Source organism: Streptomyces sp. NBC_01750 (genome assembly GCF_035918095.1).
Lineage (GTDB): Bacteria > Actinomycetota > Actinomycetes > Streptomycetales > Streptomycetaceae > Streptomyces.
In genome coordinates this window covers 286,581-344,251 of record NZ_CP109137.1, presented here as the reverse complement: position 1 = coordinate 344,251, position 57,671 = coordinate 286,581, and the positions used below count along the sequence as shown (strand labels likewise).

Annotated in this window: 48 protein-coding genes and 7 pseudogenes (2 of these 55 cut by a window edge); 33 read left to right on the top strand and 22 right to left on the bottom strand. The window is 68.6% G+C overall.

Annotated features, from left to right (window positions below; all coding sequences use genetic code 11):
- The 5 genes from OG966_RS01465 to OG966_RS01445 all read left to right on the top strand — a co-directional run.
- Positions 1-1,002, top strand: the 3' portion of a protein-coding gene (locus OG966_RS01465; RefSeq protein ID WP_326647472.1) for a CocE/NonD family hydrolase. The gene continues 717 nt to the left of window position 1, outside the view; only the last 1,002 of its 1,719 coding nucleotides appear in the window; the start codon falls outside the window, past its left edge; its stop codon occupies positions 1,000-1,002.
- Positions 1,003-1,155: 153 nt separating this feature from the next.
- Positions 1,156-1,614, top strand: a complete 459-nt coding sequence (locus OG966_RS01460) for a DUF6069 family protein (protein WP_326647471.1) — start codon at positions 1,156-1,158, stop codon at positions 1,612-1,614.
- Between the two features lie 53 nt (positions 1,615-1,667).
- On the top strand, positions 1,668-3,164 hold the full coding sequence (locus OG966_RS01455; protein ID WP_326647470.1) for a long-chain-fatty-acid--CoA ligase: 1,497 nt from the start codon (positions 1,668-1,670) through the stop codon (positions 3,162-3,164).
- Between the two features lie 295 nt (positions 3,165-3,459).
- Positions 3,460-3,906, top strand: a complete 447-nt coding sequence (locus OG966_RS01450) for a PaaI family thioesterase (RefSeq protein WP_326647469.1) — start codon at positions 3,460-3,462, stop codon at positions 3,904-3,906.
- A gap of 246 nt (positions 3,907-4,152) precedes the next feature.
- Positions 4,153-4,956 carry a class I SAM-dependent methyltransferase gene (locus tag OG966_RS01445; protein ID WP_326647468.1) on the top strand — a complete coding sequence of 268 codons (804 nt, stop codon included), beginning with the start codon at positions 4,153-4,155 and terminating at the stop codon, positions 4,954-4,956.
- 205 nt (positions 4,957-5,161) lie between these two features.
- On the opposite strand, the gene OG966_RS01440 is transcribed toward OG966_RS01445, so the two are convergent.
- A complete protein-coding gene (locus OG966_RS01440; protein ID WP_326647467.1) occupies positions 5,162-5,644 on the bottom strand; it encodes a hypothetical protein in 483 nt (160 codons plus the stop codon).
- 1,900 nt (positions 5,645-7,544) lie between these two features.
- On the opposite strand from OG966_RS01440, the gene OG966_RS01435 reads away from it, so the two are divergent.
- The 6 genes from OG966_RS01435 (at position 7,545) to OG966_RS01410 (ending at position 15,835) form a co-directional block, all read left to right on the top strand.
- Complete coding sequence (locus OG966_RS01435) at positions 7,545-8,027, top strand: WapI family immunity protein (protein ID WP_326647466.1); 483 nt, start codon at positions 7,545-7,547, stop codon at positions 8,025-8,027.
- A gap of 901 nt (positions 8,028-8,928) precedes the next feature.
- Positions 8,929-9,945, top strand: coding sequence for a hypothetical protein (locus OG966_RS01430; RefSeq protein WP_326647465.1), 1,017 nt, complete (start codon positions 8,929-8,931; stop codon positions 9,943-9,945).
- Between the two features lie 253 nt (positions 9,946-10,198).
- Positions 10,199-10,549: a hypothetical protein gene (locus OG966_RS01425; protein ID WP_326647464.1), complete on the top strand. Its 351-nt coding sequence runs from the start codon at positions 10,199-10,201 to the stop codon at positions 10,547-10,549.
- Positions 10,550-10,619: 70 nt separating this feature from the next.
- Positions 10,620-12,818, top strand: coding sequence for an ATP-binding protein (locus OG966_RS01420; RefSeq protein ID WP_326647463.1), 2,199 nt, complete (start codon positions 10,620-10,622; stop codon positions 12,816-12,818).
- Positions 12,819-13,081: 263 nt separating this feature from the next.
- Complete coding sequence (locus OG966_RS01415; protein ID WP_326647462.1) at positions 13,082-13,936, top strand: class I SAM-dependent methyltransferase; 855 nt, start codon at positions 13,082-13,084, stop codon at positions 13,934-13,936.
- Between the two features lie 345 nt (positions 13,937-14,281).
- A complete protein-coding gene (locus OG966_RS01410; protein ID WP_326647461.1) occupies positions 14,282-15,835 on the top strand; it encodes a serine/threonine-protein kinase in 1,554 nt (517 codons plus the stop codon).
- Positions 15,836-16,282: 447 nt separating this feature from the next.
- On the opposite strand, the gene OG966_RS01405 is transcribed toward OG966_RS01410, so the two are convergent.
- Positions 16,283-17,125, bottom strand: a complete 843-nt coding sequence (locus OG966_RS01405) for a helix-turn-helix transcriptional regulator (RefSeq protein ID WP_326647460.1) — start codon at positions 17,123-17,125, stop codon at positions 16,283-16,285.
- A 133-nt stretch (positions 17,126-17,258) separates the two neighbouring features.
- On the opposite strand from OG966_RS01405, the gene OG966_RS01400 reads away from it, so the two are divergent.
- From OG966_RS01400 to OG966_RS01390, 3 genes are read left to right on the top strand one after another with little or no spacing between them, the layout of a single operon-like run.
- On the top strand, positions 17,259-17,537 hold the full coding sequence (locus tag OG966_RS01400) for an Atu4866 domain-containing protein (RefSeq protein ID WP_326647459.1): 279 nt from the start codon (positions 17,259-17,261) through the stop codon (positions 17,535-17,537).
- A complete protein-coding gene (locus OG966_RS01395) occupies positions 17,534-18,268 on the top strand; it encodes an SDR family oxidoreductase (RefSeq protein ID WP_326647457.1) in 735 nt (244 codons plus the stop codon). Before OG966_RS01400 ends, OG966_RS01395 begins: the two co-directional genes overlap by 4 nt.
- A gap of 5 nt (positions 18,269-18,273) precedes the next feature.
- Positions 18,274-18,768 carry a nuclear transport factor 2 family protein gene (locus tag OG966_RS01390; RefSeq protein WP_326655037.1) on the top strand — a complete coding sequence of 165 codons (495 nt, stop codon included), beginning with the start codon at positions 18,274-18,276 and terminating at the stop codon, positions 18,766-18,768.
- 119 nt (positions 18,769-18,887) lie between these two features.
- On the opposite strand, the gene OG966_RS01385 is transcribed toward OG966_RS01390, so the two are convergent.
- Both OG966_RS01385 and OG966_RS01380 read right to left on the bottom strand, forming a co-directional pair.
- Positions 18,888-19,898, bottom strand: a complete 1,011-nt coding sequence (locus tag OG966_RS01385; RefSeq protein WP_326647456.1) for a pyridoxal-phosphate dependent enzyme — start codon at positions 19,896-19,898, stop codon at positions 18,888-18,890.
- An 812-nt stretch (positions 19,899-20,710) separates the two neighbouring features.
- Complete coding sequence (locus OG966_RS01380) at positions 20,711-21,256, bottom strand: hypothetical protein (protein ID WP_326655555.1); 546 nt, start codon at positions 21,254-21,256, stop codon at positions 20,711-20,713.
- Between the two features lie 186 nt (positions 21,257-21,442).
- On the opposite strand from OG966_RS01380, the pseudogene OG966_RS01375 reads away from it, so the two are divergent.
- Positions 21,443-21,580, top strand: a pseudogene (locus tag OG966_RS01375) (IS5/IS1182 family transposase); the annotation flags it as partial.
- Here OG966_RS01375 and OG966_RS01370 read toward each other — a convergent pair.
- Positions 21,561-21,958: pseudogene (locus OG966_RS01370) on the bottom strand (NF041680 family putative transposase); the annotation flags it as partial. The pseudogenes OG966_RS01375 and OG966_RS01370 overlap by 20 nt on opposite strands.
- Before the next feature lie 366 nt (positions 21,959-22,324).
- On the opposite strand from OG966_RS01370, the gene OG966_RS01365 reads away from it, so the two are divergent.
- Together OG966_RS01365 and OG966_RS01360 are read left to right on the top strand one after the other, a co-directional pair.
- A complete protein-coding gene (locus tag OG966_RS01365) occupies positions 22,325-24,010 on the top strand; it encodes a ribonuclease J (protein ID WP_326647455.1) in 1,686 nt (561 codons plus the stop codon).
- Between the two features lie 317 nt (positions 24,011-24,327).
- A complete protein-coding gene (locus tag OG966_RS01360) occupies positions 24,328-24,774 on the top strand; it encodes a hypothetical protein (protein ID WP_326647454.1) in 447 nt (148 codons plus the stop codon).
- Between the two features lie 515 nt (positions 24,775-25,289).
- Here OG966_RS01360 and OG966_RS01355 read toward each other — a convergent pair.
- The 8 genes from OG966_RS01355 to OG966_RS01320 form a co-directional block, all read right to left on the bottom strand.
- On the bottom strand, positions 25,290-26,015 hold the full coding sequence (locus tag OG966_RS01355) for an alpha/beta hydrolase (protein WP_326647453.1): 726 nt from the start codon (positions 26,013-26,015) through the stop codon (positions 25,290-25,292).
- Positions 26,016-26,052: 37 nt separating this feature from the next.
- Positions 26,053-26,175: a hypothetical protein gene (locus OG966_RS01350; RefSeq protein ID WP_326647452.1), complete on the bottom strand. Its 123-nt coding sequence runs from the start codon at positions 26,173-26,175 to the stop codon at positions 26,053-26,055.
- A gap of 268 nt (positions 26,176-26,443) precedes the next feature.
- On the bottom strand, positions 26,444-29,128 hold the full coding sequence (locus OG966_RS01345) for an ATP-binding protein (RefSeq protein ID WP_326647451.1): 2,685 nt from the start codon (positions 29,126-29,128) through the stop codon (positions 26,444-26,446).
- An 82-nt stretch (positions 29,129-29,210) separates the two neighbouring features.
- Positions 29,211-29,561, bottom strand: a complete 351-nt coding sequence (locus OG966_RS01340) for a YciI family protein (protein WP_326647450.1) — start codon at positions 29,559-29,561, stop codon at positions 29,211-29,213.
- Complete coding sequence (locus tag OG966_RS01335) at positions 29,558-30,493, bottom strand: Vgb family protein (protein ID WP_326647449.1); 936 nt, start codon at positions 30,491-30,493, stop codon at positions 29,558-29,560. Before OG966_RS01335 ends, OG966_RS01340 begins: the two co-directional genes overlap by 4 nt.
- Positions 30,494-30,610: 117 nt before the next feature.
- Entirely contained in the window at positions 30,611-31,552 is a 942-nt protein-coding gene (locus OG966_RS01330; RefSeq protein ID WP_326647448.1) for a GNAT family N-acetyltransferase, read from the bottom strand.
- 8 nt (positions 31,553-31,560) lie between these two features.
- Positions 31,561-32,130, bottom strand: coding sequence for a dihydrofolate reductase family protein (locus tag OG966_RS01325; RefSeq protein ID WP_326647447.1), 570 nt, complete (start codon positions 32,128-32,130; stop codon positions 31,561-31,563).
- A gap of 152 nt (positions 32,131-32,282) precedes the next feature.
- On the bottom strand, positions 32,283-32,534 hold the full coding sequence (locus tag OG966_RS01320; RefSeq protein ID WP_326647446.1) for a hypothetical protein: 252 nt from the start codon (positions 32,532-32,534) through the stop codon (positions 32,283-32,285).
- Positions 32,535-32,652: 118 nt separating this feature from the next.
- Between OG966_RS01320 and OG966_RS01315 the strand changes: the two are divergent.
- Positions 32,653-33,000 (top strand): annotated as a pseudogene (locus OG966_RS01315) (GNAT family N-acetyltransferase); the annotation flags it as partial.
- 738 nt (positions 33,001-33,738) lie between these two features.
- On the opposite strand, the pseudogene OG966_RS40650 reads toward OG966_RS01315, so the two are convergent.
- A pseudogene (locus OG966_RS40650) lies at positions 33,739-33,890 on the bottom strand (NF041680 family putative transposase); the annotation flags it as partial.
- A gap of 91 nt (positions 33,891-33,981) precedes the next feature.
- Here OG966_RS40650 and OG966_RS01310 point away from each other — a divergent pair.
- From OG966_RS01310 to OG966_RS01285, 6 genes and pseudogenes are all read left to right on the top strand, one after another.
- A complete protein-coding gene (locus OG966_RS01310) occupies positions 33,982-34,971 on the top strand; it encodes a phosphotransferase family protein (RefSeq protein ID WP_326647445.1) in 990 nt (329 codons plus the stop codon).
- A 110-nt stretch (positions 34,972-35,081) separates the two neighbouring features.
- Positions 35,082-35,401 (top strand): annotated as a pseudogene (locus OG966_RS01305) (transposase); the annotation flags it as partial.
- A 212-nt stretch (positions 35,402-35,613) separates the two neighbouring features.
- Positions 35,614-37,491: a polymorphic toxin-type HINT domain-containing protein gene (locus OG966_RS01300; protein WP_326647444.1), complete on the top strand. Its 1,878-nt coding sequence runs from the start codon at positions 35,614-35,616 to the stop codon at positions 37,489-37,491.
- Positions 37,481-37,813: a hypothetical protein gene (locus OG966_RS01295; protein WP_326647443.1), complete on the top strand. Its 333-nt coding sequence runs from the start codon at positions 37,481-37,483 to the stop codon at positions 37,811-37,813. Before OG966_RS01300 ends, OG966_RS01295 begins: the two co-directional genes overlap by 11 nt.
- 393 nt (positions 37,814-38,206) lie before the next feature.
- Positions 38,207-38,902, top strand: a complete 696-nt coding sequence (locus OG966_RS01290) for a TetR/AcrR family transcriptional regulator (RefSeq protein ID WP_406733997.1) — start codon at positions 38,207-38,209, stop codon at positions 38,900-38,902.
- Positions 38,903-39,094: 192 nt separating this feature from the next.
- Positions 39,095-40,168 (top strand): DUF3533 domain-containing protein, encoded by a 1,074-nt coding sequence (locus OG966_RS01285; RefSeq protein WP_326647441.1) that lies wholly within the window; start codon positions 39,095-39,097, stop codon positions 40,166-40,168.
- 194 nt (positions 40,169-40,362) lie between these two features.
- On the opposite strand, the gene OG966_RS01280 is transcribed toward OG966_RS01285, so the two are convergent.
- The 3 genes from OG966_RS01280 to OG966_RS01270 all read right to left on the bottom strand — a co-directional run bounded on the left by OG966_RS01280 (position 40,363) and on the right by OG966_RS01270 (position 41,850).
- On the bottom strand, positions 40,363-40,629 hold the full coding sequence (locus OG966_RS01280; RefSeq protein WP_326647440.1) for a transposase: 267 nt from the start codon (positions 40,627-40,629) through the stop codon (positions 40,363-40,365).
- A 466-nt stretch (positions 40,630-41,095) separates the two neighbouring features.
- Complete coding sequence (locus OG966_RS01275) at positions 41,096-41,548, bottom strand: VOC family protein (protein WP_326647439.1); 453 nt, start codon at positions 41,546-41,548, stop codon at positions 41,096-41,098.
- Between the two features lie 167 nt (positions 41,549-41,715).
- Positions 41,716-41,850 (bottom strand): hypothetical protein, encoded by a 135-nt coding sequence (locus OG966_RS01270; protein WP_326647438.1) that lies wholly within the window; start codon positions 41,848-41,850, stop codon positions 41,716-41,718.
- A 386-nt stretch (positions 41,851-42,236) separates the two neighbouring features.
- Here OG966_RS01270 and OG966_RS40645 point away from each other — a divergent pair, with 386 nt between their 5' ends.
- From OG966_RS40645 to OG966_RS01250, 4 genes are all read left to right on the top strand, one after another.
- Positions 42,237-42,506: a DUF6192 family protein gene (locus OG966_RS40645; protein ID WP_406733472.1), complete on the top strand. Its 270-nt coding sequence runs from the start codon at positions 42,237-42,239 to the stop codon at positions 42,504-42,506.
- Entirely contained in the window at positions 42,503-43,402 is a 900-nt protein-coding gene (locus OG966_RS01265; protein WP_326647436.1) for an RNA polymerase sigma-70 factor, read from the top strand. Before OG966_RS40645 ends, OG966_RS01265 begins: the two co-directional genes overlap by 4 nt.
- Positions 43,403-43,519: 117 nt before the next feature.
- Positions 43,520-44,266 (top strand): SDR family oxidoreductase, encoded by a 747-nt coding sequence (locus OG966_RS01260; protein ID WP_326647435.1) that lies wholly within the window; start codon positions 43,520-43,522, stop codon positions 44,264-44,266.
- A gap of 667 nt (positions 44,267-44,933) precedes the next feature.
- The gene (locus OG966_RS01250; protein WP_326647434.1) at positions 44,934-45,758 is read left to right on the top strand and encodes a glutamate racemase; all 825 of its coding nucleotides are present in this window, start codon (positions 44,934-44,936) and stop codon (positions 45,756-45,758) included.
- 402 nt (positions 45,759-46,160) lie between these two features.
- On the opposite strand, the gene OG966_RS01245 is transcribed toward OG966_RS01250, so the two are convergent.
- The gene (locus OG966_RS01245; RefSeq protein WP_326655036.1) at positions 46,161-48,737 is read right to left on the bottom strand and encodes a DUF6185 family protein; all 2,577 of its coding nucleotides are present in this window, start codon (positions 48,735-48,737) and stop codon (positions 46,161-46,163) included.
- Positions 48,738-49,415: 678 nt separating this feature from the next.
- Positions 49,416-50,759, bottom strand: coding sequence for a hypothetical protein (locus OG966_RS01240; protein ID WP_326647432.1), 1,344 nt, complete (start codon positions 50,757-50,759; stop codon positions 49,416-49,418).
- Between the two features lie 1,190 nt (positions 50,760-51,949).
- Here OG966_RS01240 and OG966_RS01235 point away from each other — a divergent pair.
- Complete coding sequence (locus OG966_RS01235; protein WP_406733477.1) at positions 51,950-52,378, top strand: hypothetical protein; 429 nt, start codon at positions 51,950-51,952, stop codon at positions 52,376-52,378.
- 12 nt (positions 52,379-52,390) lie between these two features.
- Positions 52,391-52,642 (top strand): annotated as a pseudogene (locus OG966_RS01230) (ATP-binding protein); the annotation flags it as partial.
- Between the two features lie 280 nt (positions 52,643-52,922).
- Here the strand turns inward: OG966_RS01230 and OG966_RS01225 are convergent.
- Positions 52,923-53,453, bottom strand: coding sequence for a hypothetical protein (locus OG966_RS01225; protein ID WP_326647430.1), 531 nt, complete (start codon positions 53,451-53,453; stop codon positions 52,923-52,925).
- 575 nt (positions 53,454-54,028) lie between these two features.
- On the opposite strand from OG966_RS01225, the gene OG966_RS01220 reads away from it, so the two are divergent.
- From OG966_RS01220 to OG966_RS01210, 3 genes are all read left to right on the top strand, one after another.
- Positions 54,029-54,226 carry a hypothetical protein gene (locus tag OG966_RS01220; RefSeq protein WP_326647429.1) on the top strand — a complete coding sequence of 66 codons (198 nt, stop codon included), beginning with the start codon at positions 54,029-54,031 and terminating at the stop codon, positions 54,224-54,226.
- Between the two features lie 722 nt (positions 54,227-54,948).
- Positions 54,949-55,122 (top strand): hypothetical protein, encoded by a 174-nt coding sequence (locus tag OG966_RS01215; RefSeq protein ID WP_326647427.1) that lies wholly within the window; start codon positions 54,949-54,951, stop codon positions 55,120-55,122.
- Between the two features lie 926 nt (positions 55,123-56,048).
- A complete protein-coding gene (locus OG966_RS01210; RefSeq protein ID WP_326647426.1) occupies positions 56,049-56,531 on the top strand; it encodes a DUF5994 family protein in 483 nt (160 codons plus the stop codon).
- A 6-nt stretch (positions 56,532-56,537) separates the two neighbouring features.
- Here the strand turns inward: OG966_RS01210 and istB are convergent, their stop codons facing one another.
- Together istB and istA are read right to left on the bottom strand one after the other, a co-directional pair.
- Positions 56,538-57,329 carry an IS21-like element helper ATPase IstB gene (gene istB / locus OG966_RS01205; RefSeq protein WP_442806650.1) on the bottom strand — a complete coding sequence of 264 codons (792 nt, stop codon included), beginning with the start codon at positions 57,327-57,329 and terminating at the stop codon, positions 56,538-56,540.
- Positions 57,326-57,671 (bottom strand): annotated as a pseudogene (gene istA, locus OG966_RS01200) (IS21 family transposase); it runs 1,302 nt beyond the window's last position. The gene istB and the pseudogene istA overlap by 4 nt, the downstream one beginning before the upstream one ends.

The following is a 57,671-nucleotide window of genomic DNA, read 5'->3' as shown; positions in this document are numbered from 1 at the left end:
GGCGTCCAGGCGACTCGCGGCCTGCAGTTGATCAGCCGCTTCCGCCACGACGCCCACCCATGGAATGCCCTGTTGAACGCAGTGGCCACCGAGCACCCCACCCGGGACGCGTGGTGGGACGAGCGTGACCTGACCGGACTGCTTGCCGGTGTCGACATCCCCGTCTACCTCGGCGGCGAGTGGTCCAACGTCGCCCTCCACCTGACCGGCCTGTTCGATGCCTGGGACGCCCTCGCTCACAACCCGCACGTGCGCATGGCCATGCTCGGGGACCACAGCCTGCCTTGGCCATGGGAAAGCATGCACATCGAGGCCCTCGCCTGGTTCGACCACTGGCTCAAGGGCCGGGACACCGGCATTCTCGAAGGCCCTGCCATCCGCTACTGGCTGCCCGGGGCCGAACAGTGGCGCACCGCCGACTCCTGGCCCCCGCCGGCCACCCACATCGCCCTGGCACTCAATGCCGACGGCTCCCTCACGGCCGACGAGCAGCCGGGGGAGCGCAGTTACGCCACCGACGGCGCGAACGCCGTTCCCGGGCAGCTGAGTTGGACCAGTTCCCCCCTTTCCCACGACATCGATATGGTCGGCCACCCCGAACTACGGCTCACCGCCACCAGCAGCGCGACCGACACGGCATGGATCCTGCTCCTGCAAGACGTCGGCCCGGACGGCAAGGCCGCCGACATCACCCAGGGCTGGCTGCGCGCCGGCATGCGCCACGTCGATGAGGACGCGAGTGAGACGGGCAGGCCCGTCCTCCCGATGAAGGCGCGGATCCCCGTCCCTCCGGGCGAGCCGGTCGACTACCGCATCCCGCTGGTCGCCAACGCCCGCCGGTTCCACCGCGGGCACCGTATCCGGCTGGTCCTCACCAGCGACGACACCCGCGATGACTTCCAGCCCATGCTGCTGTTCAGCCACGCCCCCGTCGGGATCGCGGGCGTCAACACGGTGCACTCCAGTTCACGCCTGCTCCTTCCGATTTTGGACGGCGAATGAGCGGGTTGCCCTCCGGCCGCAACGCCCCGGGAGTCCGTTCGTCTCGATCCCGGTGATCCCCCGGCCGGAACCGGGGTGCCCCCGCATACACCTCTTCGCCCGCAACGATCCCGCCCAGCCAAGACCGTGCCTACCCCCTGATGGAGTGCCCTGATGACCGCCACATCCACCCGCCCAGCCACCCCGAGCCTCCGCCGCCACGCATACGCGGTCGGCGGCGCCGTCCTGGCCACAGCCCTGCTGTGGACCGCAGCCCGCAGCCTGGGCGTCGAACTTCGCGTCGATGCCCGCAACGGACGACCGCCCCAGGTCGTCGGCCTGCCCCTCGTCGCCGGCAGCACGCTCGTCGTCTCCCTGCTCGCCTCAGCGACGCGAAAGTGGCTGGACCGGTTGACCGACCGGGCCTCGACCGTCTGGACCCGACTGGCCGTCACCGTGTTGCTCGTGTCGCTCGCGCCCATGACGTACGTCCAGGCATCCGGCAGTGCAAAGGCCACGCTCGCGTTGATGCACCTGGCCGTCGCCGCCGTACTCGTTCCGCTCCTGGCCCGCGCAAACGGCGATCGGCCCGGAAAGCAGCAGCACGCCAGAAACAACCAATCGATCCGTTGACAGTTCGGAGCGTGATCCGGCCGCCGGCCCGGAACGTCGAAGGAGCCACGCACATGCCCAGCCCCAACGCCAACCTCACCGCGATCCTGGTGGACTCCGCGGCGCGTCACCCCGACCGCCCCGCTGTCCGACTCGACAGTGCCACCCTGAGGTACGCCGAACTCGACGAAGCGAGTGCGCGAGCCGCGTCCCTCCTGCGCAGCGCCGGGGTGCACGCGGGCGACCGGGTCGGCCTGATGCTGCCGAACCTGCCCGCGTTCGCCGTCCTGTACTACGGCATCCTGCGCGCAGGGGCCGTCGTGGTGCCGATGAATCCGCTGCTGAAGGCGCGCGAGGTGGAGTATCACCTGCGCGACTCCGCGGCCTCACTTCTGTTCGCACCGCACGAGGTCGACGGCGCGCTCCGGGGCGCCGAGTCCGCCGGAACGCCGCACTTCGCGGTGCCGGCGGACGGGTTCGGTGGGCTCCTGGCGAGCCACGACCCGGAGTGGGACGTGGCCTCCCGAAAGCCGTCCGACACGGCAGTGATCCTCTACACATCAGGTACGACGGGCCGGCCCAAGGGTGCCGAGCTCACCCACGACAACCTGGCGCGCAATACCGAGGTCACCCGCACCACGCTGTTGCACCTCACCGAGACCGACGTGGTCTTCGGCGGTCTGCCGCTCTTCCACGCCTTCGGGCAGGTCGTCGGACTCAACTGCGCCGTCGCCGCCGGAGCCTGCCTGACCCTGCTGCCCCGCTTCGACGCCGCCAAGGCCCTGAAGATCATCGAACGGGACCGGGTCACCGCGTTCATCGGTGTGCCAACCATGTACGGCGCCCTGCTTGCCGCGGCAGGTCACGCGGACACCGCCTCGCTGCGGGTGTGCGTCTCCGGCGGAGCCGCCCTGCCGGTAGAGATCCTGCACGCCTTCGAGGCGGCCTTCGGCTGCGCCGTCCTCGAGGGCTACGGACTGTCCGAGACCTCCCCGGTCGCCTGCTTCAACCATCCCGGCCGCCCCCGCCGTCCAGGCACCATCGGCACCCCGATTCTCGGTGTCGAGATGCGGGTGCTCGACCCGGACGGCAGTGAGGTGGCGGACGGCACCGCCGGAGAGATCGCCGTCCGCGGGCACAACGTCATGAAGGGTTACTGGCGCAGGCCCGAGGCCACCGCCGAGGCCATCCCGGACGGCTGGCTGCGCACCGGCGACATCGGCATCCGCGACCCCGACGGCTGCTTCCGGATTGTGGACCGCAAGAAGGACCTCATCATCCGCGGCGGTCTCAACGTCTACCCGCGGGAGATCGAGGAGGTCCTGTACGAGCATCCGGCCGTGGCCGAGGCCGCCGTCCTTGGCGTACCGCACCCCACCCACGGGGAGGAGGTCGCCGCCGTGGTCACCCTCAAACCCGGCAGCGACGCGGGAGCGGATGCACTCCGCGAGTTCGTCAAGTTCCGTGTCGCCGCCTACAAGTACCCTCGCATGGTCCGGATCGTCGACGCCCTGCCCAAAAGTGCCACCGGCAAGATCCTCAAGCGCGAGATCACGCTTTCGCCGAACTGACGGGACAACAGGCCCGGCTCTGTGCACGTTCTCCGTGCTCGTCCCAGCGGTGGCGCCAGCTCCTGGCATCGGGCCCTGGCCGGAGAGGGGGTATCGCACTGGCGGCAGATCCAGCAGAGGAGAGGCTGTCCTGTCTCAGTGAACGTTGACTCACCGACGGTTGACCGGTCAGGCCCCTCTGTTCGCGTGGCGCCATCCGAGTGAGCCGACGTGGGTGAACGACAGATGAAAGGGACCGCAAGGGAAAGGATGGACGGCGGACGGCACCAGACTGTCGCGGGCCCAGGGAGATGTGATGAGCGGACGATCCGGCCTGTTTTGGGATGCGGTGGACGGGCGCTCGCCGTTGCCGCGTGCGGCGGCCACCCTGGGGTTGGAATTCATCGACGCGGACGTCGACAACGGTACGATTCGTCTGGCGTTCAACGCGACCGAGGACTTCACCAATCCGACGGGTAACGTGCTGGGGGCCTTTCTCGCCGCGATGCTCTACGACACGGTCGGCCCTGCTCTTCTCGCCACACTCCAGCCCGACCAGTTTCAGTCCACCATGGAGCTCAAGGTGTCTTTCCTCCGCCCGGTCCGCCCCGGGCGGCTCCTCGGGAACGGCCGCGTGGTGCATCGGGTGGGCGATATCGCCCACCTGGAAGCGTCGCTGTCCGACTCGGACGACATGGTGATCGCAACCGCCAGCGCCACGGCTCGCGTTATCCCTCTCAGCGGCGCGGGAACCGCGGCGTGACACCGCTCAACCTTCCCTATTTCTTCTACGGGACAGACGCGGCGTCCGGTGCCTAGCGGATGCAGGTAGCGCCACCACTGCTGCCCGTTCCAGGGGCCTTGCGCTTGCGGCTCTGTCGGGGCACTTGATGGCCGTCGGGGCCTGGCCGCGCGAATAGGCGTGACGGGTGGGTCGGTTGGCGAGAAGCGGGTCGGGCGTGGTGGACTTCGGGTCTGGCGGACGCAGAGAGAAGTGGTGGGGCAGGGCATGGCCGAGCAGGGCATGGACCACGGGTATCTGCTCGACAACCAGCAGTCGGAGGCGGGCATCCGATTCGGCGCGCTGGCCGAGCTGTTCGATCCGGTGACGTTCCGGCACATCGACCGGATCGGCATCACCAAGGGCATGCGGTGCTGGGAGGTCGGGGCCGGCGGCCCCTCCGTTCCTGCGGGCCTTGCCGAGCGTGTCGGAGCCGCGGGGCAGGTGGTCTGCACCGACATTGATGTGTCCTGGGCCCGGGACGCCGCCTCCGATGTCGTCGAAGTCCTGCGCCACGACGTTGCGGCCGATCCTCCGCCGCCGGGTGGTTTCGACCTGGTGCACGCCCGGCTGGTCCTGGTGCATGTCGTCGACCGCGCCGGGGCGCTGCGCCGCATGGTCCAGGCGCTGCGACCCGGTGGTGTGCTGCTCCTGGAGGATGCCGATCCAGGGCTGCAGCCTTTGCTGTGCCCGGACGAGTCGGGCCCCGAGCAGCGGCTGGCCAACCGTCTCCGGTCCGGGTTCCGTGAACTCATGGCGGCACGCGGTGCCGATCTCTCGTACGGCCGGACACTGCCCCGGGTGCTGCGCGAAGCCGGCCTGCGCGATGTACAGGCGGATGCCTACTTCCCGATCACCTCGCCGGCTTGCACCGTTCTTGAGGCAGCGACCGTCCGGCAGATCCGTGGCCGACTCGTGGCGGCGGGGATCGCGACCGACGAGGATATCGACCGCCACTTGTCGAACGTCGCCACCGGACAACTCGATCTGGCGACGGCCCCGATGGTCTCCGCCTGGGGTCGCCGCACGTAATGGGTGCCGTAGGGCACGAACCAGAACCGGCTCCCTGATCCGGCCTGATCCCAACGAAGCCAGTCCCGGGCCGCCGGCGCGTACGCACGCCACGAGTTCGGCGACGTCGCGCTGTTCGACGGCAGCGTACGCAGCCACGGCGCCGGCTGTAACCGGGCTTCGGCATGCGCCCGGCGCCTTTGATCGTCACGGCGGGAGCGCTCGTTCAGCCGGGCAGCGCCGATGCCGGGCCCGGCTGAGGGCCGTCACCGTCGTAGGCGGCCAGCGCGGCCTGACGGCATTCCAGCAGCTCGCGCAGGTCTTCGGGGGTCAGGTGCTCGTGCGCCAGCTTGACGCTTGCCTTGCCCTCCACGTCCGCCCACGACTGCCGGGCGCGTTTGTTGGCCACGCGTCTGGCATCGCTCCGCAGGAAGCCGGCCCCGGCCGCGAACCCGGCAGAGACCAGGGCGAGCAGCGCCGCGGGGACGCGTGCGTCCGCCGTGGCCAGTCCGGCGGCGCCGGCCACGCCCGCGAGCAGAGCCGCGGGGAAACCCAGCACGATGTGGGCCCTGTTCCAGAATTCGGCCCTTCGATGGGCCAGTGCCTTCTGTTGCGCCGCTTCGTCGTGCAGCCGCTCGATCTCGGCGCGCAGGCGACGCGAGGGCTCGTCCGGGGCGAGTCGCGTGGATCCGTCGGCAGGAGTGACCATGCCTGCAATTCCAACACGGTTGCACTTGGGGGACTTGGTTCGGTAGTGACAGGCTTGCCAGGCGCGAATGGTGGGCTCTCGCCAGAACCGACCACCCCCGAACGCGGTCACCTCAGCTGTGCCGCAGCGCGAACCACAGCTCTATCCGTACGTTAATCCAGCACTACTCGACGCCTGACCGCGCACGCCCGTGGAAGCGGCCCGGCCGAGGCGGACGGTAACCCGGCCGTCCGCGGGGCCGTCCGCTGTTCACGTATGCCACCGTCACATGAAGGTGGCCGACGTCACTTCAGGGCCGGGAAATTGAGAGGCGGACTTTGGACCCGGATCGCCCGGTTGCGGGCCCGGTTGCTGCCCGTTCACCCCCGGAAATAGATCACTTACCGCGCCTACTGTGGACATCTCGCCACCTTGTGCTGCCTGTTTGCCTCAGAGCCAGTTGTCTTTGTCGCCCGAAGTGAAATGACAGCACGGAGAAGGTCACGAGATTGCTTGACATTAATGCGGCGGGGTCGATGCAATGGGCCAGCCGAGGCTGACCGGGCGAAAGTGACCGCCATTCAATTCCCGTGCCGGCGTGAGATTTGGCCCGCGAGGCAAATTCGTGAACACATGCTGAGGAGGGGCAGATGGCTCAGAGTGGGCGTCGGGCATCCAGGGAGGCGCCGCCGGGGGGAGGGGCGGCTGCCGCCGAACCGGCTCCGGCGCAGCCAATGTCGAACGCCGCCCTTTCAGCGACATCTGCCACAGCGCCCCCGACGGCCGGCCCCGAGACCGAAGCCGCTCTCGCCGCAACAGGTGCGGCCTTATCGGTTCCCGATGGGGAGTCGAGCCCCGCTCGTGCCGCCGAGCCCGATGGCGGTGGTGAAGTCGCCGCTGCGGGCGGTGTGAGCCCGCCCACCGTGACGGGCCCCGAGTCCCCTGGCGGCGGCCTGCGGAAGCCTATGCTCGCGGGAGCCGCGATAGCAGGAGCGGTGCTGGTGGCTGACCCCTTGCTGCTTGTGGCGGGAAAGTCCGACCCGGCCTCGCATGGTTCGGCCGTTGTGGCGGCCGCCGATGCTGCACTGCTCAAGGACGGTACGGAGGCGCAGGATCCCGGTGAGTTCGTACCGGCCCCTCCGGCGCCCAAGCCGAGCCCGGCGGCGCCGCCTGCGAAACCCCGTGCAGGTGCGCCGATGTCAGGGTCACACGGGAGTACCTCCCGGCTCGGAGCCGGATCGGGTCACCCGGTCGCAAGACGGTGCAGGAGAAGCGGCCTCTGCGTAAAACGGAGACTTCGAAGAAACAGGTGAGCGTCCCGGAGGCCATGGGCACCGGGCCGAACACCTTGCCGCGGCAGCCGTTTCGGCCACGGGGCACGCCGGGCGGGCCGCTGGGGCACGCGTCACCGAAAGGGCGGCGTTCCGCGCTGATTGCGTCGCGGTCGGCTCCACAGCGGCTAATTCTCCCACCCCCGGCGGTGCTTCGCTGGATGCCCGACTCTCGCTGCGAGCCAACCGTTTCTCCTTGTCTGCGTGTTCACGCATTTCCGCGCGAACGGATCGCGCGCCGGTTACATGCGCTGAATGGCGGTCAGTTTTTCCTGTCGGCCGTGGCAGGCCCATTGCACCTATCGCGCCGCATTGGTGTCAAGCAACTCCATTGGCATTCTCCGCCCTGTCGTTTCACTTCGGGCGAGAAAGCAACTGACTATGGGGCCAAACAGGCACTGTGAGGGGATGAAAAGTCCGCGTAAACGCCAATAAGTGATCTATTTCCGGGGGTGAACGGGCAGGAACCGGAGGCAGTACCAAGCGATCCGGTCGTAGGTCTACGAGGTCACGCCACCGCTTGTCCCAGCGTCCCCCTGATCTTGGTCGGCGCCGTTCATCGCCGGGAGGGCCCGTGAGATCCTGCGGCGGTGCTCTTGAGCGACCATGCAAACCGTGTCGACCTTCGCCCGCTGCGCTATCAGTTCGCCACGGCCCAAGGCAACCGTTACGACGACAACTGGCTGATCATCGGTGGCACGGTGTCGACCGCCGAGGGCAGTTGGTCCTTTACCGATCCATCTCTGCTGGCCCACGAAGCCCGCCAGGTCGCCGCTTGGTTGCGCGCGGTGGCCCCAGGGACAGTGTCTGTGACCCACCCTGATGACGAAGGCTATTTGTCCCCCGACACGTGGTTCAACGAGCCGGTCCTGGCCTTCAGCCTCGCCGACCGAAGCGAGGCTGGGGCAGTGGTTCGCCTTCACCTGTCCCTGGAAGCGACACCCCCATGGCAGCAGGGTGATGACAGGGCAGACATCTACCAGTACTTCGTGGAGGTCCGGACGGATACAGCTGCACTGCTTCACGCAGCTGACCAGTGGGATCTTGCTCTGGCTTCCTTCCCAACCCGCTGATCAACGTCGGTCCCAACGGGAGGCGGTCCACCGGGCCCAACACAGGCTCCGAGGCTTGACTTCTCCATTGGGAAGCCGTTTTGCCGGCCACCTGCCCGTGACGGGTACGGAAATTGCAGGACCGGCCGTGCACTGGAGGGAGGCCCTCATCGGGCCAAGCGGCGGGGAGTATTCAGGTTCTGCGTAGAACGCGACCGTCCGGGCGGATGATCGTGTCCCGGAGGGCCAGCTGGTTGCCGACGCTGAGGGAGCGAAGGTCTAGTGTGCCGTTTACCGTGCACCCGTTCACCGTGAACTCCTGGGTGATGTGGGCGCTCTGAGCACGCAGACCGGGGAGCCGACACTCGCTGAGCTCAAGGACCTCGAATCGCCCGCCCTCCAGGAGCGGTACTTCATCGAGGTGGCGCCGTTGCAGACGGACGGTTGAACTGGCGGGTCATCGTCCTCCGCCATTGGTGCCCCCTCCGCCGTGGCGATGCCCATTGAGCACCTCCCTGTTGCCCAAGACGGGAGCTGATCATCCGTGATCAAGACGATCAAGCATCAGAAGTACGGGGGAATCTCATTTCCCTTACTCAAGCCCGCGTCGTCCTCCGGCCGTAGTCATCACGGAAGCGCGGTCACAACCAGGTTGACAAGGCAGGGGACGAGCCACCGGGTTGTTGGTGATGGCGCGGGGGTCGTGTCGCCCTCATAGAGGTCGACGTCACGGCCGTCGTCCACGTGATGCGCGGCAGATTAGCAGCGGTGACCCCCTTTCCATGCGATGTCCTTCATTGTCCCCATGGGCATCCTTTTCATCGGACAAGCTGGCCGTAGGAGCGCGACCGGTCCGCTGGGTATGGCGGGGGACGGGAGCGGGGATCACCGCGCGCGCCGGAAGAAAGGCTGCCGACGTTCGATGACCGACCGAAAAGAGCTGGTGCCGCAGACCGGGGCCCGCGTAGTCGCCAAGCAGGTCACCCGCGGTATCGGCTGCTTTGGCGTGCTGACCACCCTCGGCGCGGCCTTCAGCGTCGACCTCTTCATCGAAGGCATGGCCGGCGCTCTGCAGTTCTTCGTCCTACTTGTCTTCGTCGCAGGGGCAGCCAGAATGATCTGGCTCTGGCGCTACCGACCGAAGCTGAGGATCAAGGACCTCGGTGAGACCACCGACGAACTTGTCCGGTCGGGCGTGAGGTACTGCCTCATTCTGCGCGCGTTCGGTTCCGACGGGTACATCCTCGTCCGGAGCAGCAGAAAGCGGCGGTCCGTGTCGCTCGCCGGGATGAAGGTCATGTCGACCATGGAACAGATCGTCAACCGTGCCTGGTTCGACACGTCGGCCTGCGAGACGTACGCCGTGGTGGCCCCCCATCTCTTCCTGGCTCCCGGCGGTCCCGTCTACATGAAGGCCAATGACAATTGGATGCAGCCGGTGGAGAAGCTTATCGAGCAGGCCCATTCCGTCGTCCTGATCATCCCGCCCCGCCAGGAGATCCGGGCTTCCTCCTGGTGGGAGATCCGGAAGGTCGTGGAGACGCAGCGGCTTGAACGCCTCACTGTGGTCATTCCGCCGTACGACCAGAAACGGGGCGGCTATCCGAAGGCGCGGCGGGAACTCTGCAAGATCATGACGGTTCTGGAGGACCCGCTGTGCTTGGCTGGCCTTCCCGACGGGTCGGATCCACACATCAGTGAGGACCGTGTCGCCTTCTACGACGAAAAGTTGCCTCCGAGGATGCTCGGTGTACATTTTTTCAGGAACGAGCAGCCCTCCTACGAACCCTCCGACGAGGGACCTGTCCGCCCTCATTTCAGCTACGTGGCAACAGTGGAGAAGACCTTCCTGCTACGCAGACGGCGGAAGGTCACCGAATTCTCCTACCGGGAACTGCTGCTGAGCGCGTTCGAGTCGGACGGGCGGGAGGGACGCTGATCCCGCGGTGCTACGTGAACTCGCGCTCTGAGATGAACAAGGCGTTCGGCCCCGAGACACGGTACGTCACCACGACTCTCAAGCTCTGAGCGCGCGCAACGCTGACGCGGGGTGAAGGCCCCCGGAGCTCCGCGAGGAGCACCGGAGGCCCCTGCCGTGTTCCCAGGGCGGCCTGAGCCTGGAACCCTTGAACCACTGGGACCACGAGGGGAGTTCCGCTGTGGCGCGAACGGGTCGGTGGGCAGTGGCTGTGATGGCATCGGTCGTGGCCTTCGGAGTCGGTCTGTGGCTGGCCGGATCGGTGTTCTCCGGCTGGCTGCCGCGTGGGGAGGCTGAACGCTGGGCGGTCGCCACCGCGTTCGCGACGGTCGCCGCAGGCGCGGCCGGCGCGCCGCTCGGCTGGTGGGCCGGGCGCGAGACGCGGGGCGGCGGCCGGGTGGTCCAGCGGGCGACGGCGACGGAGGCCTCACGGACCACACAGATCGGCGGCAGCCGAGGTGGTACGGACTCCGCGCCCTCTGTTGATGTGGAGCAGCAGGCCGAATCGTCCGGCACTGCGCGCATTACGCAGATCGGCGGCGATCAGCACACCGGCGGGCGGTAGCCGGATGGCGGGGGAGAAGCGGCGTAACCACCGCGCAGAGCAGCACGCGCGCGCCCAGGGAGCGGGACGCGTGGAGCAGTTCGCCGGCGACCAGTACAACATCATCGCCACGGGTACCGGCCCCGTACCGCAGGCAACGGCCGCGCTTCCGGCCCCACCGGCCCACCTCGTCGGCCGCACGTCCGAGGCCGAACAGCTGCTGGAACTCCTCGATCCCGAAGGGCAGGGCCCCTCGGCCGTCGTGGTCTCCGCCGTCTCCGGACTCGGGGGGATCGGCAAGACCGCACTGGCGCTGCATGTCGCCCACGAGGCGGCGGTCGTACGCAACTGGTACCCCGGCGGCGTGCTGTTCGTGAATCTGCGCGGTTACGACCCCGAGGGCCAGGTCACGGGCGGGCAGGCACTTGCCGCGCTGCTGCGGGCACTCGGCGTGCGGGACGAGGACCTGCCGTCCACGACCGACGAACAGGCGGCCGTCTACCGCTCCGAGCTGGCCCGCATGGCCGACCACGGCCGACGCGTGCTGCTCGTGGCGGACAACGCCTCAACGGCCGCGCAGGTGAGCCCCCTGATCCCCGCGCGTCGCGAACACCGGTTGGTGGTGACCTCCCGGGACATCCTCGCGGCCCTCCCCGCGCGCCAGCTCGGCCTCTACGAACTGGCGCCCGGCCCGGCCCGCGAACTCATCAGCGACAGCCTCACCCGCGCGCGTCCCGACGACATCCGTCCTTCGCGCGAGCGTGAGGCACTGGACGAGGTCGTGCGCCACTGCGGCAGACTCCCGCTCGCCCTGGAGATCGCCGCGGCCCGCCTCACCGGCGACCCGGGCCTTTCCCTCGCCGCTTTCGCCGCCGAACTGGCGAACACCCGAGGCCGCCTGGAGCACCTGCGCTACGACGACGGCGGCCACTCCCTCGCCGTACGGGCCGCGTTCGAGGGCTCGTACCGTCGCTTGGACCCCGAACAGGCCCTGCTCTTCCGCCTGTTGTCCCTCAACCCCGGCCCGGACCTGGCCACGGAAGCGGCGGAAGCCCTGATCGGCCGCCCGGCCCGGGGCCTGCTGGCTGACCTCGCCCGCACGGCGTTGCTGAGCGAGCAGCCGGTGGGCGAAGGGCGGTGGCGGATGCACGACCTGATCCGTCTGTACGCGGCGGAACTGGCGGAAGGGGACGACGCGGGTGCCCGGGCGGAGGCGGCGGACCGGCTGCTGGAGCACTACTCCACGACGTTCGAAGCCGCGACCGCGCTCCTGGCGGACCTGCCGGAGGAGCATAGCCGTCAGCGGTTCGGCAGCCGCAGTGAAGCGCTCGGCTGGCTCAAGGACGAGCGCGCGAACCTCACCGCTGCCGCCCAGACCTTCTCCGGGAGCCATCCGGATGTCGTGGTACGCATCGCTTTCGACCTCGTGTATCGCCTCTTCCAGTGGCGCTATTTCGACGACGGAACCGCTGTGGCTGAGGCGGCGCTGGCAGTGGTCGACGGTCACGGAACGGTGAGCGACACGGGTGGGCTCCACACCATCCTCGGCATGGCGCTGTTCGGGGCCGGGCGGCGGGCGGAGGCTGTCGCCGCGACAAAGGAGTCCATCAGGATCTACCGGGAACTCGCCCGGGACCAGCCTGACATCGAACCCCTGGTGGGACGTTCCCTTGCGAACCTCGCCATCCAGGAGCGCGATCCGGAAAGGCGCCGGGAGGCCGCCGAGGAGGCCGTGACCATCGGACGCCGATGGGCACGCGGGGACGAGCCCGCACTTCACGATGTGGAACTCGCGGGAGCACTGCACAACCTCAGCGTTGCGCTCGCGGACCTGGGCCGGCACTCGGAGGCCGTCGCCCCCGCGCAGGAAGCCGTGGAGATCCGCAGACGCCAGGCACAGGCGGCCCCGGGGACCTTCCAGAGGTACTTCGCCGACCTGTTGATCCATCTCAGTGCGAAGCTGTTGGAGGCGGACCGACCGGAAGACGCCGTGCTGCGGGCCGCTGAGGGCGTGGACGTCTTCAGGCAACTGGCCGCAGAGGATCTCAGGGCGCACGAGCACGCGCTGTGCGACGCGCTGAGCAGGCTTGGTCTCGCGCTCGCCGCGGTGGGGCGACGGGAGGAAGCGTGCGAACTCCACGCGGACGCTGTTGCGGTCGCTGCGCATCTGGGCGAGAACGCCGAGGAAGCGCTGGTGCTGACAGAACTCGCCGACGTCCTGGCGCGTAGTGCTGCGGGACACGGAATGTGGCGGCGCATCAGAAGGCGACGGAGCCCGGGCGGTTCGTAGGCCGTCCACACCGTCGTGCCGGGTCATGGCACCGGGGGCCGTCCTGGATGGTACGTCGTAGGGTTCAACTGCTCGCTTTGGTCCTTGGCGACTGGATAGCGGGTGTTGTCGCAGTGGCCCTGGCCCGGAACCACTGTTTCGAAGGGATATCACGCCTGGGTGGTCAGCCATGTCTGGTACTTCTTGAGGATCAACGAGCGGCGCCGACCTGACCAACAACAGCCTTGACACGCACGCACCCGAAGAGCACAACGAAGGATTCTGTGAACAAGACCGATCTGATGGCGATGGTGCCCTCGATCGCGGCCGCCATGGCCGCCGCCGACGTGAGCCCCGGCATGCAGTTGTCCCAGACCCTGTACCGGGCCGCACTCGTCTCCAGCTGGGACATTCCCGCCGGTGCCTCGGTCCTGGAAGTCGGCTGTGGGCAGGGTGACATGACGGCCGTTCTCGCCGAGGCCGTCGGCCCGCAGGGCCGGGTGGTCGCTGTCGACATAGCGGATCCGGCGTACGGCGCCCCGGTCACCCTGGGGCAGTCGGCGGAGCACCTCAAGGCGACGCCGCTGGGCTCCCGCATCGAATTCCGCTTCGGCCTGGACCTCCTCGACGAGGCCGTCACCTTCCCCGACAGCGGGTTCGACTACGCCGTCCTGGCACACTGCTCCTGGTACTTCGCCTCCCTGGACCAGCTACGGGAGACCCTCGCCCGGGTCCGTCGCTGGGCACGGAACCTGTGCTTCACCGAGTGGGACCTCACACCCCGCTCAGCTGACCAGCTGCCCCACCTGCTGGCCGTCCTGATCCAGGGCCAGATCGAGGCGAGCGGATCGCGGGGCGGAGGCAATGTGCGCACGCCGTTCTCGCACGAAAGCCTGCTTCGGGTTCTCCCAGTGACAGGCTGGGACCCCGCCCCCGGGACGGCCGTGGACACAACCGCCCTACAGGACGGCGACTGGGAGGTGGAAGCCTGCGTGACACTGCTCGACAACGTCGACCGGATGTCTGAGCTGCCGCAGACAGTACGGGACCTGGTACTGAGCCAGGCGGATGTGCTCCGGTCCCTGGCGAAGGACCGCGGCAACACGCCGCTGCCGGCCTACTCGCTGACCGCCCGCTGAGCGGACCGGGACACCGGTCCGGGCCGCGACCGCCCGACCGGCGCGAACGGAAATCGGGCCCGGATCCGGCCGCCCGGCCGGATCCGGACCTCGCAGCTGGACCAGATCCGCGCATCGGCTACGGGGCGAGGCGGCTCACCGGCCCGCAGGTCTGGGGCGAGTACTCAGACCACGACGCCGGGATCGCAGGCCGCAGGGCCCATCGGATCGCGCCATGGCCGAGCCGGATAATGAGACCCGAGGTGGCGGGTGATGCTTGGTGCGAATGTTGCGGATGCGGCTCTTGGTTGGGCTGGTCCGGGGGCTCAGCAGGGTTGGCAGTGTGTGGATTGAGGGGGCGGGGGCGTGGAGTCGCTGGACAGGTCGGATCCGGGGTTTTTTGGGGGCTATCCGCTACTGGCCCGGCTCGGTGAGGGTGGTATGGGGCGGGTGTATCTGTCCCGGACTGTGGCGGGGCGTCCGCTGGCGTTGAAGACCGTGCGTGCCGAGTTCGGGCATGAGCCGGGGTTCGAGGAACGGTTCGCGCGTGAAATCCGTAACAGCGACCGGGTGCGCTCCCGTTGGACCACTGCGGTGGTGGACTACAGCCCCGTGGGGCAGCGGCCGCAGTGGCTCGCTACGGAGTACGTGGCCGCGCCTTCCTTGGCTGAGTGGGTGCAGCGGTACGGCCGACTGCCCGAGCGGTCTGTACTGGCTCTGGCGGCCGAGATGTGCGGGGCGCTGGGGGCGGTGCATGGGGCGGGACTTGCACACCGGGATGTCAAACCGTCCAATGTGCTGTTGGGCCGCCGTAGCCCCTTGCTCATCGACTTCGGGATCGCGCGCGCCACGGAGGACTCGCGCCACACGCGGACCGGCGGCGTGATCGGTTCTCCCGGTTATCTGGCGCCGGAGCAGGCGAGTGCCGGGGGTTCGGGTGCACCGGCTGATGTCTTCTCCCTGGCTGCTGTGCTGGTGTACGCGGCGACCGGAACGGGCCCCTTCTCCCGCCGGGACGAGGAGGTCTCGGCCGCGGTCTTGCTGTACCGCATCGTGCACGAGGAGCCAAACCTCGACGGGGTTCCGGCGCCCCTGGTTTCGCTGCTGCGGTCCTGTCTGGCCAAGAACCCGCAGAAGCGGCCTACGGTCGGCGCCGTCGGCGCGCTGCTGGAACGCCTGGGCGGCCGCACCGGTACCTGGCCGCAGCTGCTGCCCGAGGCGCTGGAGAGAGATATCGCGGTGCGGGAGGAGGAAGCGCATGCGCTGGTCTCCGCAGCACCGCAACCGCCGGCTGTGGCATCTGGGCCAGGTGAGGCTCCGGATGGCCCGGCCTCCGACGGAGTAAGGGATGCCGACCAGCTCGCTACCCGTTTCCTGCGACGGCGGTTGTCCGGCCGTACCGCATGGATGGTCGCAGGGGCCATCGCCGCCTCCCTGATCGCGACGGCAGCCACGCTCGTTCTGCAGCATCTGCCGGGCAAAGATGCATCCGGTGCGACGCCTTCGCCGTCTACCACCGTCGCTTCTCTGCCCGCATCCTGGGCGGGTACATGGGTCGGCACCGGCCCGGGCACCCCCTCGGCCGACGGCGTCACCCAGGCCCGGACCAACGATTTCAATGTCACCCTGACCCTCCACCCGGGACGGCAGGGTGAACTGGCGGGCAAGCAGGTCAGCCACCTGACCGAAGTGGGCACCGGCCGTGAGCTGGGCTGCACCGAGGCTCTGCAACTGCGGGAGGTGCGCAGGACATCCATGGTCTTTGAGGCGGTCACCAGCCATCCCACCGACCAATCGACCGCCGTCTCCTGCCCGGAGGGCAATATCTACGTCGTCACGATGACCGGACGCGACACCTTGGGCCTGGGCGACGAAGGGGCGCAGTCCGCCGGAGCGCCGTCCACCCTCACCCGGCGCTGACGGGGACGGCCGTCGGCCGGTGGAACCGCTGTGTACCGTCGATCGACATGGACGTGCACGGCGTCCAGTCCGGGACTCGTCCTTGAACGCCCTGGTCCTGTGGAACTCCCGGTGTCTGGACGCGGCTGTCGCCCAGCCACGACCTCAAGGACGATGACGTGGCCCGGCTGTCCCCGCTGACGGACCGGAACATCAACTTCCTGGGCCGCTACCAGTTCAACATAACTGCCGGCGGCCCCGGCAGGGGCCAATGTCCGGGGCTGGAGGACTTCACCTCAATCGAGTCGCCGTCCCCACACGCACCGGCACTGAGCGCGGTACCGGCGACGAGCCCCCTTATCCTGACCGGCGGCTCCGGAGACTGGACCGTGGAAGACAACGGGCGGCCTGTCCCGACCCTGACACGCCGGCTGCCCGCCCGGCGCGAGCAGGCTGGTGAGCACGGGGCTACCGCTCCGGGGTCGGTTCTCGGCGGCGTGTGGCGTTGAGGCTGCCGAGCAGGGAGAGCGCCTGGGAGCTGGGGCTTCCTGGTTCGGCGTGGTAGATCACGACCTGCTGACCAGGTGCACCGCGTACGTCGAAGGACTGGTAGGTGAGTGACAGGGTTCCGACCTCGGGGTGGATGAGTTCTTTGGCGGCGTGGGTTTTTCCGTAGACGGTGTGCGAGGACCAGAGCGTGGCGAATTCCTCGCTCGATTCGGTGAGGACGCTCACCAGTTCGTGCAGGCGTGGATAGTGCGGTTCACAGCCGGTGGCCTGGCGCAGGCTGGAGACGACCGCCTCGGCCGCACGGTGCCACTGCGCGTAGAAGCTGCGGCCTGCGGGGTCGAGGAAGGTCATGCGGGCCAGGTTTTCCGCTTTCCCGAACGGAGAGAAGAGCGCGTCGGCCAGGCTGTTGGCTGCCAGGAGGTCCAGCGCTGGGTTGAGGACGAATGCCGGGGTGTTCGTGTACCCGTCCAGCAATTGACTCAGCATCGGGCTGACCGTCTCTCTCGGCTGTGTCCGGTGAGAGTCCGGCAGGGTGTCCGCCAGCCGGTACAGATGGTCACGTGCCTCGCGGTCCATGCGCAGGGCGCCGCTGATCGCGTCGAGGATCTGTGGCGAAGGGCTGTGCTCGCGGCCCTGTTCCAGACGGGCGTAGTAGTCGGTGTTCATGCCGGCCAGGACGGCGACCTCCTCCCGCCGCAGCCCCGCCACCCGGCGCCGGCCGTAGGAGGCCAGCCCGACGTCGCCGGGCCGCAGCCGTGCACGGTGTGCCCGAAGAAAGTCCCCGAGATCGTTGCTGGTCACCTCTTCAGGTTAGACCGATACCCGGCTGCGTACCTGGGTGTGCCGTACCCCGGCACAGCCTGTCCTGGCTGGTCCTTCCTCCGCCGTCCAGACTCCGGACAGCGAGCTGGACGGAAGTACGGAAAGGAACGCGGTGAGTGAAGAGTCGAGCCCTGTGGAAGGGGCCGGTGAGAGGGCGGATGTGGTCGGCGTGTGGGTGACGGCGGACGGGCACATCCGGCAAGAGCTGCGTGCCGACGGCCGTTATGACGAGGCTCGCGGGACGCGTCGCAGTGCCTACAGCGGCCGTTACACGCTGACGGGCAGTCATCTCGACTATGTCGACGACACCGGGTTCACCGCCACGGGCGACATCCGTGACGGTGTGCTCCACCACGAACACCTCGTTCTCCACAAGGAGGAACAAGCATGACGCAGACCACCAAGACCGTGGCCATTACCGGTGCGAGCAGCGGCATCGGTGAGGCGACCGCACGCCGTCTGGCGGCGGACGGGCACCGGGTCCTTCTCGGCGCGCGCCGTACCGGCCGGCTGGAGCGGCTGGTTGAAGAGATCACCAAGGAGGGCGGCACCGCCGCCTTCCGAAAGCTGGATGTCACCGACGCGGCAGACACGCGCGCGTTCATCGACGCGGCGCTTTGCGAGTACGGCCGGATCGACGCCCTCGTGAACAACGCGGGTCTGATGCCCCTCTCCCCGCTGGAAGCGCTCAAGACCGATGAGTGGGACCGCATGATCGACGTGAACGTCCGGGGAATCCTGCACGGTATCGCCGCCGCCCTGCCCGCGATGCGCGCACAGGGCGGCGGGCACTTCGTGAACATCGGCTCCGTCGGCGGGTACGAGGTCTCTCCCACCGCCGCCGTCTACTGCGCCACCAAGTTCGCCGTCCGCGCGATCTCCGAAGGACTGCGCCAGGAGTCCGCCGGAGACATCCGGGTCACCCTCGTCTCCCCGGGCGTGACCGAGTCCGAACTCGCCGACAGCATCTCCGACCTGGAAGCCAGGGAGGCGATGAAGACCTACCGCGCCGTAGCACTGCCCGCCTCGGCCATCGCGGAGGCCATCGCCTACGCCATTTCCCAGCCTTCGCAGGTCGATGTGAACGAAATCGTCATCCGGCCCGCCGCGAGCGCCCAGTGACCCAGATCGGAAGCAAAGGAGCTGATGCGCAACCCACTGTCGCCGACTACGACAGCCTGGTCCGAAGACTTCGGGACCTGGAGGACAAGGAAGCTCTGCGCGCCCTCATGATCCGCGGGTGGAGGGCGCTGGACCGCAAGGACTGGCAGACCTGGATCGCCTGCTGGGCTGAGGAAGCGGTGCTGGAGTTCGGGCCATGGGAGAAAACCCACGGGAAGGAGGCGGTCCGGGCGAAGGTGGAAGAGGCGGAATCGCCCTACCCGAGCATGCAGCACCACATCCTCAACATGCACTTCGACATAGAGGGCAACCGGGCGACCGGCATCGGCTACATGTGGTTCGTCGCTGTCACCGCACCCGGAAAAGCCTCCTCGCCCTACTCCATGGGCGGCCCCTACGACTGGGAATTCCGTCGGGGCCCGAACGGCTGGCTCCTCGTCCGCCAAAGGCTCGGCGTCTGGTGGACCGACGGCGAGGACACCCTGAAGGCCTTCGAGTAGACGAGGTCCCCCAGTTACGCGCATTCCGCGTCCGAACCTTCCGGCGGGAAACGCGGTTGCCCGAGCGTGGCCTGACCGACTCCGGTCGGCAGAGGTATCTGCGGACGAGCCGGTGGTGCTCAGAGGCCGTCCCTGGGGCCGTGGGTATGGAGGAACAGAACGGGGCCGGTGCCGAGGCGACCGTCGGCCGCCATCGCGAGCAGGGCAGCCAGAGCTTTCGCCGTGTACACGGGCTCAAGCTCCATGTGCGCACTGTCGGCGGCGAGTCGCTGCGCCTCAACGGCCTGCGGTGTGGCGTAACCGTAGCCCGGACCCAGCCAGTCCCGCACTGTCGTCACGTCGTCCGGCGTGATCCGGATCGGAGGAAGGTTCGCGCCCCGCCTGCGAAGCAAACGCTCGGTTTTCCTGGCCAGCGCGACCACGGCTTTCGCGTCCAGCCGCAGCGTGTGGTTGACGACCACGCCCACCACTCGTGTGCGGCGCAGCCCTGCCAGCCGGAGGCCGAGAGCCAGTCCTGCGGCTGTACCCCCTGAGCCGAGGGCGGTGACCACATGCGAGGGTTCCGGCAGAGCTCCGTCTGCTACCTGGGCCGCGAGCTCGAGGGCTGCTTCGACGTAGCCGAGCGTACCGACCGGTGCGGACCCGCCCGCCGGCAGGAAGTATGGCAGCCGCTTCCCTGTGGCGTGGTGAAGGAAGAGCCAGGGGGCGGCGGCGATTGTCCGATTCTTGGTGCGGGTGAAGTGCAGGGTGGCACCGGACCGTCGAAGCCGGTCCAGTTGTGCGCGGACGTGGTCATCGACCGGCTGGTCGATCAGGGCGAGCGCGGTGGCCAGGCCCTGCTCTCGAGCGTAAAGAGCCGTGGCCAGGCCCCAGTTCGTACCGAGACCACCCACTGTGAGGATCGTAGGTGTCCCACGGCGTTGCACATCGGGGAGGATCCACTCAAGCTTGCGGATCTTGTTGCCGCCCCACCCGCCTGAGCCGAATCCGCTCTCGTCCTTGCACCACAGCGAGACCCCGTGTGCCAACCCGGTCAGCTCGCGTACGGGCGTCGGCCGATCGCCGAGCGGGACGTATGGCAATGACGTGACCAACTGCGGAAACCGCCGGTGCAGCAGCGGTCCTCTCATACCGGTCCGACCTCTCCTCCGAGCGTTGTCCGCGAGTTGCGGGCCCCTGACACGTCTGGTGTCGGGCGAGTCTGTCTGTTTGTGGCTGCCCACGAGTTCAGCAGAGCGAGCGAGGCGTACGTCCTTAAGAGGAGGCACGTAGCGGGTTCGAGAGTCCAGGGGTACCCAACCCTCCAGCCCCGTGCCTCCTCCCCAAGCATCAGTAGTAGCTGCTAAACACCTCCACGATGGCTGCCCAAAGAGCGCGAGCGCTCAGTGAAACAGCCAGCCGCTTGGTGAGCTCTGCCGCTAACCGTGCCCGATGGGTAGACGACTTGTCACCCATGTCCCCACCTCCCCTTTCCGGAGCGCTGCCCCGTCATGGAGTGGCGGGGCCCCCTGTAGGGCGTGCGGGACAACTCACAATGTAGCGGGATGAGTTGTCATTGGAGATGGATTCAGTCCTTCCGCGCCCTGGGTAGCGGTCATGTCCCGAGGCACGCCTACATACTTCTCTCCCAGGTGCACCGATCGCTGCTGACTTCGGCAGCCAGCGGCGATTCCCCGGAGGGGGCGGGAGGAGATCCTGACGGACGCCCAGAGGCGCATTCCGCGCGTCTGCGGGGCCGTGCGGACTTCCACGAGCGGCACCCCGGGGAAGCTGCGCAGCGCCTGGTGGTGGGACCGCCGCAAAGGCACTGCGCCGAAGCCTGCCACCGGCGCCTACTCGCCCGGCAGTCTCCCGTAAATGATCTACGGAGTCTTTGGCTGACCTGCTCGTTGTGAGGGCTATCGGCGCCGACGGGGTTGTGCAGATCGGTGACGCCGAGGGGTCAGTTCTGGTTCACCGGCCAGACGGCCGCCGGATCGCAGTGGCTCGGGCACGCCAGCAGGTAGATCTCGTTGCCGAGAAACAGCCCGTCGGTGTCGGCGCCGAATTCCATGCCCTCCGGCACCTGGCAGACGTACACCAAATCGGTGCCGCACGCGCACTTGTAGTGCTCGGGATCCTGCGCCCAGGACGGGGTACCGCCGACCTTGAATGTCTGGGCTCTGAGCCCGTGCGGGTTGAGGGTGTCCTCGAAGGGCTGCAGCGTCAGTGGCAGGGCGCACAGGGACGGTTCGGTCTCTGCCGCCGGCAACGCCGCGTGGCGTTGGAGCAGCACGCGCCAGAACGGACGCGGGTAGGGCGGCTGTGGCGCGTCCCAGTACCGGGGCACGAGCCGACCAGCAGCCATCTGGTGGTCGGATGCGTCGTTGTGCGTGCGGCAGTGGAAGACCAGCAGGTGCTCTCCGCCGAAGTGCTCCAGGTCGAGGGGTATGTCGAGTTGGAAGAACAGGACAGGGCCATCCGCTCGCCGCAAAAACAGTCGGGCCATTCCTGGGCATCGTCGAGGAACGGCCAGCCGCCCACCGAGTTCCGCGTCGGCCGGTCCAGCGGGTCGGTCCCGACCTCGATCGCGTGGGCGGGCAGCACCGCCGGCATCTTCCTTGCATCGCGTTCGACCATTCGCACAGCCTAAAGGCTGTCCCAAGTCTGCTGGTGGCGGTGAGATGGTCCTGGTATGGCTGGTGTGATCATGGCGTCGCAGCCATCCTGGATGGCACCGTTCGCCGGGCTGAGCCCGCGCAGTTTCGGCACGATGGTGGCCATGCTGCGTCGCGAGGGTGCGGACCCGGTGCGGGCGGCCGTCCGGGGCCGGGCCGTGAGGGTTGGGTGCACCGGCCGGGCAGGCGAGACGCGGGCGGATGCACCCGCGGCGGACCCGGGCTGGAGTGAGCTGACCGGGCTCGGCTGGTTTCTCCCATGGGCGCCGCAGACGGCGGCGGCCTGGCGGACGAGCCTCAGCTGAGCGTGGGCGGCGATGGCGTGACGATGACGAGCCATGCCCAGCGGTCGCCGGTTTCGGGGGTGCGGACTTCTGGTCGGTCCAGCCGAGGGTTTGCTTGATCATGCGGAACGTGTGCTGCACGTCGAACCTCCGCAGAAACGCTTGCCGGCGCACGTCGACGTCCTCGCCGGTCAGATCGGTGGCGGACGACCACAGCCACAGGGGCAGCGGTTCGTTGCCACCGGGCAGACAAAGGTCGCGGTCGGTCCGGTTCCGGCCGCGCAGAATCGTACGGCTGCGGACAGAAGCCGCTCCTGGCCGAAACCCTCCGCTGAGCACCGACGGCACCCAGGTGCTCCTCTGCACGGAGTGGAGCCAGTGTCGAAGCCCACGACGAGGCGGCCGAAGCCGGGAACCACGACAAGAGCCACGAGATCTTCTCTCGCACTGGCGTACGACTCGCCGAGGGGAACCGTTACTGCCCCCACCGCACTCTGACCCGCCCACTGTAGGTTGCCGACCGCGACAGCGCCGCCGGACATCAAGCGCGCCCGGTGAACCGGCTGGAGAACCCGCGAAGGATCACCTCAGGAGATTCTCCGATAACGTCAGGGTATGAGTCATCCGCATCCCGATCTGAAAGCCGCCCCTCCGCTGCCCGAAGGAGGGCTGCGGGTCGTCGCCCTGGGCGGCCTGGGCGAGATCGGTCGCAACATGACCGTCTTCGAGCACGCCGGGAAGCTGCTTATCGTCGACTGCGGTGTGCTGTTTCCCGAGGAGACCCAGCCCGGCGTGGATGTGATCCTGCCGGACTTCACCTCGATCCGGGACCGTCTGGACGATGTGGTGGCCGTGGTGCTGACCCATGGCCACGAGGACCACATCGGGGGCGTACCGTACCTGCTGCGCGAGCGACGTGACATTCCCGTCGTCGGCTCGAAGCTGACGCTGGCGTTCCTGGAGGCCAAGCTCAAGGAGCACGGAATCAGGCCGAGTACGGTGCGGGTACGTGAGGGCGACCGGCGGGGGTTCGGTCCCTTCGACTGCGAGTTCGTGGCGGTCAACCACTCCATCCCGGACGGTCTCGCGGTCGCGATCCGTACCGGCGCCGGGCTGGTGCTGCACACTGGTGACTTCAAGATGGACCAGTTCCCCCTGGACGACCGCATTACGGACCTGCGCGCCTTCGCCCGGCTCGGCGAGGAGGGCGTCGACCTGTTCCTCACCGACTCCACCAACGCCGAGGTGCCCGGCTTCACCACCTCCGAGCGCGAGCTGAACCCCGCGATCGAACAGGTCCTGCGCACCGCCCCACGGCGGGTCATCGTCTCGAGCTTCGCCAGCCATGTGCACCGCATCCAGCAAGTACTCGACGCCGCTCACCAGCACGGCCGCAAGGTCGCCTTCGTGGGCCGGTCCATGGTCCGCAACATGGGTATCGCCCGTGAGCTGGGCTATCTGAAGGTTCCGCCCGGCCTGGTCGTCGGCATGAAGGAACTGGAGAAGCTGCCGGACCACCAGATCGCCCTGGTGTGCACCGGTTCGCAGGGCGAGCCGATGGCGGCACTGTCGCGGATGGCCAACCGCGACCACATGATCCGGATCGGCAAGGGGGACACCGTCCTGCTCGCCAGCTCTCTCATCCCGGGCAATGAGAACGCCATCTACCGGGTGATCAACGGGCTGACCCGGTGGGGCGCGAACGTCGTCCACAAGGGCAACGCCAAGGTGCATGTCTCGGGGCACGCCAGCGCGGGTGAGCTCGTGTACTGCTACAACATCGTCAAGCCCCGGCACGTCATGCCTGTGCACGGTGAATGGCGCCATCTGCGGGCCAACGGCGACCTGGCCATCCGCACCGGGGTCGATCCCGAGCGGGTGGTCATCGCCGAGGACGGTGTCGTTGTCGACCTCGTCGGCGGACGCGCCTCCATCACCGGCAAGGTGCCCGCGGGCTACGTCTACGTGGACGGCATGGAGGTCGGCGGCGCCACCGAGGCGTCCCTGAAGGACCGTCTTACCCTCGCGGAGGAAGGCGTCGTCACCGTCGTGGCCATCGTCGACGCCGACACGGGCGCCCTCGCCGAGGCACCAGACTTCCTGGCTCGCGGCTTCGTCCACGACGACACCACCTTCGAGCCGGTCATCCCGGTGATCGAGAAGGTCCTGGCCACCGCGGCCCTGGAAGGCGTCGGTGACGCGCACCAACTGGAGCAACTCATCGCCAGGGCCGTGGCGTCATGGGCGTTCCGCACCCACCGCCGCAAGCCCCTCATCATCCCGGTCATCATCGACGCCTGACGGGGATATGTCCGGTCGGCTTGCTCAGCCAGAACTGCGGGGCGCCGACACCGGAGCCCCGCACGCCCCAGAGGTCCTCCGTCTTCTCCGTGAGTGTCGTGGGCGCCGGAAGAAGAGTGACGACAAAAGCTGAGTCCGCGCCGCCTGACGGTCCGTAGGCGGGGCGTCAGGCGCAGACTCCAACACGAGCTTGACCACGGCCTGTTCACGCCTCACGCGTGCGTGTGGTGACGGGTGACCGTTCAGGTGCTGACGGCCGTCATGGCGGTGGAAAGGCGCTGCTTCTGGGAAGGAATCAACTCCGCTGACGGTGGGGGATGACCATGGTGACGACTGTGAGTGCGCTCGGTGGCCTGCTGGGGCTGATCGTGTCGCTGATGTTCCTGGCGAAGCAGACGAAGGCCGTGTCCGAGCAGGTCCGGATGGGCAACGTCATCAACGGCACGACCGGAATAGACGCCTGCCTGAACAACGTGCGAGAGATCTACTTCAAGATGTTGGAGTACCCCGGAATGAGGGCGTACTTCTACGACAACAAGCCGTGCCCGGATCAAGGGGAAGAGCGTGAACGAATCCTGATCGTGACTGAGGTGCTGGCCGACGTTCTGGAAACTGGCCTGATGGCCACACGTCGCATCCCGGAAACCGAGTCCTACGAGGACTGGCGGGACTACTGCCGTTTTATCCTGGAGCACAGTCCGGCGATGCGTTCCACCGTCGCCGAACATCCGCTGTGGTGGCGAGAGTTGGCGAGCCAAGCATAGTGCTCATGCGGCAGGGGCCAGCACGCGCTTGACCTTGGCCCGGGTCGCGACGGGCGAACGTACAAGGACCGACGCCCGGCTGGGAGCGAGGCGAGCCTGTGCCGTGTACGGATGACTGGCGGGCGCGGCGACCGAGCTTCCGGCCGACGCGAGGAGGGTGGGCAGGGTGTCGGGCGATACCACGCCTGAGGCAAGCTCGGCCCGGTTAATAGGAGCTGTCTGCCTGAAGGGATCAGACCAGGCGGCGCGGTTCCCTCCACACTAGAGAAGTCGACGTCGCCCCTGTGAACTCTGCGGCGTCGAAGCGGACTGTGCCGCTGGTGAATCTTGCGTTGCTGAAGCGGACCGAGCCGCTGGTGCCGCTGAAGCGGACCCTGGAGCCGGCGAACTTGGCGCCGTTGAAGAGCACCATGGCACCGGTGAATGTGGCGCCGCTTACCCCGGCCCCATCGAGGTAGCCCGCGGCGGCAGTTGCCGAAGTCGCCCAGTGCTCGGCAACGGCGGAAGGTCTCGTCTCATCGGCGTGCGGCCGATTGTGCCGCGTCAGCGACCACTCGGGCGGTCGCCCGTCCGCAGTCTCTTACCGAGGGGTCTGCCGCAGGCAGGCACCGACGTACCGTGGGCTCGTACATGCAGCCGATCACTCCAGCGTGGTCGGAGGCCGGCTCGTAGAGTTCGGAGTCCCAGCCCTGTTGGCTCAGTGCTTCGTGCAGTTCCCTCGAGGAGTCGCAGGGGACGGCTGTGTCCGCGCTGCCGTGCACCAGCCGTACGGGCACCGGTTCCACCGCCCGTCCCAGCATCTCGAGGGGCACTGTGCCCGTGGTGCGCGCCGGGAGCCGGTAGCCGCCCGCGATGCCGACCACCGCGGCTGGCCGCCAGCCGTCGAAGAGCTCCGGGTGCAGGGATACCCCCAGAGCGGCGCCTGCGCCCGCCGACCAGCCTGCGAGCACTATCCGCTCGGGGTTGGTGAAGGTCTGTGTGTAGTCACGGGCGAACCGTAGAGCGTCGGTGAGATGGCCGCGGCCGTCGTCCGGCCGGTCCGAACGCCAGTCCGGTACGAGGACGGTAGGGCCCAGACTGGCGATCTCCCGGGCCAGTGGGGCGAGTACGTCTCGCTCGTCGGGTCCCCTGCCGTGCCAGAGCAACACGCACTGGCCGCGGTGCCGGGTGGAGTTGTAGATGTCGAGGAGCTTGCTCTCGCTGCCGGTGGGGTATCGCATGGTGCGGATCGCTATGTTCAAGGCTGTTCCTTTGGGCGGTGGAATGCTGCATCGTGAATCAGTTCTCCGGCGTGTCCAGGATGTCTGATGCCATGTCCGCGCCGCGGTCTCTGGTGATGGATTGCGAGCAGAACAGGTCGTTGTCGTTGACTGCGGCGTCCGCCTCCAGGGAGCGGCGCATCGCCGACGCATCCGGGCCGATGCGCTGATCACACTGTCCGGCCCCATCGCCCGGTTCCACTCCAAGCTCAGCTCCAGCCGCCACAGCAGGTGATACAGGCGCGGCAGCGTCGGCAGCCGCGGAAGTCCCGTGGCCCGGATGCCCTCCTCCAGCGGGCGCGGGGTTCCCCCCGGGCGGATCTCTCTCGGTCGCAGCTGGCGTCCCGGCTCAGCCCAGCTTGTGCCTGTGGTCGGGAAGGGCGCCTGACCTGCCTGTTCTTCTGCACCTGTCAGGGCGTGAGCAGGTCGGCGAGTTCTGTTCGGGAGCTGATGCCGAGCTTGGGGAACGCGCGGTAGAGGTGGTGGCCGACGGTGCGTGGGCTCAGGAACAGGTGCGTGGCGATTTCGCGGTTGGTGGCGCCGGTGGCCGCGAGGCGGACGACTTCGCGCTCCTGGGCGCTCAGGCGGGTCAGGGGGGAGTCGGTGGCGTCGGACGGGTCGTGGGTTTCGCCGGCTGCCTGGAGTTCCGTGCGAGCGCGGTGGGCCCAGGGTCGGGCGTTCAGCTGATCGAAGATTTTCAGTGCGGTGCGCAGTTGGTCGCGGGCGTCGATTTTGCGGCGCGAGCGGCGCAGCCATTCGCCGTAGAGGAGTTGGGTGCGCGCCCGATCGAAGTCGTTGCCGTCGGTGTGCAGGTCCAAGGCGGCCAGATAGTGCTGCTCGGCCTGTGTGTCCGGGCTGGTCAGGGCCGCGCAGCGGTGCGCTTGGGCCGTGAAGTGGAGCTGTCCGAGGCCGGCCGCCCATGTCATGAGCTGGTCCGCGGGTGCCCGCGCCCCTTCCGGATGTCCGGCGCGCACGGCCGCCTCGATCAGATCCGGCAACAGGTGCCGGGCCAGGAAGGGGTGGCCCGCCGCCTGCCGGGCCGCCTCCAGATGGCGCAGCGCGTCCTGCGCCCGCCCGAGGCCGAGGTCGAGCAGCCCCAGCGCCCACAGCGCCTCCGCCGCGCCCCGTCCGACCGAGCGCGGGCGGGTGTACTCCAGTGCCTGTTCGGCCATTTTCCGGGTCTGCGCCTCCTCCCCTTGGACGGCGGCCAGCACCGCCAACAGGGCGCGCAGATGGGCTGCTCGGTGGTCCAGGTCGTAGCCGTCGGCCAGCCGGAGCGCTTCGGTGGCGTGTGCGTGCGCGTCGTCGAGCCGGCCGAGCGCCAGCTCCACCTGGGCGCGCAGATGCAGCGTGGTGGGCAGCCATCCACCGATGCCCTGCTCGCGGCAGTGGGCGACCGCCGCGGCGGCCAGTTCGTGCGCGGTCGCGTGATCGGCCATCAGGTGGCAGTAGATCGAGGTCACCAACTGGTCCATGAGCCCGACGTCGGCGAGGCGTCCGGCCCGTACGAGAGTGTCCAGGGCCCGGCGCGCGCCGGGCAGGTCGCCCGCCAGGAGGTGGGCGGGCACGGCCAGGATCGGCAGATGGGGTGTGCGGACGCCGATCTCCACCATGAGGGGTGCGTCGCCCGCGCAGAAGGCCGCGTGGATGGCGTCGGTCAGCAGCGGCGCGAGCTTGTCGGGGCGGTCGGCCGAGATCGTGTCCGCGCAGTCGGCCAGGATGCGGGCGGCCCGGCGGGGGCTGCCGTAGCCGAGCTCGACCACGGAGCGTACGCGGGCGAAGTCCGCCGCCATCCCTGGGTCCCGCAACGGCAGTGGCACCTGGTCGGTGAGAGCGCGGCACCGTTCGTCCTGGCCGGCTTCGCTCGCCTTCTGCGCGGCGGTGATCAGGCGGCGGGCATGCCGGTGCGGATCGGCGGTCAGGCGGGCGGCCCGCTCGTACGCCGCGGACGCGGACGCCATCGCCTGCCTGCTTCCAGCCCACTCGGCGACCCGTTCCAACTCCGCGGCGACCTCTTCGTCCGGGCCGGTCGTCGCGGCGGCCAGGTGCCAGGCGCGCCGGTGCGCGTGCTGGGCGCCGTCCAGGTCCGCCGCCAACGCCCGGTGCGCCGCGATCCGCCAGGCCAGCGGGGCCTGTTGGTAGGCGGCGAACCGGATGAGGGGGTGCCGGAAACGCAGTTTCTGCGCGGAGACGAAGACCAGTCCGGCACGCTCGGCGGGCTCTAGATCCCTGACCTCCCCGTCGAGCCGGCCCGCGGCTGCCAGCACGGTGGGAAGGTCCCCGGTGTCGTCGGCCGCGGCCACCGCGAGAGTGCGCTGGGTCGCGTCGGGAAGGCGGCGGATCTGCTGTGCGAACGCGTCCTGGAGCCGATGGGGCAGCTCGGGCCGCGCCTCGGCCGGCGCCAGCAGCCCCAGCTGTCCGGCGCGCTGCGCCGGGGTCAGCGCGGCGGCCAACTCCCGCAGCGCCAGCGGGTTTCCCTGCGCCTGGTCGAGGATGTGCTCGGCGACCGGGGGAGCGAGGCCGGGCAGCAGCGCCACGGCCGACCGCCGGTCGATGCCGGTGACGTGTACGCGCGGCAGCGCCCTCGATCCGCTCTCCGGCGAGGTGCCGCGGGTGGCGAAGAGCATGACGATGCCTTCGTCCCGCAGCCGCCGGGCGGCAAAGGTCAGCGCGTCCCCGGACGGCCGGTCGAGCCATTGCAGGTCGTCGACCAGGCACAGCAGGGGGTCGTCCGTGGCCGCCTCGGACAGCAGCGACAGTGTGGCGAGCCCCAGGGTGAGACGGTCCCGTACGGGCTCGTCGCTCAGGCCGAAGACGGCGCGCAGAGCCCCGGCCTGCGGTCCCGGCAGCCGGTCGAGTAGATCGAGCACCGGCAGGAAGAGCTGATGGAGCCCTCCGAAAGCGAGCTCCATCTCCGACTCGATGCCCTCGACCCGCAGCGCGCGCATGCCGTCCGCGTGGGCGGCCGCATGCTCAAGGAGGGTGGTCTTGCCGATGCCGGCCTCGCCGTACAGCAGCAGTGAACTGCTCGCTCCGCGCCGAGAGTTGGCGAGCATCCGCTCAATGTGGCGTCGTTCTTCTGCGCGCCCCTGCACCGTCCGCTCCCCCTCGCCAGCAACCGAGCATCATGATCGACACTGTACGTCGGGGGAGCGGCGATGCCGCAACGGGCCGTCCTCAGGCGCCTTCGAGCACCGGCCAGATCTCGATGGTCTCCAAGGTGCCGAGCCCCTTGGCGAGTTCCACGGCTTCCTCACGGTCGGCCACGTCGATGACGAACCAGCCGCCCAGGGTCTCCTCGCCGGGGTGTGCGGGCCCGTCGGTCACCGCGGCGGGCGCTGCTCCGGTGGTCTTGCGCACGGTCGCCGCGGTGGCCGACTCGGTGTCCAGAGCATCGCCACTGATCAGTTTGCCTGCCGCCGCGATCTTGCCGATCCAGGTCTCGTACGCCGCTCGGTGAGCGGCCCGGTCGGTCCGGATCCGGTGGCGCGACTCATCGGTCTCGAAGATCACGAGTGCGTACTTCATGAGCGTTCCCTTTCGTTCCCTCGTTGTTCGTTGCTTCGTTGCGTGCGGACACGGACGCCGACGCGGGCGAGTGCACCGATTTCCAGCGCTGTCCACAGAGCTCCGTCCGGGCCCAGGGCGATCCCGTGCGGCTCCGAGCCCGGGGTCGGGAGGTCGTGCACGGTGACAGTGCCGTCGGGGGTGAGGGAGCCCACCCGGTTGCCGGCCCACTCGGTGAACCACAACGTGCCGTCGCTGCCGGGGGTGATGGCATGCGGCCGGGACGTGCGGTCGGGCAGCGGGAACTCGGTGATCCCGCCGTCGGGAGTGATCCGCCCGATCTGCCCTGCACCGATCTCGACGAACCAGACCGCCCCGTCGTGCCCGGCCGCGATGCCCACCGGGGCGGCGGACCTGGTCGGCAACGGGTGCAGAGTGACGGCTCCGTCCATGCCGATCCGCCCGATCGCGTCGGCCTGGTTCAGGGTGAACCACATCCCGTCGTCGGCTCCTGCGGTGATCGCGGAGGGGTAGGTCCCCGTGGCGGGCAGCGGGAACTCGGTCACCCGGCCGTCGGTGGTGATCCTGCCGATCCGGTCGGCGGCGGTCTCGGTGAACCACAGCGCTCCGTCCGGCCCGGCGGCGATTCCGAACGGACCGCACTCCGCAGTCGGCACGGTGAATTCCTCGACCTTGCCGTCGAGGGCGATCCGGCCGATGCGGTGCGCCCGGTGCTCGGTGAACCACAAGGCGTCGTCCGGCCCGACAGCGATGATCGTTGGCCCGCAGTCCGGGTCGAGTTGATGGTGCGTGAGTACCCCTCCGGGCACGAGACGCCCGATGCCCCCGCTGTGAACCAGCGTGAACCACAGCGCCCCGTCCGGGCCCGTGGTGAGCGCGTAGGGACCGCTGTCGCTCCCGGCCAAGGTGAACTCTTCGATGAAAACCGGCATCAGACCGGCTCTCCTCTCTTCATACGGCTCATGCGGCTCTCTTCATACGGCGCGCCCGCTGCCGCCCTTCATCAACCGTCTGTCTCCCTCGGGCGAAGGGGCCTCCGTTTCTCCGCCCTACGCCACCGGCGCCGAATACAGCATGCGGATCTCCGAAGTCCGGTAGCCGGCGCGGGCGAAGGCCGCGGCCATGGGGGCGTTGCCGGTGTCCGTGGTGGCTGTGATCAGTTCGGCACCGGATTCCGCGTGGATGAGGGTGATCTCGGTGAGGAGGTCGTCCACGTACCCATGGCCGCGGAACTCGGGGACGACGCCCAGGTAGCCCACGTTGCGGGCATACGGTGTCGCGGAGGGGAGGGCGAGGCCCGCGACCTGCCCGTCCGGGGTGTGGGCCACGCGCCACCACTCGCGCCGACCGGGGCAGCCGAGATAGAAGTCCATCTCGTCCCTGGCCGTGGCTTCGGCGCCCTTGACGGCGATGTTCCTGCGGGTCTCGTCGTCCAGGCTGCCGACGGCTGTCCGACGGAACAGCCGGAGGAACTCCTCGTCCGAAGCGGGGGCGAACGTCAGCCGGCCCCTGGACGCGGGGAGGCCGACGTCGGCCGTCCATTGCAGGCGCAGCCGTTCCACCTCATGCGTGAGGCCTGCTGCCACGGCGGCCCGGCGCCGCCACTCCACGGCGGCCACCGCGGCCGGGGTGTCACGCCAGCCGACGGGCAGCGTCAGGTTGTACAGCGGAATTTTGGGCGCACCGGCTTCGGCGAACGCCCGCAGCGCTGCGGTCAGCAGCCCGGCCGCCACCTCCGCGCGGTCGGGGAGCCTCGGGTCGACATGCAGACAGTCCAGGGCGACGGGGTGAGCGCTGTCCTGCTGCCCCCACCACAAGGAACGGCCCACGATCCGCCCGTCGTCCTCGGCGATCCAGGTCCACTCCGGCCGGTACATCCCCTGCTTCAAATCGTCCAGGTAGCGGTCGGCGTCGATCCAGCCCACCGGTTCATCCACGATGACTGCTGCGACACGCTCTTGATCGGCCTCGGTCGTGGGGCGAAACAACACTTGTGCTCCTACTGCTTGGTGTACGTAGTGACAGTGGCGCCGGTGGCGAAGACCCGGAAGTCGGTCAGCGTGAAGGCGGCAGGGTCGAATGCCGCGTGGAACAGCGGAACGCCGGCCCCGAACACCACCGGGCGGCGGTGGACCACGAGCTTGTCGACCTCGCGCAGCAAGCGCCCGGCCAGCACCGGGCCGCCGCACAGCCAGATGCCCATGCCCGGCCGCCGCTTCAGCCCGCGGACGAACTCCGCCGGGTCCCCGGCGACGACATCGACGCCTGACGCGGGCCGTTTCAGGGACGAGGAGACCACGTACTGCCGCAGCCAGGGATACGGGCTGTCGGCACCGGCCGCCCGAGCGGATTCGTAGACGCCGCGCCCCATGACGACCGTGTCGAACAATCTGTTCGCCGTGCTGACGACGCCCAGCGGCCTGCGGACATGGTCCGGGACGGTCTCGGGGTACTCGGCCAGAACGGCGGCCTTGAGATCGCCGTCGAAGCCGAAGGGGTCGCACTGTCCGTCAGGACCGGCGGTGAAGCCGTCGACACTGCAGCCGACGAGGTACGTGAGCAGACGCATGCGGGTCCGATTCCGATCCGTTGCCACCAGGGACGAGATGACACTAGGCACCCCGATTCAGGAGGGCATCGGTCATCGCGACGTAACGTGACCCGCCTCGCCCGGGACGGCATCGGTAGCGGTGTCGGGGTCGCTACCGGCGGGCCGGGGTGTCAGGGCCGCCCCTTCTCCCACGCCTCCCGATCCCCTATGAACCGAGGGCGCTCCCCGACGATCGACCGGGTCTGGGCCGTGCCACGGCCCAGGTGCCAGCCCACCGTGCCCCTGACTCGGGACGCGCAGGAAGCGATGAAGTGGTCGCAGACCGTGCGGAGTTCACCGAACCGGCGGACCTCCAAGGCCTCGCGCACCCAGAGTTGTTCGAGGCGCATTTTCTCGCGGACGGTCTCGGCGGCGAGCGTCACCGTCTCCAGGTGGGAAACGTCCTCAGTATCCGAGGGCCCGTAGCCAAGGCCCTCCGAGACCGAGAGATGATCTTGTTGTGGCTGGTGTGATCACGGCGTCGGAGCCCTCATGGATAGTCCCGGCTTGGACGAAGTCGACCAGGACATGCCGTTCGCTGGGGTGGATATCGGGTGGCGGTCAACGCGTACGGCGTGGGGTCACGGTTACGCCACCCAGGCCGCCCTGGCCTGCCAGGCCTTCGGCTTCGATGTCCTCGGGCTGCCGGAGATCGTGGCGTCGACGACCATTAACAACGTTCGTTCCCAGGCAGTGATGCGCCGGATCGGCATGACTCGAGACGCGGCTGACGACTTCGAGGATCCCAGCGTGCCCGAAGGGCCGCTCCGCCAGTGCGTGCTGTACCGCACCCCCACAGAGATGCTCAAGGCCTACACCACCCGGCGGACACCATCTCGGCCTCAGTGATGTAGGCGTGCACCGATCCAGGCAGTGCAGAGACACCGCCCCGCAACTTCCGCGGCGGAAGGTCTCTGGGTTGCGCGGATGACTGTCCGCTGCATTCAGATCATCAGTCCCGCAATCCGGTGCGGTGGTGAGTGACCACCCCGCAATGCGTGGGGGAGTTGAGTATCCGGTCCTTGAAGAGGTGACCGCGCAGGATCGAGTGCTGTTTCGTATTCCGGATCCGGCCGAACAGCGAGCCGGGGCCTTCGACTCTCTGGGGCGTTGGGACGCGGCGATGTTCACCGTTGTGAGCGAGCGACTGCCTGCCTGCTGGGTGGCTGGATTGACCGATGGCTTGCTGACGTTGGCGCCGCGAGAGTGGCAGCGGGCCGGGTTCTGGACGACTACTTCGATGGCGTGCCTGCGGCGGCTGCTGAATACGACCGTTTGACGGCGGATGTTCTCGCCCAAGTCTGACGCGTGGAGCCGGACATCGTCACCGCGTCACCCGCCGTGCCTGAGTCCTGCGTGACCTTCCCGTCGAGCTGGTCGGCCGGGATCCGCTCCGATCCCGTCATTGCGCCTGCCGAAGCCTCCGCGCCTGCGAGGGACCAACGGCGAACTTCCCCTGGTGGAAGGCACATTAGTCCGGTGGAAGGTCGGGCATCTGCCGAAGGGCCGCGAGCCGCGGCCAGTGTGGCTGTGATCCTCCAGGACCGGAGTCACAGCGGATGACGTGGAGCGCTGCTGGCGAGTGTTCCTCCTGCGTTCGGTGATGCTCTCGGGTCGTCTGACCGTTTTGCCCACGTCGTAGCGGGTGGCAGACCGTCGGTTCTCCGAGCGAGCGGCCACTCGCCTGGGCAAGGCGGGTGCGCTCGGAGGCTCTGGAAGCTGGCACCGACCCGGGTCGGCGGGTCCTCGGATGCGGAACAAACCAATCGTCCCCACGTAGATGCTCCCGTAGGGTACGCAGGTTGTCGTGATGGAGAGGCGGTTCGGAAAGTGGCCCCCAGGGCAGAGACGCGGGAGCAGTTGGCGGGTGCGGCGCGGGCCGCGCTGGGCGGCGGGCGGCGGCTGGAGGCGGTTGAGCGGGTCGCTGGTGGTAGTAAGAAGGGCGTATACCGCCTGGTGATGGACGACACGACGACTGCTATCGCCTACCTGTGGGACGACGCCGAGAACTACTGGCCGGCGGCCGAGGGTGACGACGACCTCGCCGACCCGTTCGCGCCCGGTCTCGGGCTCGACCTGTTCGAGGCCGCGCACGCGCGGCTGGACGCGCTCGGCGTCCGCGTCCCCGCGATCCGTCTCATCGACCGCAACGGCGCCCACTGTCCGGCCGACCTCGCGATTGTCGAGGACCTCCCGGGCGAGAACTTGGAGGAGCTACTCGCGCACGACCCGAGCGCGGCGGCCCCGGTCATGGCCTGGCTCGGGGAGGCGCTGGAGGCGATGCGGCGCCATCGGGCGTCCACGTACGGCAAGGTGGCCGTGGTCGACGGGGGAGGTACGTCGCGCGGGACGTCGTGCGAGGGGGTCGTCCTCTACCGTGCGCTGCGGGACCTTGCCGAGGCGGCGTCGCGCGATCCGCGGATCGCGAGAACTCGCGACCGGCTGGAGGAGCGGCTGCTGGGTCTGACGGCGGCGGTGCGGCCGCGCGCGGAGTATGCGGTCGTGCACGGCGAACTGGGGCCCGACCACGTGCTGGTGGACGCGGGCGGGAACCCGGTGGCCATCGACATCGAGGGCCTGATGTACTTCGACGTCGAGTGGGAGCACGTTTTTCTGCGGATCCGGCTGCACGACGCCTACCGGCCGCTGCAGGTGGACGGACTGGACGAGGACCGGCTCGCGCTCTACATGCTCGCGCAGCGTCTGTCGCTGACGGCGGGTCCACTGCGGCTGCTCGACGGGGACTTCCCCAACCGGGCGTTCATGGCGGGCATCGCCGAGTACAACCTGATGAAGGCGCTGGAACTGGTCCACGCCTGAACGCCCGTGGCGTCTCACCTTATTCTCCCACCTGACCCCGAACGATGCCTCGAACGTGATCACCCATGCGGGATTCCGGGGGACGTGAACACGGCTTCGTCTGTGGGGGAATGAGTCGGCCGCACGACAACGCCCGGCGGGAGCCGTTCGCTGTGGCGTCGCACTTCCGGGACGACGTCTGCGCGTGTCTGACTGCCCGGCGTGACGAACTGTTCGAGCTGACGGACGCGTTGCTGTCTGCGGACGGGCCGGTGAGGACCGGTGGATCTGACGCTGCCGGCCGAGCACCGCCGTGGGCACGGCGCACTGTACGACGCCCTGAACCGTGGCCGGATCGACGCGGGGCGGCTGCGGCGGACTCTGGCCCGCGCTGCCCCAGCCCAAGGCCGCCAACGGGCGGCTCGTCCTGGCCGTGGATGTGAGCAACTGGCCTGCGGGAGCCAGCACGTATCTCTGCGGGGCGGTCTCCCGGCGGATTCCGGTCATCCGTAAACGGCAGGGGCCGCCGACCCGGTGACATGTCGTGAGATATGGTGCGCATGACCACTTGGCTACGCGCCAGTAACAAGACAGTCGGACTGTCACGGGGAACAAGAACCGGCGCTCATCGGGAGATATCGACGAGCGCCGGTCGAGGAATGCATGCACCACAATCTCAGATCAAGAATCGCGACGTTCGTCGTCGTACTGGCCATGTTGTTCGCCGGCGGTATGGCGTCCACCGCCCCGGCCGCGGCCGCGGAGAAAAGCCGCGTGGAGCGCTTGGCGGCCATCGCGCTAAAGGTGGCGCAGTATGCGAACTGCGACCGTCTGCCGCTGCTCGAACGGCCACGATGCCTCAAGGAGTTTGCTGGGAAGGCAGTCAAACTCGGCGCCGGTGTCGGTCTGTTCCTGTTCGTCACCCAGGACGCCATGAGGGACCACGGAGCGAGCTTCAAGGAGTTCGACAAGAACCTCAAGGCGCTGGAGACCCTCAAGCCGCTGGACCTGGTGGACCCCACCACCGCGCCTGACCCTGCGCAGCAGCTGAAGCTCCTGCAACAGGCTGTCAAGACCTTCAAGGCCGCCAAGCCCCACCTCGACAAGCTGGGTACCAACCTGGCCAAGGCGGATGATCTGCTGGGCGACCAGAGCGGCTCGCTGCTGACGCTCACCCTCCTGACCGTGGCGCTGGGGGACTACTTCCCGGACTACACACCCCCGAAGTACCCGGACGCGAAGCCGATCTTCGACTTCGAGAAGGACCTCGCCGAACTCAACGCCGCCTTCGACCAGATGAACGAAGGCTTCGCGCAGATGGACCGCGGCCTGAAGGAGATGAACGCGGGCGTCGCCGAGGTCAACAGGGGCCTGTCCCAGGCCAACAAGGGCATCTCCAAGGCCAACAAGGGCATGAAGGAGATGAACGAGGGCATCGCCCAGGCCAACAAGGGTGTCAAGGAGGCCAACAAGCACGTACCCGGCATCAAGAAGGGTGCCGAGAAGCTCCGCGACATGCCTGGGATCGACTTCGACTTCTCTCACATCGGGGACACCTGGGGGGCCGGCTCCTCAGGCCTGGACGAGGCCGAACAGCAGCGCAGGATGTCGTTGCTGCTGGACCTGCTGCCGGGAATCGGCGACGGCAAGGGTGTTGTCGAGGCCATCGTCGGCAAAGATGTGGTGACCGGTCAGAAGCTCGGCACCAAGGAACGAGTACTCGGAGGGCTGTCCGTCCTGCACTGGCTGCGGGCCGGCGACCGTCTCCTGACTGCCGAGGACGTCAGGAAGGCCCGCAAGGGCGAGGAAGCCGTCACCTGTAACAGCTTTCCCGGCGGAACCGCGGTGATGATGGCAGACGGCTCACGCCTGCCCATCGACCAGGTACAGGTGGGCGACCAAGTGCTCGCCGGTGACCCGGAGAGCGGACTTACGCAGGCCGAGCCTGTCACTGCCCACATCACCGGCCAGGGCCAGAAGAACCTCGTCGACGTCACGATACGTACCGACGAGGGCACTACCACGGTCACCGCGACCGAAGGACACCCCTTCTGGGTCGACGACCTCGAGGCGTGGGCCACGGCGGAGCAGCTGGAGCCGGGCGCGTGGCTACGCACCAGCGCGGGTACGCGCGTCCAGGTCAACGCGGTCAGGTCGTGGAGCGACCAGGACCGGACGGTTCACAACCTCACCGTCGCCGACCTGCACACCTTCTACGTGCTGGCCGGCGACACGCCCCTGCTGGTGCACAACGCGAACGGCTGCGGTGTATGGAAGTCCGGCTTCGACGCCCTTGCGAAGGGGAAGCAGCCACACGTCAAGGAGATGTCGAGCGTCGCGGAGATGCGCGGGGCGTTCGATAAGTGGACCGCCGGTGCACAGCGGCTGCCTGCCCGAGGGCCGAAGATCCCGGACGTCTACAAGCTTGCGGACGGAACGGTCATCCAGTGGCGTACATCGTCCCGGTCCGGCGGAGAGACGATTGACATCTTCCCGGTCACCGGCAAAGGAATGAAGGTGCATCTACCCGATGGACAATGAGGTCATCGTCCGTGAGCTCCTCGTCGAGGGTCTGGACGACTGGGTACCGGTGGACCGGCTGATCGGGCTGGCACGTGAGGCGGCCGAGCCGTCGAGCGGCGACTTCCGAGCCCTGGCCGGCGAGGTGCTCGCCGACGTGGTGAGGGGCGGCCTGATGGCAGTTGGAGAAATCGGCGACACCGGGTTCGAACCCTGGGCCGGTGACGACGACGCCGTCCTCCACCGGGTCGTCGCAGCACTCGACCGCGTCGCCTGGATCCCCGCGGGCGGCGTCTGCTGGCTCTCGAACACCCCGGAGGGGGACCGGCTGGCGTCCGGATGACACCCGGCTCCCGCCCGCCCTGACCGCGCGCGCCAACCGGCCGCGGCCCCGTGAGAACGACGGAGGACGCGCGTCTCAACGCCAAAGGTGCGCGCCCTGCCGGGCGCGCCCCGTCGTCAAGTGCCTGGAGGGCTCTTGCTCGTGGGCGCGTGAGGACACGGCAAGTTTGTGCAGGCCCTGGTCGCCCGGGATCCGCCCTTCCAACGCCTCGGCAGGGCGCCGCCGTCCGGATCGCACTCGACCAGCAGCAGCGGCGCCCACGAAGACAGCCGCCGTCGGCTGCGACGAGCTGGAGGGACGAGCGCGAGCGGCTGCTCGGCCGGGTCCGCTTCACGTTTGATACATTGATGTATCGGATACACCCATGTATTTAACGAGGGATGGGGCGTGACCATGGACGCCAACGGGACGGCCGCGCGGCGGCGCCGGGGCGCGGGAGCTGACCCGAAAGGCACGACCGGGCGCGTGACCAGGCGCCGCGTCCGGACGCGGGCGAACCTGCTGGACGCCGCGTTCGAGGTATTCGCAGCCAAGGGGTTCCGCGGGGTGGCGATCGAAGAGGTGTGTGAGGCCGCCGGCTACAGCAGGGGTGCCTTCTACTCGAACTTCGACAGCCTGGAGGGGCTGTTCTTCGCCCTCTACCAGCAGCGCGGCGACCTGATCGCCGATCAGGTCGCCGAGGCGCTGTCCATCGACGTCGGCCTCGACGTGTCCGCCGCCGTGGACCGCGTGACCGAGGCGCTGCCGCTGGACCGCGACTGGCTGCTGGTCAAGACCGATTTCCTGAGCCACGCGGCCAGGAACCCGATCGTGGCGCAAACGCTGTCGCAGCACCGGGCGCGCCTTCGGCAGACCATCGCGGACCAGCTGGCCCGGCCGGCCGCGGAAGGGGTCCTGCCGCCGGTCCTGGGCGACGCAGACGGGGCCGCGAGAGCGGTGATGACGGCGTACGAAGGCGTCACGGCGCAACTGCTCCTCGATGAAGACCCAGAAGGCGCCCGCGCGTGGCTCAGGCGGTTGCTGACCGGGCTGCTCACAGCCGGCAGCGCGCACACCGCGAGACCCGCACCCGACGACGCGGCGCGGTGAACGAACGCCCCCAAGTGCGAGACACCGCACCGCTCGCGGCGGACGTCCCCGAGGTCATGTCGGCCACCGGACCGACCGATCCGCCGCCCCGTTCCCGCATCCGTGTTCCGCCCGAACACCCGGCACCAGGCACGAGCGCCGGCCACCGAACGAACGAGCCCCAGAACACCGAACCCCTAAGGACACCACAGGATGACCTCCGGACCTCCCGCCGCCGCTTCCGAAACGCCGCAAGCCACCAAGCCGCACGGATTCACGGCCGAACTGCGCGACGCCGTCAGCATGCGCGGAGTGCTGCTCGTCGTCGGCGTGCTCGCCCTCCAGCTGGGGTTCGTCCTCTCCTACATCGGCGCTTTCCACGCACCGACTCCCCACCGCATACCGGTCGCGGTCGTCGCGCCCGCCCAGGCGGCCGACCGGGTCGTCGACCAGCTCAACTCCATGAAGGGTGACACCGTCAAGGCCCACACGGTCGGCAGCGAAGGACAGGCCCGCGCCCAGATCCTCGACCGCACCGTCGACGCGGCCGTCATCGTCAACCCCAAGGGCACCACCGACACCCTGCTCGTCGCCTCAGCGGGCGGCCCCGCGGTCTCCTCCACCGCGGCCCAGATCGCCCAGAGTGTCGAACAAGCCCAGAAGCGGCATATCACGGTGAGCGACATCCGGCCGCCGGCCGCCAGCGACGGCCGGGGCATGTCGTCCTTCTACCTGGTGCTGGGCTGGATTGTCGGCGGCTACCTGGCCGCCGCCATCCTCGGCATGGCCAGCGGCGCCCGCCCGGCGAACCTGCACCGCACCCTCATCCGCCTGGGAACCCTCGCCGTGTACGCCGTCCTCTCCGGCCTGGGCGGCGCGATCATCGCCGATCCGGTACTGGGCGCGCTGACCGGTCACTTCGCTGCTCTGTGGGCGCTCGGGTCGCTCATCGTCTTCGCCGCGGCCGCGACCACCGTCGCCTTCCAGGTGCTGTGGGGCATCCTCGGCATCGGCGTGACTATCGTCCTGTTCGTCGTCCTCGGCAACCCCAGCGCGGGCGGTGCCTACCCCGCCGCGCTCCTGCCTCCGTTCTGGCGGGCGATCGGCGACTGGCTGCCGCCGGGGGCCGGCACTACGGCGGTGCGCAACACGGTCTACTTCTCCGGCCACGCCCTCACCCAGCCGCTGGGGGTCCTCGGGCTGTACGCCGCTCTCGGCTCGCTGCTCGCCGTCATCGCATCCGCGCTCCACATCCGACGCACCCGGCAGAGGGACGTCGCGATCTGACAGAGCGGCACCGGGCGCCACTGACGGGCCGTCCGCGTGACGGCGACCGGGGTGAGCCGGGCCCACGGACGACGGCGGACCGCCACGCCCCGGCCAGGGCCGATGGGGCCGGTGCAGCCGACCCAGCGACCGAAGCGACTGAAGCGACCCAACCCAAGATTGCGACTTCCCCCGTCCGAGGGGGCAAGCGTGCGCTATCCAAGGTCGCTTCGGTCGCTGTTGCTTGCGGATGCGCTCGGCGCGGCGTTGCGCGAGCGGATGTAGCCGGCGCTCGCGGCGTTCTGCTCGTCGTGGCTGCGGTGGTTGGTGCCGTTGAGTGCGAAGTAGCGCAGGGCCGCGAATTCGGTCTCGATCCAGTGCAGCCAGGAACCGTAGGTCGGAAGGAAGACCAGATCGACCTGGTGGTCGGCCGCCCAGGCACGGACCTTGGCGTGCTTGTGCGGGGAGAAGTTGTCCACCACCAATACAGCTTCTCCTCGGGCCAGCGGGATCGCAGGGCTTTGAGGAGGTTGAGGAACTCGCACCAGCGCTTGCGGGGGCGGATGCGGTAGTACAGCTTGCCGGTGGTCAGATCGAGGGAAGCGAGCATGTGCAGCACGCCGTTGTAGCGGTGGTACATGGCCCCAGCCTGCGCGGACGCTTCACCGGCCCCCATGCCTTGCCCTTGCGGAGGGTCTCCCGGCTGATGGCCGGGGTCACCTTCTGCTGGATCAGGTGCTCGGCGAGCTTGCTCAGGCTTCAGGCGGAGACGCGGTGATCTTCCAGTCGGCGGGGGAGGTCCGGGCGATCAGGCAGATGTGCTCGCGCACCTGGTCACTGATCGTATGCGAGCGTCCGCCGCTCCATTTTGGGTCCAGCGCTCCAAGATCATGTCGTGAACACGGTCTGCTGGCCGACGAGCAGCACGTCGATTACCCGGCCAAGGATCTACCTCGTACCGACGGGCGGGTCGGCGTAGACGTCGTGCAGCATGCCGGTGGCCTGCCCGACTTCGATGAGATAGCCGTCCGGGTCGCGCAAGTAGCACCGCAGCTCGGCCTTGCGATCGATGGGTGGCGTGAGGAATTCGGCGCCCTTCGCACTCCACTCTCGGTGACATGCCTCGATGTCGGCGACGCGGAGGTTGAGGAAGCTGCTGACCGTGCTCGGGTCGGTGGGCGGGCGGAGGGAGACGTCTGGCTTGTCCGGGGTGGGGCCGCCGCCCGGGTTCATGATGATCCATCCGTTGGCGAGCTTGATGGTGCAGGGGTTCTCCTCGAGCACCATCTCACCGCCGAGAACGTCGGTGTAGAAGGCGCGAGATCGGGCGACGTCGGCCACCGTCAGAAAGTGAGTGAGGAGGAGCCCGGAATCCGGGGCAGGAAAACCATTACGGTGCATGCAAGGCCTCCAGGCAAATCAGATGTTTCCGTCCATAGTGGTGGATGGATGTTCGTGGGCAGGAATGAACACGGCCGGGAGGGGAGTCGGCCGTGCTGGCCGCCGGGCCCTCCGTTGCCCTCGAGCCCGTGCCGGCGGCCCGCCCGTGCCGGCGGCCCGGGCACTGGTCAGCTCACGTCGACGTAGTCGCCGCCGGACACGGCAGTGCCGGTGGTGGACGTGCCGCCGAATGCCCAACGCCAGGTGCCGTCCACGGACGCCGTAACGGTGGTCTTGAGGGCACCGGTGGTGCTCGCCTTCACCGTTTGACGCTGGTGTACGCCGTACTGCCTGCCTTGCGGAACTGGAGCTTGACGTACTGGCTGCCGTAACCTGCTTCACCCGGTCCGCGCGGATGAGGCTGCCGGTCACCGTGATCGCCTTCTCCTTCGTCACCGGCTCCGGCGCGGCGTTGACGCTCACCCGCGCTGCCCGCTTGACCTGGACGCCGCCGGGACCCGTGATGTACTCCTCGCCCTTGAAGTGGCCGGTCGGAATGAGGCACATCCGGAGGCCACTTCGTCCGGCGGGTCTATTACCTGGTCAACCATCCGAGCCGAGCCACTAGCAGCAGCGGCGCCCACGAAGACGACGTGGCGGGCAAAGTCCGCACGGAGACACTGCACCGCCCGGACTGGCCTTCCATGCGATGTCCGACGACACCGCCCGCCACCAGGTCAATGGCGCGCAGGTCGAACGAGGTCGGCAGGCCCGGGAGCGCTTCGAGCGCACCAGTCCGGTTCGCCCCGACCGTGAAGCGCATCGAGCACGCGAGGGAATTCCTCGACTTGGTCTCGGCCTGCCCTCGGTCGTTCGAAGGACAGCGGTGGCAGCGCCGCTCGGCGAACGGCCGACGTCCCACCCGGGTCAACTGTCTGTTGCTGGATGCCTTCGCGCTTCTGGCAGGGTGGGCAGGTGACGTCAGGGACCGCCGAGGAATTCACTGCCCACCGCCCCAGGATGTTCGGCCTGGCCTACCGGTTGCTCGGCTCCGCCGAGGAGGCGGAGGACGTGGTGCAGGACGCGTATCTGCGCTGGAGCGGCGCCGACCGTCAGGCGATCGAGCATCCGGGTGCCTGGCTCGCCAGGGTCGTCACCAACCTCTGCCTCAACCGGCTCACCTCGGCCCGTGTGCAGCGCGAGGCGTACGTGGGGCCGTGGCTGCCGGAACCGGTCTTCACGCAGGACGGTTCGCTCGGCCCCTTGGAGTCCGCCGAGCAGCGCGACGCCGTGTCGACGGCGTTGCTGGTGCTGCTGGAGCGGCTCACGCCGACGGAGCGTGCGGTCTACGTCCTGCGCGAGGCGTTCGACTACGGCCATCGGGACATCGCCGGAGTGCTCAACCTGAGCGAGGCCAACTGCCGCCAGCTGTACCGCAGGGCGGTCCAGCGGGTGGCGACGCCCGAGACTCGCTTCACACCGGCAGCGGAGCGGCAGCACGAGCTCGTCGAGTCCTTCGTCATGGCAGCTCGCGAGGGCGATCTGGCCGGACTGGAGGAGCTGCTCGCCAAGGACGTCACCTGGTGGAGCGACGGCGGCGGCAAGGTAACCGCGGCCCGGCGCCCTCTCGTCGGCCGGGAGACGGTTGTGCGGTTCCTGGTGAGCGGCGCGCAGCGGTTCGCGGGCGGCTTGGACCTCACGGTCGCCGAGGTCAACGGGGCGCCGGCGCTGGTGGCGCACGCGACGGAGCAGCTCATCGCCGTCGCCTCCTTCGAACTGCGCGACAGCGTCATCGCCCGGACGCGGGTTGTCGTAAACCCGGACAAACTCGCGTTCGCGGGCCGACAGTTCGCCGCGATGGCCCCCGGGGCGTGACCCACAGGTGAGTGCCGACACGAGGAAGCTGTCACATCTTTGGGTGTTCGTCGGTTCTCAGCGGATGGCGTGCGCTCCACCGGGGAGCGCACGCCCACCGAAGGGACGACAACTGCGATGACCACGATCCTGGTGACCGGCGGCACCGGAACGCTCGGCCGGCTCGTCACCGAGCGACTGCGCGCGGACGGGGCCGAGGTGCGCGTGCTGAGTCGGCACTCGCGGCCGTACGCCGTGGACCTGCGCGAGGGCACGGGGCTGGCCGCAGCCCTCGCGGGCGTGGACACGGTCGTGCACTGCGCGTCCAGCCCGCGCGGCGGTGACGAACAGGCGGCACGCCATCTGATCGAGGCGGCCCGCCGGGCCGGGGTGCGGCATCTGGCATACATCTCGATCGTCGGCGTTGACCGGGTGCCGCTCGGCTACTACCGGACCAAGCTCGCCGTTGAGGGGCTGATCGAGGAGTCGGGGCTCGGCTGGACGGTGCTGCGCGCGACACAGTTCCACGACCTGGTGCTGCAGCTCCTGCAGGGTTCGGCGAAGCTGCCGGTCATGCTGCTCCCGGCGGGGGTCGCCGACCAGCCGGTCGAGGTGGCGGAGGTCGCCGCCCGGCTGGCCGAGCTCGCAACCGGGGCGCCCGCGGGGCGGGTGCCGGACATGGGCGGCCCCGAGGTCCGTACGTTTCCGGAGCTGGCCCGGGCCTATCTGCGCGCGAGCGGACGGCGCCGTTCCCTGCTGAACGTGCGTCTGGCCGGCAAGGCCTACCACGGGTTCCGGGCGGGCGGGCATCTGACGCCGGAGCGGGCCGTGGGCAAGGTGACGTTCGAGCAGTTCCTGGCGGGGCGTTTTCCTGCGCGAGGCTGATGCCTTGGTGGGGGCGCGTGCCGTGCGGCGTGGAGGGCGTGTCGGCCCAGCCGGGGATGATCTTCGTGTGTCCGAGCGATTCCACGACATGGCTCGCGTCTCCGACCTCGGTCGTGGCGCGGTCGTGGAAGGTGCGGCGGTTGGCAGGTGCCACGCTCCAAATCGCCGGGGGTTCTTGTCCCGCCCCGCCGCCTGTCGTCAGGAAAACGGCTGGCTCAGGCTCTGCCTGGCGACCCCCCGCAGGGCCGCAGCAGGGCCCGAAGAGGGAATGCCCCTGTCAGCCCATGTCCCCAAGCCATCGGCCGCGGGGGGAACATGGGGTGACGGGGGCGCGGGGCAGGCCATCAGTGTGGCCAGTAGGCGGCCGGGGTGAAGGCGTGGAAGCCCTCGTGGTAGCCGGGGGAGAGGTAGCAGGGGTGTGGAGCCAGCGGGGAGCATCGACCCACAGGACGCGGAGGGCGACGTCAGCCAAGGCGCCGGTCCACACGATCCACAGGGCCGCCTCACAGTGAACCTGCGGCGCATCAATGCGCTCAGCGGGAGCGGGCTCAATACGGAGCCTTCACCGGCCACCGCGTCCGCGCGTACTCATTCAGGGAACTTCGCAGTGGTCCACGGGCCGTACCAGTCCAGCCAGGCGGCAAGACCTGGCTGGTAACTTGACCCCATGACGGTGGCATTGATCGACTCAGGACTTGGCCTCCTTTCCACTACAGGCTGGCTTCGGCACCTCGCCCCGGAACTCGATCTGCTTCTGCTTCTGGACCCTGACGGCGCCCCCTGGGGATCGAGAACTGCCTCCTTCGTCACGGACCGTCTGTTCACCGCCGCTCAATTGGCCGTCCAGCGGGGCGCGGAGGCCATCGTGGTCCCCTGCAACACCGCCACCGTCACCGCGATCGACGCCCTGCGCGAGAGGTTCGAACCGCGAGTACCCGTGATCGGAACCGTGCCCGCCGTGAAGTCGGCCGCGGCAACCGGCCAAGGCATCGCCGTGTGGGCAACCGTCCGGACCACGTCGAGTGACTACCAGGATCGCCTGATCGCGGACTACGCGAACGGCATGCCTGTCGCGCGTGTCGCGTGCCCCGGTCTGGCCGAGGCGATCGACCACGGCGACATGGCCGCAGCAGCGGAAGCGATCGCCGACGCGGCCGAGCGAACCCCCCAAAATTGCGACTCCGTGGTGCTGGGATGCACTCACTACTCCCTGGTGGCGCCAGAGATTTTGCAGAGCCTGCCCGCCGGAATCACCCTGTACGACAGCGCGGAGGCAGTCGCTCGCCAAACACTGCGGCGATTGGACCGAACCAGGGAATCGCACAGCACCATGGGCTCCATCGACGTGGTACTCAGCGGTCGCCGCGGAAACCTCCCGGCAGGCGCCCACGCCCACCCAGTGGGCCGCGCCCTTGACGCAGCAGGGCGGGTACCCCGCGAAATTCTCATCTCCGCCGCAACTCGCTCCCCGATGGCTGCACCGGCGATCTGAGCAGGCCCCAGATCCTCTGCACCTTCTCGGCCAGGCGTACAGCCACTCCGTTCGAGGCAGCCCCGGGTGATCACAGAGCGTGGCAACTACGTGATCGCCCAGGGCCTGTGCCTGTCTCGCGACAGGGCTCCCCACCGCGCCCATCTGCGCGACCTCTAAGCCACGTCAGAAGAGGGCACGCGGCCCTGTCCTCTCAGCTGCCCTGACCGGCATGGCACATGTCGTTCGACATCAGGCTGCTGACGCCGGTTCGGTGGAGGGACCGGCCCAAGTGCGGGTCAGCCACAGGCTGCCGTTGGGAATGGGGCTGGACGCGGGGGAGGGGTGAAGGTGAGGACCTCAGGACGGACCACATCGGTGATGTGAACGGCCCATGACCCTCAACTGTGAGATCAGGAAGGACTATGGTGTCGACCCGTGCCCGCCCGGTGGCCGTGGCGTCTCCAGGACCACCGTGGGGGTGTTGCCCTTCAGTTGCTGCCAGATCGTCACCAGCGCGACGAGCTGTGCCACGAAGAACGCGATGTGCACGGATGCGGTCCGCAGTTGGTAGAGGGATAGCAGCAGCCCGGCTCGGGTGGGCCAGTAGTGACGCTCGCGTCGGAAGGTGTCGATGTCCATGGCAATCCCGGTCAGCGTCAGGATCAGCAGGGTGAGCGCCAGGTCCAGTGCCCGCGTGCCGTGTGACTGACCGAGCGCGGCGACGCCTATGGAGTCCACCAGCCAGGGGACGGTATAGACGGTCCAGAGCCCGAACGCTCGCGCGGGGCCGCGCCGCCCGGGGAGCTGTCTCCAGAGTGCGCCCAGGATGAATCCGGCGCCCGCCCAGACGATCACCGAGGCCGCCGTAGAGGTGACGAGGTTGGCGACGCCATAGGGCTGCGCGTACGTCTCGCTCCAGAGTGGTCCCCGGATGTTGTTCGCCCAGGTCGTCACCGCTGTGGCGGGTACCGCGAGCCCGGCGGCGTACCGGGACGCGCGGCAGCCGTTCTCCCACCAGGTGGTTCCGGGGCCCCAGGCCAGCGCGAGTTCTACCGGACCCACCCCGTCTGGCATCCGCACGCGTTGGTGGGGCGTGGCAGGCTGCGGGGGACGCCATCGCTGCAGTCTGTCCAGTGCGCGTTCCAGTTGTCGGCGTTCGCCGTTTTGCTGGCCCTGCTCGAGGCGGCGCAGCTGGGCGTGCAGGTCTCGGTGGCGCCGGGCCGCCTGCATCAGATGCTGCCGGTCGGACTCCCGCACCGCCTCGTGCAGCGGCGCTCCCGACCCCACTCCCGGTGGCAGCTTGCGCTCCAGTACCGCGCGGCGCCGACCGAGGGCCAGCAGCCCGCACAGCGCCAGCCAGCCGGCAGTCAGCGTCAGGACTGGCAGCTGAACCCCCGCGTACCACCCAATGAACGGCATTACGATGACGATGTAGAACAGCACGAGGGCTGTCCGTTCCGGTGGGGACGGAACAATGCCGGATGCTCCGGTCCCCGACATCCGTGCCCGCAGCACGGCCAGGATCGCCAGGCCCGCGCCCCACTTCCACACCGTGTCGCAGACCCATTCGGGCCAGTAGGCGGCGAAGAAGTTCACGTAATTGAAGACCGAGTCCAGGTGCCGTTCCCCATATGCCACGTCTGTGGTGCGGGCGCTGAGCCAGCTCGCCCGTTCCCATGTGATGTGCCCCGCCCAGGCCCCGGCGGCGGGCAGCGCGGCGGCGAGGAGAGCCAGGACGCCGAGGAGGGGCAGGGGGAAGTGGCCGAGGGAGACCGGTGCGGCTGACGGCCGGAACGGGGAACGCCACAGCCTGACTCCGGAGGCGGCCACCCCCACGAGCCAGATGAAGACCGTGCAGGCGCAGGCGGCTCCGGACCAGTACATACCCCCGCGGGCAGTGAAACGCTGGAGGCCCTCCAGGTCCGAAACCTGCAGCCCGAACAGGCCGGGGAGGACGAGGACCGCAGTGATGCCCACCGTGGCCATCGCAACTGCGCCGACGGCGAGTCGGCGGGGCCGTCCGAAGGCACACAGCGCGAGCCCTCCCAGAGTCGACACGCTCAGCTGAATGGCGGTTTCGTGCTCGCCCACGTTCAGGACGTTGGCCCACTGCACGGGCACCAGCACCACCAGCAGCAGTGCCAGGAGCCACAGACCGCGTAGCGCTGCCTTCTCCGCCGGGCCTGCCGTCGGGGGCAGCGAGGCCAACAGGTGCGGCGGAACTGCTGGTTGCCGAAAGCGTAGCAACACGGCCACCAGGGCCACGAAGAACACGGCGTCCCAGGTCACCCAGCCAAGCTGCGAAAGGAACGTCCACGGCGGGTCGCTCCAGCGCGTTGTCAGAGCCTTCACTGCCGGCGGCTGGAGCCTGATCCGAACCTCGGGCGGTGCGCTCCCGGGCTTTCCCCGTAACCAGACCAATTGGGTGGCGGAGCCCTCAGTTGGCGGTGGGGACACGAGCCGGGCGGCCCGACCGCCCAGCCGAGCCTCGACCCGCTCCCATTGGGCGGACCGCAGCGCCGTGGGTACCTGGAGCTCCACGGTCCACAGCCGTTTACCCACGGCCAGCCGCCAGGGGCCGAAGTCCCGGTCTCCCTGGGTGTAAACGACGGTCGCAGTCCGCTGCTCAACCGTGATCCAGCGCGCCTCTGCGCTGACCTCCGGCGGATGCGTCTGCTGCTCGTTGTAGCGGTAGAGCGACGTGTCCGGCTCGCGGAGCAGGCACCGCATGGCCGTCCGGTAGCGCTCGGTGTCTCCGTTCAGCAGCAGATCGGGTGCCCACTTCCAGGTGGCGGGCGCCCGAACCGTGAAACGGCTGTCGGCCCGCGTGTAGTTCTCGCCGTCGTGAGTGAACGTCACGCGTGCGATGACCCGTGCCGTCCTCAGGCCGGCCGCGGCGCACTCATCAGTATCGGCTGGCGCTGCGTGCGCTGGGGCCAGCGCACCTCCGAGGGATATCCCCAACAGTACGAGAGCCACCCGTAACCACAGCCGCATTCGCCCCATCGGCCAGCCCCCTCAGACGTCGGCCCACTCGCCCGCCGCCTCCAACGCCCCTGCAGGAGCCCAGGCGGCGGCCCGCACGCAACCAGAGACATATACAGCCCACGGTCCCCGCGCCGCCTCGGAACCGTGTGATTCGTCCCTGACATTCAGCACGTGCCTCGCATCCGATACGCCCGGCTTCGACCGCGAGAAGCACCGCCGACGCAACCCCGGCGAGAGGTGCTTCAACGCCCTCAAGCGCTTCCCCTCCATCGCGACCAGATAAGACAAGACCGCCACCTCCTACGTAGCAGCGGTCAGCTTGGCGTCGTTCCTCATCTGGGCGAGATCCGTTTGAAGAAGGACCCCAGTACTGCAGCCGTCTTCGGCGTGACTGGTTGCCAGGCGGGTAGTCAGTCTGGTTCTGGGTCGGAACCTTGGCGATGACAGGACCTGGACGGCATCTGAGCGAGTTGCACGGCCGATGCGTGCATCGGTTTGCACGGAGTGAGCCGCGGGAGTCGGCGACGGCCTACATGCCAGATGTTCGGCCGCGCCAAACTCCCACTCCTCTGTACCGTGTCCTCGCCACGGCCACCCGCCCTCTACACCGGCAGCAATCGCCGAACCGGCCCGGTGATCCTTGAGCGCGTCCACCGGCACCCATTGAGACGGCACGCTTGACGGCGTCTACAGGCCCCGGGGATTGGCGCGGCGGTGGGGGCGTTGCCGCAGCAGGGCGGGCAACCACGGCGCGGCACCGAGGACGGCCAGCAGCGACAGCAGCGGTATGGGCCACGATGACGAGACAGTCGTCGGCGGTGGCGAAGCGGCGCGCGGCACCCAGGGACGTGCCGTCTTCGACCACGCCAGGAACGCGTCGCCGATGGGGAGCAGGCCGGCGGCATAGCGTTTGGTCCACGGGGTGTCGACCGGCAGGCCCACGAGTTCGGAGTAGTTGGCCAGTGCCGCAGCGAGCGGGGCGTCGTGGTGAACCTGGGCCGCGCCGATGGTGACCACGCTCGCCGACAGGCTCACGCCGAGGGGGAGTGGGCCGGAGTCGATGTCGGCCGGGCCGTCCATGCCGTCGGGGTACTCCCGCACGGCTGGCCCGAGGCCGAGTGGCCAGGTCACGTACTGGCCGCGGAAGCGCCGGTACTGGTCGTCGGCGAAGGCGGGATCCACCTCGGGGAGGAAGCGCTGGATGATGCTCTGTGAGCTGCCCCTGGCCACCTCCAACGGTTCACCGGTGGAGGCGTCGACCTGGTGCGGGAGCAGTCCGGTTTGCGCGTCGAGGCGCTGCCGTACGCCCCGTAGCCAGCGCTGGACAGTTTTGTCGAACCGGGGCGGCAGCAGTGTGTCGTGCAGCCGCAGGGACGCCATCGCCACGGTGGAGTCGACCGGCCATGCCTGCCCGGCGTAGGCGGGCAGGTAGGGCGACGGTGAGGCATCGAATGCCGAGCCGAGGGCGGCGGAATCGTTGACGAATCGCCGCAGTTCACTGCGCTGGCGTTGCCCGGCGGGCTGCAGGCTCAGTACGCCGCCGCGTAGCCAGTTGCTCCAGCCGCGGTAGAAGACTCCGTACGGTGGGACGAGGTTGGGGCTGAACGGGGCGCGGCCGGCTGGCGAGTCGAGCTGGTGCAACGCCCAGCGTGCCTCCCGCAGCGCCTTGGCCTGCTCGCCGGCCGGATCGCGCAACCCGATCTCGACCCAGCTCAGGCCGTACAGCGCGTGCAGGAAGAAGTACCCCTCCGGGAATTGCCGTTGTGCCTCGTCACCGGCCTGACTGTTCAACTGTGCCCGGAGGAAGGCCAGCTGCCGCAGGACCCCGGGCGGCTCCCCCGTCGTTCCCGTGGTGGCGGGCGCGACCAGCCGCACCGCACTCATGACGGCGCAGAGGCTGACCACGACCGCGACCACGCGACGCAGCCAGCGCAGGTATCCGCGAGCTGGTGACGGTGAAGGCGCGGTGGTGCCCCCGGCTGCCGCGGTCCCCGGCCCGTGATCGGACTCCGGATCCGTTCCTGCTCTCATGGCCAAGTCCGGGGTCACCTTGTCTCGTTGGGGCAGCGGCTCGCCGAGGGACTGCCTTCCGCTGCGTCGGATTCACCCTGCGCGTGCGTGTGCGCCCAAGGCACGGCTGCCACGGTACTGCAACCGTGTTTAGACACAATGCGGAGACTGCGTTGGTGATGTTGGCGGGGTGCTGACGACTGTGCCGATGGGTGCTTGCCTGGTTGGGAGCGGGAGCGGGAGCGGTGTCGGCGGTTGGGGTGGTCGTGATGTCGTTGCGGCCGGGGAGTCATCAGCGGATCCCGGTCAGGACGGTGCGAACGACGTGAGTTCTGAGATACGCACAGGTCTGATGAGGTCCCTGACCACCGGTCCCGGAAAGAATCTGGGTAATCGAGTTGGTGTGCAGGCAGCGTCTTGAACTGCGCTGATCGCTGCAGGTCTGCCTGTGGCCAACGCGCCTGGGACATGCTGACCTGCGGTGCCGGACGCCCCACTCCGAGCCCACCGACTCCTCCTCGGGTTTCTCAGGCTCCAGGTGCAGGTCTGTACACGTGGTACGCCCGGCGACGATCGTCTCGATGTCCGCCATAGTGCCAGCACTGGGCAGGCCCGATTTCTGCGACTTGTTGGCACCGGTACCGGGTGCCTTTTCACCGTCCCCGCCGGGGGAGCTGCTGCCCTGTCAGGCGCTCACCGCCGCCAGCGCCAGCACAGCCGCCCCATCGACCACCGTCCGCCGAAATCGAATGTCCCTCTATTCCCCCTCTATCGCTCCCACGCCAGGGTCACGACGGGAACCCGCACAATGCTCCCAGCCCCAACGCTTCTCCATTCAGGTGCCGTTGCCAGAGAGAAGCTTCGAACGACGCCTCGAAGATCAAGTCACAACGGCAGAAATCCGCGCAACCGGATGAGCACGGCGCCCGGCCTCAGAAGGCGCCGCTTACCCCACACCGGGCGAGGCCATGTCGATACCGGCCATGCCTGGCTATGCCTTTCAACGCCGGCTCCGCCGCTGCCGCGCACGCTTTCGACAGCCACCTCGTACGGCGGGCCAGGCCTTCGTCGGGCACTGGTGAGCCGCATCCCGGTGAACCTCCCGTTGTCGACGAAGCGCCACAGCCAGGCGCGCGGCGCCCCCTCGGCGGCGGTCTGGCTGTGAATGACTTCTCTGGCCCCACCCGAACGAGTCCTGTGGCCCGTGCGGCTTGATCGGGGCCACCGCACTGGACCAGGCCCGGGCCGCGGGGAAGTTCACCCCGGTGCACGACGCCTGGTGGGAAGCCACCAGCCACGCGCACGGCGACGCGGCCGGCACCCGCGCACTGATCGAAGTCCTGCTGCTGCACCGGCACATGAGCCACGACCACGTCGTCGCCGGGATCGCCGCCGCCCTGCGGGCCGGGGCCCTGACCTCGGACGCGGTCGCCCTGGAAGCACGCCGGGCCGCCGAACACGAGACCCCGAGCCAGGCCGGCCCGGACACGGCACTCGGCTGGATCGCCTCTCCGGTGGTCTCGCTGACAGCGCGCCGACTGGCCGCACTGCCGCCGGACGCGCGGCCGCTGCCGTCAGTGGCCGCCTACGACCAACTCCTGCGTCACGCCCGGCCATCGGCTGGGCCTCCCACCAGCTGAAGGAGTCCCGCCATGAGCGTCACCCGTCACCGCGGCCTGACCGAACCGGCTGCCGACGCCGCCATCGACGCGGCTTGCCGCAACCTGCGGCTGCCCACGATGCGCAGCCAGTTCTCCGAGCTCGCCGACGCCGCGGCCCGCGACCAGATGACCTACCGCGGGTTCCTGGCCGAGTTGTTGATGGCCGAATGCGACGACCGCAACCGCCGTCGTTCCGAGCGCCGGATCAAAGCCGCAGGCTTCCCCCGCGAAAAAGCACTGCGCACCCCGGCTCTGCGCGGCCATCGTCGACCGCCTCACCTTCGGCGGCAACATCATCGAGACTGGCAGCGGCTCCTACCGGCTCGCGCGCACCCGCGTCCGCGCCGAACAGCAGCAGACCGCGAGTTGACCACCACGCAGCTGGGCCTGCGTGAACAGCCTCAGGGCTCTCGGATTCCCGACTACCCCTTCGCGCGGCGGCGCAGCCAGACCCCGACTGATCCGGAAACCGGACCAAGCCGCCGGCGGCGCCTTTCGGCGCCCATGCTCAAGCTTCTGCTATTCACTCCCCACCGGGTCCATCACCTCGGGCATAGAAGGATTCGACCCCGTGCCACGCGGACGGGCCGCCCAGTGTCCGGGCAAGGTGTTCCTGCGACGTATCGAGCGAGCGGCGAGCCGCGTTGACGAACTTCAAGTGCGCCTCGTGCAACCCGCTGTGGATCGGCCGGAGTTCTTCGAGGTCTGTCGGCTGACGACCGTGGAAGAGGATGGTGAACTCCTCGATGATGTCGCAGAGCTGCTCGGCTGCCGTGATGGCTTCCCGGCTTGCCACCAGGCACATCGATTGCAGCGCGGCGTTGAACGGTTCCCATACGACGGCAGGCCGGCGCTTGTCGAGGAACGCATGGCGGAGCTCCATCTCCACGGTGCCGAATGCCTGCAGGAACTTCTCGTAGGCGGTCGTCCTCGACTCCTGAAGCCACTGCCGGTTCTGGCTGCGGCGCCCGACGATGCCGCCTGCGATGACACCCACGATGGTGGCGGCAACGCCACCGGCGGTGGATATCAAGAGCCCCCATGGGACAGCCACGTCACGTCTCCCTCACGGCTGTGTGTCACCTTCGCCAGCGGTCCTGGACTGGACGTTACGGGCTAAGGCGATCGTCTGCTCCACGCTTCCTGGGCGTGGCTGATCACGAGGATCCCATCTGACCGGTCCAGTTCACACTCCGTCAACGGCCCGCCAGGGCCGACGAAGGCTTAGCGCCGGTCTTCGCCCCGGCTCGCAGGCCAACCCTGCAACACCAGGCATCTGCCTACTGACACCGCGGCCAGAAAGAGGGCCTCGCTCGGCTCTCACGGCTGGTGGAGCCAATCGACTCGTTCACAGCGGGCCCCGAAGATCGCTAACCGGGGCCAGAAGACTCGTTCCCCTGGGGCCAGAAAACTCGTTCGAAGCCAGCGGGTCCTTACCTCGCCTGGGCGCTGTCCTCTCTGCTGCCCTGCAGCCCCCTGCTGAGCAGCGTCTTTCGGCGTGGGGTCTTGGTTTGTGCTTCTCCTCAGTATGTGTTCTTTGATCCCAGGCCCGGTCTGCCGGAACGAGCGCGGTGTTGCTTTAATGCGTCGTGATCTTCGGCATCGCGTTGAGCCAGGGGGACGTGGGACGTGGGAATGAATCCAGTGCTGAAGCTCTGGGGCAACATCCTGGGCTGCGGTTTCTTCGTGGCGTTCGTTGTTGTCGGCATAGCGAATCCGCTCGTCGAGGGAACGTGGCGATGGCTGGGCATCGTGTGCGGGGTGTTGGGGGTTCTGGGCCACTGGCGGGGCGCCCGACTGGCGAGGCAAGAGCAACTGGAACGCTGACCGCGGCCAATCTTCGGGCGCGTTGCGAGAGGGGGGCCTGCGTCCGGCCGAGGGAGGGCCCCGGTGGCGCGCGGTGGTGACTTACACCGGCCGGCGGTTAGAAGCTATGTCACATCCTCTTTCGGCAGGTCACAGCGTCATGAAGCGAGGTCGTAGCTGGCTTGCCGTTCGGTTGGGCGCCGATGCACGGGCAGGCGAACGGCAGCTAGGGATTTTCAGGCGGCTGCCGCGAGGGTGGCCGACGGCCCAAGTGCCGACGTGGAAGCTCCGGCTAGAGATGACCAACGCGGGCCGCAAGCGCGGCGTCACCGAAGACGCCGAACGACTCCACACGCTGTTCCGCCAGCCCGTGGCCCGCCAGCGGCCCGCGGTCGAGGAAGCCATGGGCATCCAGGCCAAGGCCTTACTCGGCCGGCTGAACGCCGTCTGCAAGGCCGTCGACGAGCTCGCCAAAGCCGTTGAGCGGACCTTCCGCACCCACCCCGAGGCCCCCATCATGCTTCGGAGATGGCCCCGTTCTACGAGGAGCTCCGGAAGACCCTGGTGTCGGGGCAGGGAGCGTGCGCCGTGCTCACGTCCACAACCCCTTTTTGTCGCTCTCACAGGAAATCGTTGCTTCTCACCGCCGGCCGCAGCGCCGTACGTTCCCCATACGCCGGCGTCGCTGGGCATGGCCTGCGGCGCAGCAAGGCGTCTCGTCCTTCGATCGCCAGGGATGTCACATGGAACTGACCTATCGTCGTGGCGGCGCCCGCCGTCTCGACCGTACTGGTACCGGCCGACCGTACAAGCGTTTCGCGGTGCGCCCGCAGACGACGCTCATCGGTGCGGAGATCCAGGGCCTCGACCTCGTGGTCCCCCTCGACGGCGAACAGAGAACCGAGGCGCGCGCGTAGCGAGTGGAAGGTTCTGTTCTTCCGCGGCCAGGACGTCACTCCCGACCAGCACCTCGATGTCGCCAGGATCTGGGAGGAGCCCGAGGCCACCCCCCTTTTCCCGACCGGTGACATCACCACCAGCTCCCGCCTTGCCAAGGATGCTTCCGTTGCCGGTATGGAGAACCACTGGCACTCGGACCCACTCCTTCCTGGCAGAGCCGGCGCGCGGTTCGGCGCTGCGAGCCGTCGAAGTACCTGATGTCTCCGGGGACACCATGTGGGTGGCTGTGTCAGTCCCTGTGGGAGTCGTTTCACGGTGACTTCGGGAGTCGTTGTGGCGAGATGGATGTGATCAATGTCAGCGAGTTTTGATGTCACTCGCGGAGTCGAGGCTTCCCAACACGGTGGGCATTCTGGCTCTCTGCCGGCCTCACGGGCCGGTTTCCCTGGAGACCGTGCTGCTCTTCGCCGCCCGCGCCCCTGTGGACTGGCCGACCCGAGTAGGGGATAGCGCAACAGGCCGGTCAGGGCCGGGGTGTGCCCTGTCGGCCCTCACGGGGAGAGGGCCGAGGGCGTATCCATGACATAGACCCCAGCGGTGCTCCGCAGGAGCTCGGGACGCTCTCAGAAGCACCCGACCCGTTGGACGCCTCGGACACGGCCCCGGGGCGGCAGAGCCTTCTTTGGGGAGACAGGCGTCTGTGTGTCCCTGGTCAGGCGCTCACAGGCCCTGATCAGGGACATTCCAGCGCCCGTGGTTCCCTGATCGGTGCAGGGTGGTCGCGTACCTGTTTTGTGCCGGGCAAGCCAGGCAGTGGCGAGTCCCGTGGGCAGTAGGGTGCAGTTACCGAGGGCATTGCGTGCGCCGGTGGCCGTGCTGGCGCCGTTCTCGGTGAACGACAATGCCAGGCCGGTGAGACCGCGCCTGGAGGCAGGTTCACGTCATGGAACCGACTGCCGATCATTCCGCGACCACCGCGATGCGCCCCTCCTCACCACCGCAGGTCCGGCTTTCGCTGGCGCCGTACGAAGCCCTCCCGGGTGGACTCGACGGTGCCTGGTGGCCGCACTCCCACAATCTCATCGACGAACTACCCCTTTTGGTGGAAGCGATGGAGGGGGCAGGCAGCTTTACCAGGGTCACTGTGGGGATCGAGCTGTGGCCCGATGTCCCGCACCAAGTCGCCGTGGGCGAGAACCTCGTGACCGCGGGGTGGTTCGTGTCCGGTCACGAGCAGAACGAGATCTTGCTCTGCTCCTATCGCGAGGGGTCTCGCACCTTGCTCGTCATTCCTCCCGCAACGGAGGCCGACACTGCCGCCTGGCTGATGAACACCCCCGCTCCGGTCGATGGCAGCAACACCGCCACCGAACTGCTGGCGATCGCGAAGACACGGTTCACAGTGCCGGAGGTTCGCGCTGGCTGAGCCCGTTCAGCGGGCCTCGGCTCGTTCCGCCTGGGCCTTGGTATGGGCGAGGCGGTAGGACTCGGTGCCGGTCTGGATGATGGCGCCGTTGAAGGTCAGCCGGTCGACGATGGCCGCGCAAAGCCTGGGGTCGGTGAACGTCTTGGTCCATCCGGAAAACGACTCGTTGGAAGCGATCGCGACGCTGTTCTTCTCCTCCCGCTCGGTCAGAACCTGAAACAGCAACTCCGCGCCGCGACGGTCCAGCTCCATGTAGCCGAGCTCATCGATGCATAAAAGATCAACGCGGCCGTAGCGGGCGATGGTCTTCGACAACTGCTTGTCGTCGGCCGCCTCGACCAGCTCGTTGACGAGCTTGGTGGCCAGCACATAGCGGACCCGGTAGCCGTTCATCGCCGCCTCGGTGCTCAGCGCGATCAGCAGGTGGGACTTGCCGGTGCCGGAGTCCCCGATCAGGCAGAGCGGCTCGCCCTTCTTGACCCATTCGCAGGTGGCCAGCGTGTTGATCGTGGCGGGGTCCACGTTGGGGTTGGCCTCGAAGTCGAAAGCCCGCAGGCTCTTGTCCCGGGGAAAGGAAGCGGCCTTGATCCGGCGCTCGGAACGGCGCCGGGCCCGGTCGTCGCACTCGGCCATCAGCAGTTCTGCGAGGAAGGCCCGATACGACATCTGATCGCGGGCGGCGCCGTCGGCGAGATCGGGGAACTGCTGGCGGATGGACGGCAGCCGGAGCATGCGGCATGCCTGGTCGATGGACGCGGTGGCGGCTTCCTCGGTCAGTCCGCGTTTGCGTGGGTTCATGATCCCTCTTTCTCACGCCCGGCCGTGCGGCCTTGGCGGTGCAGGAGCTGGTCGTATTGGGCCACCGACGGCAGCGGCCGGGTGTCGGGCGGAAGATGGGACAGCTTCCAGTCGGACAGGAAGGTGACCGTGGCCGTCGGGCCCTCGGTGCACTGTGCGGAGCGGGCCCGTGCCGGTGCCTCGCCGGTGTCGCCTTCGGCGACCTTGCGGGCTTCGAGTGCAACGGCGTCCGCAGTCAGGGCGCTAGCCCGGTGGGCGGCGGCCAGTCCCGCAACGACGTGTTCGTGTTCCATGTGCCGGGCCAGTAGCAGCACCTCGATCAGTGCGCGGGTGCCGGCGGCC

Bases quoted from the DNA above. Each gene is read 5' to 3' on its own strand.
- OG966_RS01350 (WP_326647452.1), bottom strand. From the start codon at position 26,175: ATGCGCCGCTCCCTGGAGGCGGACGCCGCAGTCAACGACAACGACCTG.
- OG966_RS01385 (WP_326647456.1), bottom strand. From the start codon at position 19,898: ATGAGAGGACCGCTGCTGCACCGGCGGTTTCCGCAGTTGGTCACGTCA.
- OG966_RS01440 (WP_326647467.1), bottom strand. From the start codon at position 5,644: ATGGTCACTCCTGCCGACGGATCCACGCGACTCGCCCCGGACGAGCCC.
- OG966_RS01425 (WP_326647464.1), top strand. From the start codon at position 10,199: ATGGCATCGGTCGTGGCCTTCGGAGTCGGTCTGTGGCTGGCCGGATCG.
- OG966_RS01295 (WP_326647443.1), top strand. From the start codon at position 37,481: ATGGACAATGAGGTCATCGTCCGTGAGCTCCTCGTCGAGGGTCTGGAC.
- OG966_RS01455 (WP_326647470.1), top strand. From the start codon at position 1,668: ATGCCCAGCCCCAACGCCAACCTCACCGCGATCCTGGTGGACTCCGCG.
- OG966_RS01430 (WP_326647465.1), top strand. From the start codon at position 8,929: ATGACCGACCGAAAAGAGCTGGTGCCGCAGACCGGGGCCCGCGTAGTC.
- OG966_RS01275 (WP_326647439.1), bottom strand. From the start codon at position 41,548: ATGCACCGTAATGGTTTTCCTGCCCCGGATTCCGGGCTCCTCCTCACT.
- OG966_RS40645 (WP_406733472.1), top strand. From the start codon at position 42,237: ATGTCCGACGACACCGCCCGCCACCAGGTCAATGGCGCGCAGGTCGAA.
- OG966_RS01360 (WP_326647454.1), top strand. From the start codon at position 24,328: ATGACCATGGTGACGACTGTGAGTGCGCTCGGTGGCCTGCTGGGGCTG.
- OG966_RS01340 (WP_326647450.1), bottom strand. From the start codon at position 29,561: ATGAAGTACGCACTCGTGATCTTCGAGACCGATGAGTCGCGCCACCGG.
- OG966_RS01335 (WP_326647449.1), bottom strand. From the start codon at position 30,493: ATGCCGGTTTTCATCGAAGAGTTCACCTTGGCCGGGAGCGACAGCGGT.
- istB (WP_442806650.1), bottom strand. From the start codon at position 57,329: ATGAACCCACGCAAACGCGGACTGACCGAGGAAGCCGCCACCGCGTCC.
- OG966_RS01365 (WP_326647455.1), top strand. From the start codon at position 22,325: ATGAGTCATCCGCATCCCGATCTGAAAGCCGCCCCTCCGCTGCCCGAA.
- OG966_RS01450 (WP_326647469.1), top strand. From the start codon at position 3,460: ATGAGCGGACGATCCGGCCTGTTTTGGGATGCGGTGGACGGGCGCTCG.
- OG966_RS01210 (WP_326647426.1), top strand. From the start codon at position 56,049: ATGGAACCGACTGCCGATCATTCCGCGACCACCGCGATGCGCCCCTCC.
- OG966_RS01300 (WP_326647444.1), top strand. From the start codon at position 35,614: ATGCACCACAATCTCAGATCAAGAATCGCGACGTTCGTCGTCGTACTG.
- OG966_RS01215 (WP_326647427.1), top strand. From the start codon at position 54,949: ATGGAACTGACCTATCGTCGTGGCGGCGCCCGCCGTCTCGACCGTACT.
- OG966_RS01395 (WP_326647457.1), top strand. From the start codon at position 17,534: ATGACGCAGACCACCAAGACCGTGGCCATTACCGGTGCGAGCAGCGGC.
- OG966_RS01250 (WP_326647434.1), top strand. From the start codon at position 44,934: ATGACGGTGGCATTGATCGACTCAGGACTTGGCCTCCTTTCCACTACA.
- OG966_RS01285 (WP_326647441.1), top strand. From the start codon at position 39,095: ATGACCTCCGGACCTCCCGCCGCCGCTTCCGAAACGCCGCAAGCCACC.
- OG966_RS01460 (WP_326647471.1), top strand. From the start codon at position 1,156: ATGACCGCCACATCCACCCGCCCAGCCACCCCGAGCCTCCGCCGCCAC.
- OG966_RS01240 (WP_326647432.1), bottom strand. From the start codon at position 50,759: ATGAGAGCAGGAACGGATCCGGAGTCCGATCACGGGCCGGGGACCGCG.
- OG966_RS01260 (WP_326647435.1), top strand. From the start codon at position 43,520: ATGACCACGATCCTGGTGACCGGCGGCACCGGAACGCTCGGCCGGCTC.
- OG966_RS01445 (WP_326647468.1), top strand. From the start codon at position 4,153: ATGGCCGAGCAGGGCATGGACCACGGGTATCTGCTCGACAACCAGCAG.
- OG966_RS01380 (WP_326655555.1), bottom strand. From the start codon at position 21,256: ATGGCCCGACTGTTTTTGCGGCGAGCGGATGGCCCTGTCCTGTTCTTC.
- OG966_RS01290 (WP_406733997.1), top strand. From the start codon at position 38,207: ATGGACGCCAACGGGACGGCCGCGCGGCGGCGCCGGGGCGCGGGAGCT.
- OG966_RS01325 (WP_326647447.1), bottom strand. From the start codon at position 32,130: ATGCGTCTGCTCACGTACCTCGTCGGCTGCAGTGTCGACGGCTTCACC.
- OG966_RS01245 (WP_326655036.1), bottom strand. From the start codon at position 48,737: ATGCGGCTGTGGTTACGGGTGGCTCTCGTACTGTTGGGGATATCCCTC.